The organism is Saccharothrix lopnurensis (genome assembly GCF_042658445.1).
Lineage (GTDB): Bacteria > Actinomycetota > Actinomycetes > Mycobacteriales > Pseudonocardiaceae > Actinosynnema > Actinosynnema lopnurensis.
In genome coordinates this window covers 1-56,405 of record NZ_JBHSQO010000024.1, presented here as the reverse complement: position 1 = coordinate 56,405, position 56,405 = coordinate 1, and the positions used below count along the sequence as shown (strand labels likewise).

General features: G+C 72.4%; 51 protein-coding genes, 2 tRNA genes and 1 pseudogene (1 of these 54 running past the window's edge). 31 read left to right on the top strand and 23 right to left on the bottom strand.

All coding sequences use genetic code 11. The features are described 5' to 3' along the window. On the bottom strand, window positions 1–822 hold the 5' portion of the coding sequence (locus ACFP3R_RS22540; RefSeq protein WP_380638352.1) for a PucR family transcriptional regulator. The gene continues 720 nt to the left of window position 1, outside the view; only the first 822 of its 1,542 coding nucleotides appear in the window; it begins with the start codon at window positions 820–822; its stop codon lies off the left edge, out of view. A 137-nt stretch (window positions 823–959) separates the two neighbouring features. On the opposite strand from ACFP3R_RS22540, the gene pruA reads away from it, so the two are divergent. Together pruA and ACFP3R_RS22530 are read left to right on the top strand one after the other, a co-directional pair. Continuing rightward, window positions 960–2,585 carry an L-glutamate gamma-semialdehyde dehydrogenase gene (pruA, locus tag ACFP3R_RS22535; RefSeq protein ID WP_380638351.1) on the top strand — a complete coding sequence of 542 codons (1,626 nt, stop codon included), beginning with the start codon at window positions 960–962 and terminating at the stop codon, window positions 2,583–2,585. A 2-nt stretch (window positions 2,586–2,587) separates the two neighbouring features. Further along, a complete protein-coding gene (locus tag ACFP3R_RS22530; RefSeq protein WP_380638350.1) occupies window positions 2,588–3,511 on the top strand; it encodes a proline dehydrogenase family protein in 924 nt (307 codons plus the stop codon). Here the strand turns inward: ACFP3R_RS22530 and ACFP3R_RS22525 are convergent. Then, window positions 3,498–6,143, bottom strand: a complete 2,646-nt coding sequence (locus tag ACFP3R_RS22525; protein WP_380638349.1) for an AAA family ATPase — start codon at window positions 6,141–6,143, stop codon at window positions 3,498–3,500. The genes ACFP3R_RS22530 and ACFP3R_RS22525 overlap by 14 nt on opposite strands. Window positions 6,144–6,239: 96 nt before the next feature. On the opposite strand from ACFP3R_RS22525, the gene ACFP3R_RS22520 reads away from it, so the two are divergent. The 3 genes from ACFP3R_RS22520 to ACFP3R_RS22510 all read left to right on the top strand — a co-directional run bounded on the left by ACFP3R_RS22520 (window position 6,240) and on the right by ACFP3R_RS22510 (window position 10,242). Beyond that, entirely contained in the window at window positions 6,240–7,913 is a 1,674-nt protein-coding gene (locus tag ACFP3R_RS22520) for a bifunctional 3'-5' exonuclease/DNA polymerase (protein ID WP_380638348.1), read from the top strand. A gap of 199 nt (window positions 7,914–8,112) precedes the next feature. Further along, window positions 8,113–9,504, top strand: coding sequence for a carbohydrate-binding protein (locus ACFP3R_RS22515; protein WP_380638347.1), 1,392 nt, complete (start codon window positions 8,113–8,115; stop codon window positions 9,502–9,504). Window positions 9,505–9,570: 66 nt separating this feature from the next. After that, window positions 9,571–10,242: a helix-turn-helix transcriptional regulator gene (locus tag ACFP3R_RS22510; protein WP_380638346.1), complete on the top strand. Its 672-nt coding sequence runs from the start codon at window positions 9,571–9,573 to the stop codon at window positions 10,240–10,242. Here ACFP3R_RS22510 and ACFP3R_RS22505 read toward each other — a convergent pair. The 10 genes from ACFP3R_RS22505 to ACFP3R_RS22460 all read right to left on the bottom strand — a co-directional run bounded on the left by ACFP3R_RS22505 (window position 10,224) and on the right by ACFP3R_RS22460 (window position 19,543). Further along, window positions 10,224–11,081, bottom strand: coding sequence for a prenyltransferase/squalene oxidase repeat-containing protein (locus ACFP3R_RS22505; RefSeq protein WP_380638345.1), 858 nt, complete (start codon window positions 11,079–11,081; stop codon window positions 10,224–10,226). The two genes, ACFP3R_RS22510 and ACFP3R_RS22505, sit on opposite strands and share 19 nt — an antisense overlap. 66 nt (window positions 11,082–11,147) lie before the next feature. Next, a complete protein-coding gene (locus ACFP3R_RS22500; protein WP_380638344.1) occupies window positions 11,148–12,314 on the bottom strand; it encodes a lactate 2-monooxygenase in 1,167 nt (388 codons plus the stop codon). Between the two features lie 28 nt (window positions 12,315–12,342). Beyond that, a complete protein-coding gene (locus ACFP3R_RS22495; RefSeq protein ID WP_380638343.1) occupies window positions 12,343–13,587 on the bottom strand; it encodes a tyrosine-type recombinase/integrase in 1,245 nt (414 codons plus the stop codon). A gap of 72 nt (window positions 13,588–13,659) precedes the next feature. Beyond that, window positions 13,660–13,848, bottom strand: a complete 189-nt coding sequence (locus ACFP3R_RS22490; RefSeq protein ID WP_380638342.1) for a helix-turn-helix domain-containing protein — start codon at window positions 13,846–13,848, stop codon at window positions 13,660–13,662. A 19-nt stretch (window positions 13,849–13,867) separates the two neighbouring features. Continuing rightward, window positions 13,868–15,472 carry a replication initiator gene (locus ACFP3R_RS22485; protein WP_380638341.1) on the bottom strand — a complete coding sequence of 535 codons (1,605 nt, stop codon included), beginning with the start codon at window positions 15,470–15,472 and terminating at the stop codon, window positions 13,868–13,870. Continuing rightward, window positions 15,469–16,938, bottom strand: a complete 1,470-nt coding sequence (locus ACFP3R_RS22480) for an FtsK/SpoIIIE domain-containing protein (RefSeq protein ID WP_380638340.1) — start codon at window positions 16,936–16,938, stop codon at window positions 15,469–15,471. The genes ACFP3R_RS22485 and ACFP3R_RS22480 overlap by 4 nt, the downstream gene beginning before the upstream one ends. Window positions 16,939–17,249: 311 nt before the next feature. Next, window positions 17,250–18,128, bottom strand: coding sequence for a helix-turn-helix domain-containing protein (locus tag ACFP3R_RS22475; protein ID WP_380638339.1), 879 nt, complete (start codon window positions 18,126–18,128; stop codon window positions 17,250–17,252). A gap of 347 nt (window positions 18,129–18,475) precedes the next feature. Continuing rightward, window positions 18,476–18,712: an AMED_5909 family protein gene (locus tag ACFP3R_RS22470; RefSeq protein WP_380638338.1), complete on the bottom strand. Its 237-nt coding sequence runs from the start codon at window positions 18,710–18,712 to the stop codon at window positions 18,476–18,478. Between the two features lie 47 nt (window positions 18,713–18,759). Continuing rightward, entirely contained in the window at window positions 18,760–19,077 is a 318-nt protein-coding gene (locus tag ACFP3R_RS22465) for a hypothetical protein (RefSeq protein ID WP_380638337.1), read from the bottom strand. A gap of 4 nt (window positions 19,078–19,081) precedes the next feature. Further along, window positions 19,082–19,543 (bottom strand): hypothetical protein, encoded by a 462-nt coding sequence (locus ACFP3R_RS22460; RefSeq protein WP_380638336.1) that lies wholly within the window; start codon window positions 19,541–19,543, stop codon window positions 19,082–19,084. 191 nt (window positions 19,544–19,734) lie between these two features. Here ACFP3R_RS22460 and ACFP3R_RS22455 point away from each other — a divergent pair, with 191 nt between their 5' ends. Next, window positions 19,735–20,622 carry a DUF5919 domain-containing protein gene (locus ACFP3R_RS22455; protein ID WP_380638335.1) on the top strand — a complete coding sequence of 296 codons (888 nt, stop codon included), beginning with the start codon at window positions 19,735–19,737 and terminating at the stop codon, window positions 20,620–20,622. Next, a complete protein-coding gene (locus ACFP3R_RS22450; RefSeq protein WP_380638334.1) occupies window positions 20,619–21,416 on the top strand; it encodes an inositol monophosphatase family protein in 798 nt (265 codons plus the stop codon). Before ACFP3R_RS22455 ends, ACFP3R_RS22450 begins: the two co-directional genes overlap by 4 nt. Window positions 21,417–21,445: 29 nt before the next feature. Here ACFP3R_RS22450 and ACFP3R_RS22445 read toward each other — a convergent pair whose 3' ends face one another. The 5 genes from ACFP3R_RS22445 to ACFP3R_RS22425 all read right to left on the bottom strand — a co-directional run bounded on the left by ACFP3R_RS22445 (window position 21,446) and on the right by ACFP3R_RS22425 (window position 27,289). After that, window positions 21,446–22,000, bottom strand: a complete 555-nt coding sequence (locus ACFP3R_RS22445) for a hypothetical protein (RefSeq protein WP_380638333.1) — start codon at window positions 21,998–22,000, stop codon at window positions 21,446–21,448. A 41-nt stretch (window positions 22,001–22,041) separates the two neighbouring features. Beyond that, the gene (locus tag ACFP3R_RS22440; RefSeq protein ID WP_380638332.1) at window positions 22,042–22,914 is read right to left on the bottom strand and encodes a hypothetical protein; all 873 of its coding nucleotides are present in this window, start codon (window positions 22,912–22,914) and stop codon (window positions 22,042–22,044) included. Window positions 22,915–23,748: 834 nt separating this feature from the next. Further along, window positions 23,749–25,902, bottom strand: coding sequence for a protein translocase subunit SecD (secD, locus tag ACFP3R_RS22435; RefSeq protein WP_380638331.1), 2,154 nt, complete (start codon window positions 25,900–25,902; stop codon window positions 23,749–23,751). A gap of 36 nt (window positions 25,903–25,938) precedes the next feature. Beyond that, window positions 25,939–26,271 (bottom strand): hypothetical protein, encoded by a 333-nt coding sequence (locus tag ACFP3R_RS22430; protein ID WP_380638330.1) that lies wholly within the window; start codon window positions 26,269–26,271, stop codon window positions 25,939–25,941. A gap of 25 nt (window positions 26,272–26,296) precedes the next feature. Then, entirely contained in the window at window positions 26,297–27,289 is a 993-nt protein-coding gene (locus tag ACFP3R_RS22425) for a tetratricopeptide repeat protein (RefSeq protein ID WP_380638329.1), read from the bottom strand. A 260-nt stretch (window positions 27,290–27,549) separates the two neighbouring features. Here ACFP3R_RS22425 and ACFP3R_RS22420 point away from each other — a divergent pair, with 260 nt between their 5' ends. The 6 genes from ACFP3R_RS22420 to ACFP3R_RS22395 all read left to right on the top strand — a co-directional run bounded on the left by ACFP3R_RS22420 (window position 27,550) and on the right by ACFP3R_RS22395 (window position 32,953). After that, entirely contained in the window at window positions 27,550–28,023 is a 474-nt protein-coding gene (locus ACFP3R_RS22420) for a MarR family winged helix-turn-helix transcriptional regulator (protein WP_380638328.1), read from the top strand. A 199-nt stretch (window positions 28,024–28,222) separates the two neighbouring features. Beyond that, on the top strand, window positions 28,223–28,426 hold the full coding sequence (locus ACFP3R_RS22415; protein ID WP_380638327.1) for a hypothetical protein: 204 nt from the start codon (window positions 28,223–28,225) through the stop codon (window positions 28,424–28,426). Window positions 28,427–28,699: 273 nt separating this feature from the next. Continuing rightward, on the top strand, window positions 28,700–30,292 hold the full coding sequence (locus tag ACFP3R_RS22410; RefSeq protein WP_380638326.1) for an AMP-binding protein: 1,593 nt from the start codon (window positions 28,700–28,702) through the stop codon (window positions 30,290–30,292). Between the two features lie 303 nt (window positions 30,293–30,595). Next, window positions 30,596–30,745, top strand: a complete 150-nt coding sequence (locus ACFP3R_RS22405; protein ID WP_380638325.1) for a hypothetical protein — start codon at window positions 30,596–30,598, stop codon at window positions 30,743–30,745. A 61-nt stretch (window positions 30,746–30,806) separates the two neighbouring features. Further along, window positions 30,807–31,298, top strand: a complete 492-nt coding sequence (locus tag ACFP3R_RS22400) for a PH domain-containing protein (protein WP_380638324.1) — start codon at window positions 30,807–30,809, stop codon at window positions 31,296–31,298. A 119-nt stretch (window positions 31,299–31,417) separates the two neighbouring features. After that, on the top strand, window positions 31,418–32,953 hold the full coding sequence (locus ACFP3R_RS22395) for a PH domain-containing protein (RefSeq protein ID WP_380638394.1): 1,536 nt from the start codon (window positions 31,418–31,420) through the stop codon (window positions 32,951–32,953). Here the strand turns inward: ACFP3R_RS22395 and ACFP3R_RS22390 are convergent. Next, window positions 32,923–33,894, bottom strand: a complete 972-nt coding sequence (locus ACFP3R_RS22390) for a GlxA family transcriptional regulator (protein WP_380638323.1) — start codon at window positions 33,892–33,894, stop codon at window positions 32,923–32,925. The two genes, ACFP3R_RS22395 and ACFP3R_RS22390, sit on opposite strands and share 31 nt — an antisense overlap. Window positions 33,895–33,967: 73 nt before the next feature. Between ACFP3R_RS22390 and ACFP3R_RS22385 the strand changes: the two genes are divergently transcribed. The 4 genes from ACFP3R_RS22385 (at window position 33,968) to ACFP3R_RS22370 (ending at window position 37,714) form a co-directional block, all read left to right on the top strand. Then, entirely contained in the window at window positions 33,968–35,257 is a 1,290-nt protein-coding gene (locus ACFP3R_RS22385) for an MFS transporter (protein WP_380638393.1), read from the top strand. A gap of 10 nt (window positions 35,258–35,267) precedes the next feature. Next, window positions 35,268–35,879 carry an oligoribonuclease gene (orn, locus tag ACFP3R_RS22380; protein WP_380638322.1) on the top strand — a complete coding sequence of 204 codons (612 nt, stop codon included), beginning with the start codon at window positions 35,268–35,270 and terminating at the stop codon, window positions 35,877–35,879. Between the two features lie 63 nt (window positions 35,880–35,942). Continuing rightward, a tRNA-His gene (locus ACFP3R_RS22375) sits at window positions 35,943–36,018 on the top strand. A gap of 61 nt (window positions 36,019–36,079) precedes the next feature. Continuing rightward, window positions 36,080–37,714, top strand: coding sequence for an ABC-F family ATP-binding cassette domain-containing protein (locus ACFP3R_RS22370; RefSeq protein WP_380638321.1), 1,635 nt, complete (start codon window positions 36,080–36,082; stop codon window positions 37,712–37,714). Here the strand turns inward: ACFP3R_RS22370 and ACFP3R_RS22365 are convergent. Continuing rightward, window positions 37,711–38,898, bottom strand: coding sequence for a L,D-transpeptidase (locus ACFP3R_RS22365; RefSeq protein ID WP_380638320.1), 1,188 nt, complete (start codon window positions 38,896–38,898; stop codon window positions 37,711–37,713). The genes ACFP3R_RS22370 and ACFP3R_RS22365 overlap by 4 nt on opposite strands. A gap of 234 nt (window positions 38,899–39,132) precedes the next feature. Here ACFP3R_RS22365 and ACFP3R_RS22360 point away from each other — a divergent pair. Continuing rightward, a tRNA-Lys gene (locus ACFP3R_RS22360) sits at window positions 39,133–39,205 on the top strand. Between the two features lie 233 nt (window positions 39,206–39,438). Here ACFP3R_RS22360 and ACFP3R_RS22355 read toward each other — a convergent pair. Then, window positions 39,439–40,083, bottom strand: a complete 645-nt coding sequence (locus tag ACFP3R_RS22355) for a hypothetical protein (protein ID WP_380638319.1) — start codon at window positions 40,081–40,083, stop codon at window positions 39,439–39,441. A gap of 90 nt (window positions 40,084–40,173) precedes the next feature. Here ACFP3R_RS22355 and ACFP3R_RS22350 point away from each other — a divergent pair, with 90 nt between their 5' ends. From ACFP3R_RS22350 to ACFP3R_RS22315, 8 genes are all read left to right on the top strand, one after another. Beyond that, window positions 40,174–41,286: a DUF2786 domain-containing protein gene (locus tag ACFP3R_RS22350; protein ID WP_380638318.1), complete on the top strand. Its 1,113-nt coding sequence runs from the start codon at window positions 40,174–40,176 to the stop codon at window positions 41,284–41,286. Window positions 41,287–41,447: 161 nt separating this feature from the next. Next, window positions 41,448–41,834 (top strand): very short patch repair endonuclease, encoded by a 387-nt coding sequence (locus ACFP3R_RS22345; protein WP_380638392.1) that lies wholly within the window; start codon window positions 41,448–41,450, stop codon window positions 41,832–41,834. A 4-nt stretch (window positions 41,835–41,838) separates the two neighbouring features. Beyond that, window positions 41,839–42,936 carry a DNA cytosine methyltransferase gene (locus ACFP3R_RS22340; protein WP_380638317.1) on the top strand — a complete coding sequence of 366 codons (1,098 nt, stop codon included), beginning with the start codon at window positions 41,839–41,841 and terminating at the stop codon, window positions 42,934–42,936. Between the two features lie 58 nt (window positions 42,937–42,994). Then, window positions 42,995–43,525, top strand: a complete 531-nt coding sequence (locus ACFP3R_RS22335) for a hypothetical protein (protein ID WP_380638316.1) — start codon at window positions 42,995–42,997, stop codon at window positions 43,523–43,525. A 39-nt stretch (window positions 43,526–43,564) separates the two neighbouring features. Further along, the gene (locus ACFP3R_RS22330; RefSeq protein ID WP_380638315.1) at window positions 43,565–43,834 is read left to right on the top strand and encodes a GlsB/YeaQ/YmgE family stress response membrane protein; all 270 of its coding nucleotides are present in this window, start codon (window positions 43,565–43,567) and stop codon (window positions 43,832–43,834) included. 608 nt (window positions 43,835–44,442) lie between these two features. After that, complete coding sequence (locus ACFP3R_RS22325) at window positions 44,443–47,142, top strand: DEAD/DEAH box helicase (RefSeq protein ID WP_380638314.1); 2,700 nt, start codon at window positions 44,443–44,445, stop codon at window positions 47,140–47,142. Then, complete coding sequence (locus tag ACFP3R_RS22320) at window positions 47,135–48,031, top strand: SWIM zinc finger family protein (protein WP_380638313.1); 897 nt, start codon at window positions 47,135–47,137, stop codon at window positions 48,029–48,031. Before ACFP3R_RS22325 ends, ACFP3R_RS22320 begins: the two co-directional genes overlap by 8 nt. A 213-nt stretch (window positions 48,032–48,244) precedes the next feature. Continuing rightward, on the top strand, window positions 48,245–48,664 hold the full coding sequence (locus tag ACFP3R_RS22315; protein WP_380638312.1) for an ester cyclase: 420 nt from the start codon (window positions 48,245–48,247) through the stop codon (window positions 48,662–48,664). A gap of 103 nt (window positions 48,665–48,767) precedes the next feature. On the opposite strand, the gene ACFP3R_RS22310 is transcribed toward ACFP3R_RS22315, so the two are convergent. Then, entirely contained in the window at window positions 48,768–48,974 is a 207-nt protein-coding gene (locus ACFP3R_RS22310; RefSeq protein WP_343937724.1) for a cold-shock protein, read from the bottom strand. Between the two features lie 248 nt (window positions 48,975–49,222). On the opposite strand from ACFP3R_RS22310, the gene ACFP3R_RS22305 reads away from it, so the two are divergent. The 3 genes from ACFP3R_RS22305 (at window position 49,223) to ACFP3R_RS22295 (ending at window position 50,943) form a co-directional block, all read left to right on the top strand. After that, complete coding sequence (locus ACFP3R_RS22305; RefSeq protein ID WP_380638311.1) at window positions 49,223–49,576, top strand: hypothetical protein; 354 nt, start codon at window positions 49,223–49,225, stop codon at window positions 49,574–49,576. Window positions 49,577–49,599: 23 nt separating this feature from the next. Next, window positions 49,600–50,322 carry a hypothetical protein gene (locus ACFP3R_RS22300; RefSeq protein WP_380638310.1) on the top strand — a complete coding sequence of 241 codons (723 nt, stop codon included), beginning with the start codon at window positions 49,600–49,602 and terminating at the stop codon, window positions 50,320–50,322. A gap of 165 nt (window positions 50,323–50,487) precedes the next feature. Continuing rightward, window positions 50,488–50,943 (top strand): winged helix-turn-helix transcriptional regulator, encoded by a 456-nt coding sequence (locus tag ACFP3R_RS22295; RefSeq protein WP_380638309.1) that lies wholly within the window; start codon window positions 50,488–50,490, stop codon window positions 50,941–50,943. Here ACFP3R_RS22295 and ACFP3R_RS22290 read toward each other — a convergent pair. Then, window positions 50,936–52,045, bottom strand: a complete 1,110-nt coding sequence (locus ACFP3R_RS22290) for a sugar ABC transporter substrate-binding protein (RefSeq protein WP_380638308.1) — start codon at window positions 52,043–52,045, stop codon at window positions 50,936–50,938. The two genes, ACFP3R_RS22295 and ACFP3R_RS22290, sit on opposite strands and share 8 nt — an antisense overlap. A gap of 315 nt (window positions 52,046–52,360) precedes the next feature. On the opposite strand from ACFP3R_RS22290, the gene ACFP3R_RS22285 reads away from it, so the two are divergent. Continuing rightward, the gene (locus ACFP3R_RS22285) at window positions 52,361–52,531 is read left to right on the top strand and encodes a hypothetical protein (protein ID WP_380638307.1); all 171 of its coding nucleotides are present in this window, start codon (window positions 52,361–52,363) and stop codon (window positions 52,529–52,531) included. A gap of 73 nt (window positions 52,532–52,604) precedes the next feature. Here the strand turns inward: ACFP3R_RS22285 and ACFP3R_RS22280 are convergent, their stop codons facing one another. Continuing rightward, window positions 52,605–55,565 (bottom strand): glycine--tRNA ligase, encoded by a 2,961-nt coding sequence (locus tag ACFP3R_RS22280; RefSeq protein WP_380638391.1) that lies wholly within the window; start codon window positions 55,563–55,565, stop codon window positions 52,605–52,607. A gap of 501 nt (window positions 55,566–56,066) precedes the next feature. Here ACFP3R_RS22280 and ACFP3R_RS22275 point away from each other — a divergent pair. Further along, a pseudogene (locus tag ACFP3R_RS22275) lies at window positions 56,067–56,405 on the top strand (hypothetical protein); the annotation flags it as partial.

Here is a 56,405-nt window from a genome sequence, read left to right as displayed (position 1 = left end):
CAGGTTCTCCCGGAACGCGACCGCGGGCTCCCGCTGCTGCACGAGGTGCAGCGCGGTCACCCTGGCCGCGCCGAGCAGGGCGCGCTCGGCCTGCTCGGTGAGCGGCGCGGCGCCCTCCTGCACCCAGATCGCGCCCAGCGGCCGCGTGCCCGCGTGGACGCCGACCGCGAGCCGGCGGCGGATGCCCAGCTCGGGGTGCTCGTCGATGCGCACGACCTCCTCGCCCGCGCGCAGCCGCCGGTAGACGCCCCACTCGCGGAGCATCTTCAGGTAGGGCTCGGGCCCCTGGCGGCCCAGGATCGACAACCGGCGCAGCTCGTCGACCTCGTCGGACGAGCGGGAGTAGGCGAGCACGCGGCTCGCGGTGTCCTCGATGCTGACGCTGCCGCCGGTCAGCGCGGCGATCGTCTGGGCCAGGCCGAACAGGTCGCCGACGGCCTCGGCCGCGCCCGCGTCGGCGGTCAGGCGGGCGTTCGTGACCACGCCCCTGGCCAGGGCTTCGAGGTGTTCCCAGCGCACCTCGGGGCGGACCGCGAGCAGGGCGACGCCCGCGTCCGCCGCGGCCTGCCTGAGCACGGGCGCGGGCGCGTCGGCCTTGACCGCCACGGCCACCGCGCCCCCGGCCGCGGCCGCCTTGACCAGCGGCAGGGCCGCACGCCCCCGGGCGCCCACGACCAGGACCAGGTCGCCGGGCCGGACGTCGGGCACGTCGTCGGGGTCGAGGATCACGACGTCGAGCACGTCGGCCTCCAACCCGTGCGGTGCGGCCTGCACCTCGACGAACGGGTCACCGAGGGCGATCAGCACCTGACGCAGGCTCATCCTTTTGTCCATTCGCACAACAACGGGTGGCCAAGCCTAGACGTGAGGACAACAGCGCGCAGGGTCGGAAGTCCTACCGTTTGGGGAACCCAACCACAGTTGGGGTACTCCCCGATCAGGTGGCGAAGGAGCAGCTTGTGGATGCCGTGACCGCGGTCCCCGCACCGGTGAACGAGCCCGTCCTCGGTTACGCCCCCGGCGCCCCGGAGCGCGCGCGGCTCCAGGCGGAGCTGGCCGAGCTGACCAAGGAGCCCGTCGAGCTGACCCTGACCATCGGGGGCGAGCAGCGCGCCGGCGGAGGCGATCCCTTCGACGTCGTGCAGCCGCACAACCACCGCGCCGTCCTGGGCACCGCGCGCGGCGCCACCGGGCAGGACACCCGGGACGCCATCGCCGCCGCCCGCGAGGCCGCGCCCGCGTGGCGCGCCCTGTCCTTCGACGACCGGGCCGCGATCCTGCTCAAGGCCGCCGAGCTGCTGGCCGGCCCGTGGCGGGCCAGGATGAACGCCGCCACCATGCTCGGGCAGTCCAAGACCGCGATCCAGGCCGAGATCGACGCCGCGTGCGAGCTGATCGACTTCTGGCGCTTCAACGTCTCGTTCGGCCGGCAACTGCTGGCCGAACAGCCGCAGTCCTCCCCCGGCGTGTGGAACCGCACCGACCACCGCCCGCTGGAGGGCTTCGTCTACGCGATCACGCCGTTCAACTTCACCGCCATCGCGGCCAACCTGCCCACCGCGCCCGCCCTGATGGGCAACGTCGTGCTGTGGAAGCCCTCGCCCACGCAGGGCCTCGCCGCGCACCTGACCATGCGGCTGCTGGAGGAGGCGGGCCTGCCGCCGGGCGTGATCAACCTGCTGCCCGGCGACGGCCTGGCCGTGTCCGAGGTCGCGCTGGCCGACCCGGACCTGGCGGGCATCCACTTCACCGGCTCCACCAAGACCTTCCAGCACCTGTGGGGGCAGGTCGGCGCGAACATCGCGAACTACCGCGCCTACCCGCGCGTCGTCGGCGAGACCGGCGGCAAGGACTTCGTGCTGGCCCACCCGTCGGCCGACCTGGACGTGCTGCGCACCGCGCTGGTCCGCGGCGCGTTCGAGTACCAGGGCCAGAAGTGCTCGGCCGCGTCCCGCGCCTACGTGCCGCGCTCGGTGTGGAACCGGCTCAAGGACGACCTGCTGGCCGAGGTCGAGGCGCTGACCGTCGGCGACGTCACCGACCTCGACAACTTCATGGGCGCGGTGATCGACCGGCGGTCGTTCGACAAGCTGTCCGGCGTGCTGGACGCGGCGCGGCGCGACCCGAAGCTGGAGGTCGTGGCCGGCGGCACCGCCGACGACACCGACGGCTACTTCGTGCGGCCCACCGTGCTGCTGGGCGAGGACCCCGGCCACGAGGTGTTCACCACCGAGTACTTCGGCCCGGTGCTCGCGGTGCACGTGTTCGACGACGCCGACTACGACACCGTGGTCGAGCAGATGGAGAAGGCCGCCCCCTACGCCCTGACCGGCGCGGTCATCGCCCAGGACCGGCGCGCCATCGTCAAGGCGCAGGAGGACCTGCGGTTCGCCGCGGGCAACTTCTACGTCAACGACAAGCCCACCGGCGCGGTCGTGGGCCAGCAGCCCTTCGGCGGCGGCCGGGCCTCGGGCACCAACGACAAGGCCGGCTCGGTCCACAACCTGCTGCGCTGGGTGAGCCCCCGGTCCATCAAGGAGACCTTCGCGCCGCCGACCACCATCCGCTACCCGCACCAGGGGTGATCATGCTCCGCTCCGCGCTGCTCGCCGCCGCCCGCTCCGGGGCCGTCCGCGGGCTGGTCGAACGCACACCGCTGACCCGGCCGGTGGTCAGGCGCTTCATCTCCGGCGACGACGTCGACGCGGCCGTCGCCACCACCGGCGAGCTGCTGGCCGACGGCCGGTACGTCACCCTGGACCACCTCGGCGAGGACACCCGGGACGCGGCGCAGGCGACCGCGACCGTCGAGGCGTACCTCGACCTGCTGCGCCGCCTGGAGCTCGCCGGGCACACCGGGCGGGCCGAGGTGTCGGTGAAGCTGTCCGCGGTGGGCCAGTTCCTGCCCGTGGACGGCGAGAAGACCGCGCTGGAGAACGCGCGCCGCATCTGCGCGGCGGCGGGCGCGGTCGGCACCACGGTCACCCTCGACATGGAGGACCACACCACCACCGACTCCACCCTGGGCATCCTGCGCGAGCTGCGCGTGGACTTCCCGTGGGTGGGCGCGGTGCTCCAGGCGTACCTCAAGCGCACCGAGCAGGACTGCCGGGACCTGGCCCACGCCGGGTCGCGCGTGCGGCTGTGCAAGGGCGCCTACAGGGAGCCCGCCGCGGTGGCGTTCCAGGACAAGGCCGAGGTCGACCTGTCCTACGTGCGCTGCCTGCGGGTGCTGATGGAGGGCTCCGGCTACCCCATGGTCGCCTCGCACGACCCGCGGCTGGTCGCCATCGCGGGCGAGCTGGCGAGCCGGCGCCCCAAGAGCAGCTACGAGTTCCAGATGCTCTACGGCATCCGGCCCGAGGAGCAGCGCCGCCTCGCCGCCGAGGGCCACCGGGTGCGGGTGTACGTGCCCTACGGCGACGAGTGGTACGGCTACTTCATGCGGCGGCTGGCCGAGCGGCCCGCGAACGTGGGGTTCTTCCTGCGCTCGCTGATCACCACGAACTAGCCCGCGGCCGGGCGCGCGCCACCTCCGGGTCGGCGTGCGCCCGGAGCACGTCGTCCACCGCCGCGGTCGCACCCCGGCACACCTCCGCCGGCGCGCCGGCCGCGCGCAGCACCTCCACGGCGCGGTGCGCGAGCAGCAGCGCCCGGTCGAGGTCGGTGTTGCCCTCGACGCACAGGCGCACGCGGAACAGCAGCGCGTCCGCGTAGCGCGCCTCGGCCGCCAGCTCGTCCGGCGCCCCGGTCAGCTGCCACGCCAGCACGGCCCACCGGGCGTGGTCCGCCGCGCCGGGGTGGTCCTGGGCGCGGCGCAGCACCGCGGCCCGGTGCACGGCCTCGGGGAACGCGGTGGCCGCAGCGCGGTGGCGGCCCAGCAGGTCCCGCCAGGTCGCGGCGGCGCGCTCCACCAGGCGCGCGGCCAGCTCGTCGGTCTCGGGCAGCTCGTCGGCGAGCGCGCGCAGGGCGCGGGCCGGCTCGGGCCCCTGCGCCACGAGCACGTGGTGCGGCAGGTCCCCGGCCGCGACCAGCACCTCCTCCGCCAGCCGCCGCGCCTCGCGCTCGCGGCCGGCCGCGAGCAGCAGCCCGACCACCTTCGCCCGCGCCGCCGTGACCGCGGCCGGGTGGCGGACCGCCGACGGGCGCAGCAGCACCACCGCCGCCTCGGCCACCGACCGCCGCTCCAGCACGCCCGCGCCGCCGTCGGCCGCCACGTCCACCCGCGCGACCAGGGCCGCGGCCAGCCGCGCCACCGCGTCCGGGTCCCCGCCCCGGGCCAGCCGGCGGCGCACCAGCACGACCTCGTCCGCGGCGGCGGCGGCCTCGACCGGGCGGTCCCGGTGGGCCGCGGCCAGCTCGCCGAGCGCGCCCGCGAGTTCCGGCTCGAAGTCGCGCGGGTTGGCCCGCGCGAGCCGGCGCAGCACCGCGACCGACTCCTCCACCGCCGCCACCGCCTCCTCGGGCAGGCCGCACGAGGTCAGCAGCGCGGCCACCGAGAGCAGCGCGCGGGCCAGGTCGGCCTCGAAGCGCGGGTCGCCGGCCGCGACCGAGCGCCAGCGCGCCACGGCCAGCCGGGCGGTGCGCGCGGCCTCCTCGCGGCGGCCCGCGTCGAACAGCCGGGCCGCGTGGTGGTGGGTGACCTTGGCCAGGTCGAGGCCGAACAGGGCGTGCTGGTGGCCGGCCAGGTCCCGGCAGCGCACGGCCGCCTCCGCGACCGCGGCCAGCGCCTCGTCGCGGCGGCCCACCGCGGCGTAGCGCAGGCTGAGCTGGTCGAGCGCGCCGACCAGGCGGGGCGCGTAGTCGACGTCCTCGGCGGCGGCCAGCCGGCACAGCTCGACGGCCTCCTCCGCCGCCGTCACGGCCTCCGCGTCCCGGCCGACCGCGACGAGCTTCAGCCCGAGGTCGCCCAGCGCGTCCGCGAGCGCGGACCGGTGCTCGACCGGGTCCGCCGCGGTCAACTCGCGGTAGAGGCCGACCTCCAGGCTCGTGGCCTCCAGCGCCTCCTCGCGCAACGCGGCCAGGGCGGCGCGGGCGCTGAGCACCCCGTGCAGCTCGGCCAGCTCGGACTTGCCCGCGCCACCGGCCCGGTCGCGGTGGGGGTGGCGGTCGGGGTCGTTGTCGCGGTGGCGGTCGCGGTCGTCGTGGCGGTCGCGGTCACGGTCGCGCAGCAGGGCCCGGGTGAGCACGGCGGGCAGCGGGTCGCCGTGGAAGCGGGCGTCGTCGAACACGTCCCTGGCCACGGCCGCGGCCGCCGCGGGCAGCCCGGCCACCGCGCGCAGGGTGGCCGCGGTGGCGGTGCGCGCCAGGTCCGGCCGGGCGGCGAACAGCCGCTCCGCCCGGCGCGGCACGTGGGGCCACCGGTCGGCGGCGCGCAGCAGCGCCTCCAGCGTCTCCGGGGTGCACTCGGGCTCGATCCGCTCGTCCAGCAGCGCGACGGCGAGCACGTCCTCGGCCAGGCGGCCCCGGTCGGTCGCGGCGGGGTCGACGCTGACCAGCCAGCGCACCAGGTCGGCCCGATCCGGGTCGCGCACCCCGTGCACGACGGCGAGGGCGCTCAGGTGCAGGTCGTGGTAGGTGGCCACCGCCGGGTCGGGTGCCGCCGGGTCGGGTGCCGCCGGGTCGGGTGCCGCCGGCGCGGTCGGGCGTGGGAGGTCGAGGGCGTCGGCGAAGCGGTCGCAGGCGTCGGCGAAGGACGCGGCGTGCTGCTCCGGGCAGGGGCCCAGCGCCAACTCGGCGCCGGTGCGCCCGAGGTCGGCCGCGCGCTGGCGGGCCGCCGACCACCACCAACCCGCCGTGCGGGCGAGCAGCAGGACGTGGGTGTCCGGTTCGCGCAGCAGGTCGTGCAGCTCGCGCCAGGGGAGGAGGTCGGCGTCGTCCACCACGCGGACCGGGGCGCCCGCCGCGAGGCGCCGCGCCAGCCTGGTCTTCCCGACGCCGGCGGGGCCGTGGAGCAGCAGCACGGACGACCCGCCGCCGTCGACCCACCGGTCCAGCTCCCGCAGCTCCGCCGCCCGGCCGCGGAACGGCACCACCTCGTACCGCGGGTCGAGCAGCTCACCGGGCGACAGGTCCACGATCACCATCTTGCCGGGCTGCTGCTTGCCCGATCGGGTGATGGTGTTCCGGGTGGACCCGAACACCACGCCCACCGGTCCCGGAACCGGCGCTCCGGGACCCCGCCCACCCGGCCACCCACCGACCCGCGGTTGTCGGACCCCGGGGGCACAATCCAGGACGTGCTCGTCGCCCTGGTGCCCGACGCGGAGAACGCGGGGAGGTTGCGCCCGCTCTCCGACGCCGGCGTGCCCACCGGCCCCGTCGTCGAGGCGCCGGACCTCGCGGCGGCCGTGGCCGATTTCGAGGCCCGGCACCGGCCCCGCTGGCTGTGGGCGGCGACCACCGACGTCTACCCCGGCCTGCTGGCGCGCGGGGTCCGCGTGGAGCGGTGCCAGGACCTCTCGCACGTCGAGCACCTCCTGCTGGCCTACCGGAAGCGGCACGGGGAGCCGCGCGGGCTGGGGGCGGCCGTGGCGCGGTTGCGCGGGCTGCCGGTGCCCGAGGACCACGGGCCGCGCAAGCGCGACAGCCAGCCGACGCTGTTCGAGCCGGAGCAGGAGCGGCTGCCCGGCGGGGTGGACCCGCTGGACGCGGTGGTCGAGGTGCACGGCGAGCAGCAGCGGGTCGCGGCCGGCCTGCCGCACGCGGACCGCCTGCGGCTGCTGTTCGCGGCCGAGTCGGCGAGCGCGCTGGCCGCCGCCGAGATGACGCACTTCGGCCTGCCGTGGCGGGAGGACGTGCACGAGCGGCTGCTGGAGGACCTGCTCGGGCCGCGACCGGTGACCGGGGCCCGGCCGCGGATGCTGGCCGAGCTGGCGGACCGGATCACGGCGGCGTTCGGCGGCAGGCAGGTCAACCCCGACCACCCGCCGGGGATCGTGCGGGCGTTCGCGCGGGAGGGCGTCGACGTGCCGTCGACGCGGGCGTGGGTGCTCAAGCGCGTCGACCACCCGGCGGTCGCACCGCTGCTGGAGTACAAGGAACTGGCCCGGCTGTGGGTCGCGCACGGCTGGTCGTGGCTCGACGCGTGGGTGTCGGACGGCCGGTTCCGGGCGGACTACGTGGTGGGCGGCGTGGTGTCCGGGCGGTGGGCCACGCGGGGCGGGGCGGCGCTCCAGATCCCGCGCGTGCTGCGGACCGCGGTGCGGGCCGACCCGGGGTGGAAGCTGGTCGCGGCGGACGCGGCCCAGCTGGAGCCGCGCGTGCTGGCGGCGCTGGCGGACGACCGGGGGTTCGCCGGCGTGTCCACCGACGACGACCTCTACACGACGCTGGCGGAGGAGGCGTTCGACGGCGACCGGGACCGGGCGAAGCTCGCGATGCTGTCGGCGATGTACGGCGGCACGGGCGGCGCGGCCGCGCCCGCCATGGCCGTGCTCCGGCGCCGGTTCCCGGAGGCCGTCGGCTACGTCGAGGCCGCCGCCCTGGCGGGCGAGCAGGGCCGGGTGGTCCGCTCCCGGCTGGGCCGCACCAGCCCGCCGCCGTCGGAGGCGTGGCGCGAGCTGACCGGCAGCGCGGACGAGGGCGAGGACGCGCTGCGCCGCTCCCGGCGCGCGGCCCGCGACTGGGGCCGCTTCACCCGCAACTTCGTCGTGCAGGCCAGCGCGGCGGACTGGACGGCGGCCCTGCTGGGCGCGCTGCGCCGGCGCCTGCACCAGGCCGCGCCGGGCTCGCACCTGGTCTTCTTCCAGCACGACGAGGTCCTGGTGCACTGCCCGGAGGAGCAGGCCGAGGTGGTGTGCGCCGAGGTCACCGCGGCGGGGCGGGAAGCCTCCCGCCTGGTGTTCGGCGACACCCCGGTCCGCTTCCCCCTCAAAGCCGTCCCGGTGGACACCTACGCCGAGGCCAAGTGACCGCGAGTCGAACGTTCGGGACCACCGTGTCGAACACCCGTGACGGGTGAGTTCCACACCCGCGTTCGGCCCACGCCCCGCGCACCCGCGTCTCCTTTGGGCTGTTCGGTCTCTTGAACGATCATTGTGAGAGCGCTCTCATGAGAGGGGAACGCCCTTCGTCGTCGCGCAGCACCCAGTGACAAGGAGGTCACCGCGCATGGTGCTCAAGCCGAGCCGCCGACAGCGCGTACTCGCGATCGCCGCCGCCCTCATCACCGCCGTGCCCCTAGCCGCCATCGCCACGGCCAACGCCTCGGTGCCGTCCACACCACCGGGCTGGACGCTCCAGTGGAGCGACGACTTCAACGGTGCGGCCAACACCCTGCCGTCCTCGCAGAACTGGATCTTCGACCTCGGCCACGGCTACCCGGGCGGCCCCGGGAACTGGGGCACCGGCGAGATCCAGAACTACACCAACAGCACCAACAACATCAAGCTCGACGGCTCCGGCAACCTGCGGATCACCGCGCTGCGCGACAGCGGCGGCGGCTGGACCTCCGCCCGCATCGAGACCCAGCGGGCGAACTTCAAGGCACCCGCCGGCGGCAAGCTGGCCATCGAGAGCCGCCTCCAGATGCCCAACGTCACCGGCGCGGCGGCCCTCGGCTACTGGCCCGCGTTCTGGGCGCTCGGCTCCCCCTACCGCGGCAACTACTGGAACTGGCCCGCCATCGGCGAGTTCGACGTCATGGAGAACGTCAACGGCATCAACTCCGTCTGGGGCGTGCTGCACTGCGGCGTGAACCCCGGCGGCCCGTGCAACGAGACCAACGGCCTCGGCGCGAGCAGGCAGTGCCCGGGCTCGTCGTGCCAGTCGGCGTTCCACACCTACCGGTTCGAGTGGGACGAGAGCGTCAGCCCCAAGCAGCTGCGCTGGTACGTGGACGGCCAGCAGTTCCACAGCGTCAGCCAGAACCAGATGGACGCCACCACGTGGAACAACATGACCAGCCACGCCGGGTACTTCCTGCTGCTGAACCTGGCCATCGGCGGCGCGTTCCCCAACGGCGTGGCCGGCCACGCCACGCCTACCTCCGCCACCGTGCCGGGCCACTCCCTGGTGGTCGACTACGTCGCGGTGTGGTCGGCAGGCAGCGGGCAGAACCCGACCACCACGACCACCACCAACCCGCCCGGCGGCAGCGGCTGGGACGCCTACGCCGACATCCAGGCCGAGCAGGCCACCACCCGCAACGGCGGTACGGTCGAGTCGGCCGACGGCGGTCAGGCGGTGGCGCAGTTGCGCAACGGCAACTCGCTGCGGTTCTCCGGCGTCCGGTTCGGCTCGGCCACCGCGCGCCAGTTCTACGGCCGGGTGGCGTCCGGCGCGACGGGCGGGGTGAGCGGCCTGGTCGAGGTGCGGCTGGGCAGCCCGACCGCGACCCCGATCGGCAGCTTCTCCGTCGGCAGCACGGGCGGCTGGCAGAGCTGGCGCACGGTGCCGGCGAACATCTCGGGCGTCACCGGCACGCACGACGTCTACGTGACGTTCACCAGCGGCCAGTCCAACGCGTTCGTGAGCCTGAACTGGATCAGGTTCGGCACGTGAGACCCGTGGCGGGCCGCGCCCGCGCCTCCCCCGCGCGGCCCGCCACTGCCGACTACAGTTCTCCGCGTGTACGTCGAACGCCCGTTCGCCGGCCTGGCGTGCGCGTGGCAGCGGAGCACGACCCGCCCGGTCACCGGCCGCGTCGTGCCCGACGGGTGCACCGACATCATGTGGTCGACGTCCGGCCGGCTGTTCGTGGCCGGACCGGACACCGGGGCGCACCTGAGCTCGGGCGAGCCGGGCACGCTGTACGGCGTCCGGTTCGGACCGGGCGCCGGTCCGGCCGCGTTCGGCGTCCCCGGCCACGCGCTGCGCGACCAGCGGGTGCCGCTGGCCGAGCTGTGGGGGCCGACCGCGGCGCTGGAGGACGAACTGGCCGCGGCGGACGACCCGTGCGCGGTGCTCGCGGAGGCCGCCCTGCGCCGGCTGCGGGCGACGCCGCCGGACCCCGCGGCGGCCGCGATCGTGGCCGCCGTGCCCACCTCCGGCGTGGCCCGCCTGGCCGACGACCTGGGCATGTCCGTGCGGCAGCTGCACCGGCGCAGCCTGGCCGCGTTCGGCTACGGGCCGAAAGTGCTGCACCGGGTGCTGCGGTTCGACCGGGCGGTGGGGCTGGCGCGGCGGGGGGTGCCGTTCGCCGACGTCGCCCACCGCACCGGCTACGCCGACCAGGCGCACCTGTCCCGCGAGGTGCGCGAGCTGGCCGGCGTGCCGCTGGGTCAGCTGATCCGGCCGTAGGCACGCAGGGTCAGCAGCGCCTCGATCGTGACGATCGGACGCCACTCGTGGGTGGTGACCGGGGTCCACGCCGGCCACGGGAACGTCCACCCGCCGTCCTCCCGGCGGGCGGCGACGAGGGCGTCGAGGTCCCGCTCGACCTCCTCGTCGCGGAACCAGCGCCGGGCGAGGCTGTCCGGGGTGGGCGCGTAGTGGTGCGGCTTGTGCGTCTCGCCCGCCGCGTAGCCCTCGTGCGCCCGGCCCTGGCCCAGGTCGACCAGGCCCTGGTCCCGCACGAGCGCGCCCAACCGCTCCGCCGCCGCGCCGGCGCGGTCCCGGTCGGGCACCGCGTCGAGGAAGTGGGCGCAGGCGGCCGCCTCGTACGGGTGCGACTCGACCAGCCCGTCGAGGCGGCGCCAGCAGAACGCGGTGGCCCCGTCCAGCCACGGGTGCTCGGCGCCGGTCCGGTGCAGGACGGACGCCAGCAGCGCGGTCATCAGCAGGTCGCTGTCCTCGGACACCCGCCACCACGGCGCCCTGGGGTGCTCGCGCGCGGTGGCCAGGCAGTTGGGCACGCCGCCGTCGGGGTTGGTGACCGAGGCCAGGAAGTCGAGGGCCCCGGGCGCGGTCCCGCCGACCTCGTGCAGCAGCGACAGCGCCGTGAAGGTGTGCAGCGGCTGACTGGTCGGCCCGCGCCCGTCCGGTTCCAGCGCGTGGCCGAACCCGCCGTCGTCGTTGCGGTACGCGAGCACCGTGCGCACCACCGGCTCGGCGGGCCCGCCGTCGAACAGGAACGCGAACCGCCGCTGCTCCAGGACGCGCGCGTGGTGCCAGAGGAAGGTCCGTGCCGCTTCGATCATGCCCGGAACGGTAGGCCCGCGGTCATCACCGCGTCTTGAACGAATCGGCCATCCCGCGCGGACGGGTCACCGCCGCTCGCGCAGCACCCCGCGGTGCAGCTCGGCCGGGCTGCGGTGGCCCGACAGCCCCAGGGTGAGGTCGAAGTCCGCGAGCAGGCCGCGCAGCACGTGCCGCACGCCGACCTCGCCGCCGTGGGCCAGGCCGTAGGCGAACGGCCGGCCGACCAGCACGGCCCTCGCGCCGAGGGCGAGCGCCTTGACGACGTCCGCCCCGCCCCGGACACCCGAGTCGAACAGCACCTCGACCTGCTCCCCCACCGCGTCGGCGATCTCCGGCAGCACGTCGAGGGACCCGACCGCGCCGTCCACCTGCCGCCCGCCGTGGTTGGACACCACGATGCCGCTGACCCCCGCGTCGACGGCCTTGCGCGCGTCGTCCACGTGCTGGATGCCCTTGAGCACGATCGGGCCGTCCCAGTGCTCGCGCAGGAAGGACAGCTGGTCCCACGACTTGTCGGTGCCGGTGAACAGCTGCACCCAGCGCAGGATCGCCATCGGCGCGTCCTCCTCGGGCGGCGCGGCCAAGCCCGCCCGGAACGCCGGGTCGGAGAACGGGATGGCCGTGCCGACGCCCCGGATGAACGGCAGGTAGGACTGGTCGAGGTCGTGCGGGCGCCAGGCGAGCGTCCACGTGTCGAGCGTGACCACCAGCACGCCGTACCCGGCCTTGCGGGCGCGGTCGAGGATGCTCGCGGTGACGTCGGGATCGTTGGGCCAGTAGAGCTGGAACCAGCGGGGACCGTCCCCGGCGGCCTCGGCGACCTCCTCGATCGTGTGCGAGGAGGCGGTGGAGAGGATGAACGGGACGCCCAGCTCGGCCGCCGCGCGGGCGGTGGCCAGCTCGCCGTCCGGGTGCAGGATCGACTGGACGCCGACGGGCGCGAGCAGCACGGGCGCGGGCACCTCGGTGCCGAGCACGGTGGTGCCGAGGTGGCGCTCGGTGGCGTCGGTGAGCATCCGCGGCACGATGCGCCACCGGTCGAACGCCTCGCGGTTGGCCCGCGCCGTCGCCCCGGCCCCGGCCGCCCCCGCCACGTACCAGAACGGTCCCGGTCCGAGGCGCTCGCGGGCGGACTCCTCCAACGCCTCGGGGTCGGTGGTGAACGGCGGCACGTTGCCCGCCAGTCCCTGGAGGTAGATCTCGTTCTGGTACCCGGCGAACTGACCAGCCATTTCGTCCCTCATCCCCCGCTCAGGCCGTCTACAGGCCGTCTGCGGAACCGTCCGCGTCGTCGGTCTGCGGATCATGCTCGTGCTCGTCCGCGTCGCCCGCAAGCACACGATCGACCGCCTTTCGGGTGCGATCGCTGCTGGCGGGCAGCAGGTGCGTGTAGACCCGCATCGTGAAGGCCGGGTCTGCGTGGCCCAGCCACTCGGCCAGGGCCTTGATCGACTCGCCCGCGTCCAGGAGCACCGAGGCGTAGAAGTGCCGCAGTGCGTGCATCCCGTCCTGCCGGAGGACGCGGGTGACCTTCGCCCGTTCGAGCGCCGGGGTCCACACGTACTGGTTGAACACGTCCCGCCTGATCGGGTTGCCGTCCTTGTTGACCAGGATCAGCGAGACCGTCTCCGGCTCCCCGTCCGGCTCCTTCCACGGCAAGGTCACCTCGACCGGCGGGAACTCCTCCACGTACGCGTCCAGGTCCCGCAGGACGCTGTCCGGCAGCGGCACGTCCCGCTCCTTGCCGCCCTTGGGAGGCGCGAACACCTGCACGTTGTCCACGATCCGAATTTGCCGAACGACGTGCAGGACCTTCTCGTCCCGGTCCACGTCGGCCATCGAGAGCCCGAAGACCTCCCCCTGCCGCAGGCCGCAGCCCGCTCCGAGCGGCACGACGATCTTGTTCTTGGCCGTGAGCGCCAGCCGGACGGCTGCCACCTTGCCCGCCGACCAGGGGACGATCTTCCGCTTGTCCGGCTGCGGCCGGGTGACGCTCTTGGCCTTGCACGGGTTCTCTGCGATCTTCTTGTCATCGATTGCGGCGTTGAAGATCGCTGACACGTGGACGAACACGACCGCCCGCGTTCCACCGGCCAACTTCTTCTGTTGTAGCGCCCGCAGCCAACTGCGGATGTGCGTCGGCAGAATCGAGCCGATCTCCCGACTGCCCAGGTGTGGATAGACCAGCTTCTTCAATCGCCGCTCGACCGCATTGCGCGTACTGCCGTCGAACGCGTGATCTTTCAGCCATGAATCCGCGTACACCTGGAACGACACCTTGCCTGCTTCCGGGTCGAGGTACGCGCCGGTGCGCTTCTCGTTCTCGACCTTGAGCAGGAATGCGTCAGCCGCACCCCGCTGCCTGTCCGGGAAGCTCTTGCTGCGCTCCTGCCCGGACGGGTCGACATAGCGGACCTTGTACCGCATCCCGACGCCGTACAGCTCGGTCTTCTCGCGAGCCAGCTTGCCCCTGGAGTCCAACTCGGGCTTGCCCGACTCGTCCACCTTCGGCCGCCACCAGCGGTCTTGGATATGTCCCACGACAGTCTTCTCCCGTCGATCGAATTGCCGAAAAAGTCAGGCGGCGTTCTCGTCCGCCTGGCCGGCCCAGGCCCTTACCCGAGCCGGGACGTAACGGAGGTACTTCCCCACCTTCTTCACCGGCGGCCCGATGCGCTGCCACTTCCACTGGTAGAGCGTTTTCACCGGAACGCCCAGGAACGCCGACACCTCGTCCACACCCCACAGAGGTTCGATTTCAGTCATGACTTCCCCCCTCGGTCCGTCAAGCCGCCAGCGGAGTTGCCGAAAGTTCCGGAGGTTCACCAGCCGCGAGCATCGCCCGGTCGTATTCGGCCTTCCACCGCGTTCGTTCCGCGATGGCGTGCATGAGTTGGTGCGCGCGTGGTGGCACGTTCGGGTCACCGGGCCGCACCCTGTGCCAGACGAGCTGCGATGTGTCGCGTTCCGGCTTCTCGATCCCCACAGCCGCGAGCGCTTCCAGGACGAACCGCTTCCGGTCGGCCCGGTGGTCTGCCAGCGTCTTGCCCGACCACTTCCGGGACACCAGCACCCGCCGACCGGGTAGGCCGAGCGTGGTCCGCCGATGCGCCCGCCCCTTGCAGTGCCCCGGAGTCGTCCGGGAGCCCGCACCGCGCGGTTGCACGCCGTAGAGCAACCACACCGCGCACCGGTCCGAGCACGGCGTCACGGCCAGCTCGTCCGCCAGGCGGTCTGCGTGCCTCCGCTGTCGGTCGGCGCTCTGCTCGACCACCTCACCGATGGACTTGGTGAGGTACTTGGTCAGGTAGCCGATGTGCCGACCGGCTTCCTCCGAGCCGCCGAGGATGCCCTTCGAGTGCACCTGACGTCCGAACGTCACGACGTGCGCCAGCTCCTCCGCCGCTTCGACCGCATCCGCCCAGGTCGTCAACGGCTCCCGCGTGTCCGGGTCGACGAACACCTCCGCCCGCGCGTCCCAGACCGGCAGGTGATCGCCCCGGTAGACGCGTTCGTCGTGCTGCGGCCACCAAACCTGGTGGTACGTAGCCGCCGTGACGAGCCGGATGGTCTCGTGCGGGACCGAACCGCGGAATGCCGCGTGGAGGTGTGGCGCCGCTCGACGCTGCGGCTCCACGGTGGCGAAGTACTGCACGTCCCACCCGACCGCGCGCCGAAGGTTCTGCCACCACCGGTCCACGAGCGAGGCGAAGTGCACCGAGTCCCGAGCCGCCCGCCGGTAGTCATAGGTCGTCGGGTCGACGGGCGTGCCGTCATCCCGGACGCGCCCGTAGCTGTCGAGCGTCAGCGTGACGAACATGGAGGGCCGGAACCCACCCGCGTACTCCCGGCCCACCGTCCGCTTCTCGACTCGCCGCCGAGGCAGGTTCGGTGCGTCCTGCCGACGCTTGGTCGACCGCCGCACGGGCCGCTTGGCCGGCTCGTCGGGCGAGGGGAAGCGACCCCGCGCACCGAGTTGCCGAAGTTCCGCGTCAACGGAGTGGATCTCCTCCCGCAACTCGTCGGCGTCACCCGCCTCACCGGCCTCGACCGCGTCCCGGTACGCCTTGACCAGATCGGCCCGGTAGGTCAGCAGTCCCTTCTGGTCGTCAGTCGGAACGGCCGGGGTGAAGTCGGGTTCCTCGGTCAGGTGCCAGCCCTCACGGCACTGGGTCATCCGCAAAGCCTTGGCCTTCTTGGCGCAGGGAGCGCAGACGCTCGCGACCGTCGAGCCGCACGGCACGGCGACGTAGCGGACTTCACAGGAGCCCCGGTCCTCGACCTCCATCGTGAACGGCCGCACGCACACGCCGTACTTCTCGGCGGCGGCCTTGGCGACGTCCAGGGCGATGGGCTGCCGCATCCGCTCCACACGGGTCTCGCCGGTCATGCCGCCTCCCGTCCTTCGGTGCCGTTAGGTCGAGCGGGGAAGTCGTGCACCTCCGCGTCAGCCAGGAACGCGCCCAGCTCGCTCAGGTCGGCGTCGGTGACGTGGAAGGCCCGAGCGCGCTCCGGCTCCCGTTGCCCGTCCTGCTTCACCCACGCCACCCCAGGCGTGTTCTCGCTGATCTCGTGTGCCGCCGCGCCCCGCTGCCGGACGCCGTCGCCCAGGACCATGTCGACCTGTTGCGGTTCGTCCAGGCGCAGGGCGACGCGGGTGGTGAACAGGTGCCGGAAGCCCACGACCTCCTTGCGCGGGTCCTGAACCAGACCGACGACGGCATAGCCGGGAGCCCGCCCCTGGGAGGTGATGGTCTGGATAGCGCGAGCCGCGCGCTCCCGAAGCTGCTTGTCCGGCTGGTAGGCGATCAGGTCCGCCAGCTCGTCGACCACCAGGACGGTGAACGGCTCACCGGTCGACCGTGCCCACAGCCGCCGAACACCCCGATACCGAGTTGCCCGCTCCTTGACCTCAGCGGCCATTTCCTCAAGCAGTGCAACAGCTTCCGGCCCGTTGTCGTACACAACGCGGTCGAAGGCGTCCGGACACTGCCCGAGTTCCATCCCGCCCTTCGGGTCGATGCCGACGAGCCGCACCACACCCGCCCGGATCGCCGGGGCGAGTTGCCACACGATCGACCACAGGACCGAGCCCTTACCCGCACCGGGCACACCGACGACGAGCACCTGTGACCCGAGCAGTCGCAGCCGCCACGGCTTACCGGTCTCCGTCCGACCGACCGCGACGCGCTTGAGGTCCACCTCAGCGTCAGCCAGCACGGGCACGGACAGCGGTCGAGCCAGCGGGTCACGGTGGACGAAGTCGAGTTCGATCACCTGAGGCCGCAGCACCCGCACCTGGCAGGACTGGGCATGGAACGAGTGCGCCAGGCCCTCCCGGCGCAGTTCCCAGACTTCCGGCGACTGGGCAGGGATCATGCGCACCCGGACGCGGTCCCGCCACCCGTCAGAGCGAACTCGCCGCAGCCCGGGTCGGTATTCGCGGCCCCGGTGTCGCTTGGCCAGGTCCGCCAGCCGCATGACCGACCGCCAGCGCGGCACGTACACCGTCGCCCGCCGCCACTCGGTGACCAGCCGGTACCAGCCATGCCGCAGAAACGACGCCCGGTCGTACCTGGCCCACAACAGCAGGGCTGCGATCAGCGACAAGAGCGCAAGTACCAGCGGCGAGAGCCCGAAACGCCACCAGCACCAGGCCGCCGACGCTGGAACCAGCACAGCCATCGGGTACCGGCCCGCGACGAGCGCCAGGCGCACGACCCCGAGGACCACGAACCAGACCAGCGCCACCAGCGCGGCGAGCCACTTCGCCTTGCCCGGAACCAGCGCCCACCAGGGCAGGCGAGGACGAGCGCCCTCGAACGGGGCCGGGTCCACCCACTTCCCGCCGTTCACCGCGCACTCCCCATGGGGGCGAAAATCAACGGCAGCCAACCCAGGCAAGCGCAACAAATGAGCTGATTGGGTGCATAAATGCCGAACTTCTTACATGCCCCACAGGGGCGACCATTGGGAAGCTTCCACTCGTTCGGGGTAGTTGCGCGACTTGACGCACGTCCCCCGTCAACAGATACCCTCAGCATGACCGGATCCCCTCGGGGCTGTGAATGCGGACCGGTCACGTGAGTCGCCGGAAAACGGTCTACGGCCCACCAAGACTGTCGGACCGTTTCCGGCGACTCACGCCAACCAGCAGCAGCAATGGTTCAGTTATCGGAGTCGTGCGGTCCGCTCACCTCATCGGCCAGACGCAGGATCAGCTCCCGCGACTGCTCAACACTCAGCGCATTGCGCAGCAGCAACTCTGCCGACTTCTGGTATCCCTCGGCTGTCCGAGGATCGTCGAGGAAAAGACTGCACGTCATGGCACCGATGTGGACGACCGGGCGGAATTCTGGCGACCGCATCAACGTGAACGAACAGCTCTCCCAGTAACCAGCCGGAGCGTCACAGCCGATCACCCGCACATCGACCTTTCTGGTATCACCCCACCAGACCAGGTTCATCAACTGGGCCCAGGCCACCTCCGGGTCAGGGCCCAGGTGTCGCAACACCAGCTCCCGCACCACGAACGTGCACTTGGTCAGCAACCGCCCGTCCAACACTTCCTGGCGCTTCCCACGGGCTGACACACGCCGCTCGATCTCCCCCGCCGCCTGCACGTCACAGCCGAACACCTGCCGCATCAAGCCATCGGACTGCACCAACGCCGGCACCGACGCCGCCTCGTAATAGAAGATCTCGTGCGCCATCGCCTCATGCCCGAGCACCACCGGCACCTCGTCCACACCACCCGGACCGTGCTCCCAGACCAGGACACCGTCATCGACATCCCGGTACAGACCCATCACCCGGTCAAAGGTTTCCGAATCCACCCGGTAGAAGCCCAACAACCGGGCGACGTTGCGCGCATCGGTCCGCCGATCCCCCCTCTCCAACTTCGACAACCATCCCGGGGAAACACCCAACACCCCCAACAAGTTTCCAACCTTGAGCGACAATCCGCGCCGCAAAGCCCTCAACTCCGCACCCAACGCCCGACTGCGAACAGTCGAACCCAACCGCACATCATCACCATCAGCCATGACAAATCCCGAGTATTTGGGCACAGCTCTCCCGTGTCCTGAATCCAGTAAAGCGACAGAGCCTTATACGCGATAGCTCACGATCTCGAACAGATCGTCGAAGGCCATCGGGGCCAAGGCAGTCAACGCGCCACCGATGAAGGCCGGGCCAGGCCGAAGAGACCCCGCCCGCACCCGCAACACCGTCGACCGGTTCACCTTCATCGCCTCCGCCAACGCAGAATCCGACACGAACCCCGCCAACCGCACAGCCTTACCGAACGCCTCACCACGAAGCCGAACCGAATAACACGGCGGGTCCCTACGAACAACGGCACGACCCGAACCCCTCGACGCGCCATGCCCAGTCACCCGCCCTCACCGTCCTCTGAGGACTGAACTGTCAGGGAACGGGCGATCTCCTCACCCTTCTCCCGCTCACGCTGCGCCCAGTACAACGCCTCGTGGTGATGCCCCCGATCAACCTCCGCGACCCGCGCATACACCTCCGCCGACACCCGGTAGAACACCTGCCACCGCGACAACTCGGCATCCGGCGCGGGCATCACCCGCCCCAACGCCTCATGCGCGTCCTTCAACGTCATAGCCGCCCGAGCCGCCGCCCACCGATCGGACCGCTTCCGCTGCGCCATCACCGATCACCACCCTCGACAGGCGCGTGCAGGTGATGGGCACCCGCCGCCTTCCCACCAGCCGCGACGCGTTCGTTGACGTCCGCCTGATGGTCGAACGTCTCGGCCGCGTGCAGCGCCGCCGCCTTGGCCCACCAAGGGGTGCTGTCCAGCGCCGCGAGCTGCCGCCACAACCAGGCCACCCGTCGGTAGGTGGGCGCGATCCGGGCAGCGGCTTTCGGATCGTCGGCGGCCACGTAGCGGTTGGCCTCGTGCGCGTCGGTGTAGGCCCGATAAGCGGCCTGCCACTGCACCACCAGTTGCCGAAGATCGGACACCGGGTCACGCGGCCTTGGCGTCGACACCACCACCGGGCTTGGCCCCACCCGGAGCCGAACCCGCCGACCTCCCCACCTGCCGGAACCCGGTCGCCCGGAACACGAACGACTGGTACTTGAACTCCCCGTTGCCCGCCACGCGCGGTTCAGCGGTCAGCCCGTCCAACTCAACCGGCCGCATCCCGGGCAGCACCTCCCCGGTGGTCGGCACCGGCTGCACCTCCGCCAACAAGGTGACCTCGAAGCTCTGGCGCTTGGCGTTGGGCTCGTGCGGGTCGGTGACGGTGACCTTCCACTGCCGCTTGCCGGTGGCCTCGTCGACCCGCTGACGCACCGGCCGACCGGCCGCCCTCTCGTCCCGCGTCTGATACTCGGTGTCCGGCCGGACCTCCCCGACCATCACCAGACCCTGGGGGAAGGCGTCCTCGAACGAGACGGGGAACCGGAACCCCTTGCTGATCGCCATCGGTAGTCGCTCCTCTGACCGGGAGCCGCCTGTTCGCGGCTTGCCCACCCAGAGTCGTTGGCCAATGGTCCTGTCCCAGGTCCGTCGCTGTCTCACCTGCCGCGCCCAAGCCGCGTGTCGGACTCAAGTTGTCTCGTCTTGGTCTCGTCTCAGTGCTAGCCTCGACCGATCGCACCAAACGGGGAGGCCACATGGCCACAGACACAACGCTGTTGAGGGTGCTGCTGCGCCAACGCCACATGCAGGGCTACCGCACCTTCTGCAAGGAGTACGACCGCATCGCCAAGCAGATCGACACCGACCTGATCGGCCGCTACCCCAGCAAAGCCCAGTTCTACCGCTGGCTCTCCGGCGACCTGCTCGGCCTGCCCTACGCCGACCACTGCCGCATCCTGGAGAAGATGTTCCCCGGCTGGACCGCCGAACAACTCCTCTCCCCACACGAGGACGACACCGACAGCCCCATCACCCCACCACAGCGCACCGCGGCTTCCACCCAGCCGGTACCGCGCCCGGTCCAGATGCCCCAACAGACCCGCCTGGCCGACGTCACCGCCGTCTACGTCAGCCGCACCGAGTTCCTGCACAACATGCCCCCACGCGCCCTGTTCGAAGGCGCGAAGACGATCGACATCGTCGGCCTGTCACTCAACGTCCTGTGCCAGCAGTACTCCGACAAAACCCTGCTGGACTCCATCGAGACCGGCACCGTCATCAAGGCCCTGTTCCTAGACCCCGAGGGACAGCACACCACCGCCCGGGAACAGGAAGAGGGCCTGCCCGAAGGCCACCTGTCCATGCTGACCCGCCTCAATATCGGGGCCCTGCGCCGAATCGGTGCGAAGGTCTCCCCAAACGCACGCGGCCAACTCCACATCCGCGTCTACGACGAGCCCATCCGCTACAACATCCTCATCACCGACCAGACCAGGTGCGTGGTCCAGCCCTACTTGCCCGACGCCCGAGGCGTCGAGTCCCCTACCCTTGTGATCGAGAAGGACGAAACCGCGCCGGGCCTGTTCGCCACCTTCTCCCAGGTGTTCGACTCCATATGGGATCGCGCGAAGGAGACCGTATGAAGCAACCGCTCAATCAAGTGGCCGAGATCGCCCAGAAAGCCGTCGCCATTGCTAATGACTTGATCAGGACCAGTCGCCCACAGATAATCACCGAAAAATCCGATCGAGACACCTATACGGATATCGATCTGACCATCGAGCGAAGTATTCGTACTTTTCTCGCCGAAGCCACTCCTGAACTATCATTTTACGGAGAAGAGGAAAGTTATAACGAAGAATCACTACTAGATGGCGCCACATGGGTACTTGACCCAGTCGACGGCACATCTAACTACGTACACGGGATTCCACTTTGCGCAGTCTCGCTAGCGCTGGTCATCGACGGCAAGTGCGAACTGGCTTCCATTAGCCTACCATTTACGAATCTTCACTATCGAGCAATAAAAGGAGAAGGTGCATACGTAAACAACCACAAGATACAAGTAAGTGACACTCGATCACTACGCAGCGCGATCATCTCCATTGGAGACTATGCAACCGGCGCTGAATCCGAAGAGAAGAACCGAAGCAGGATAGCCATTACAGCCGCCCTTGCAGATTCCGCAGAACGAGTTAGAATGTTCGGCTCCGCTGCACACGATTTCACCTGGACCGCAGAAGGGAGGATCGACGCAACAGTAATACTGTCAAATAAGGTATGGGATGTGGCTTCGGGTGCGCTTATTGCCAGCGAAGCAGGAGCTGTACTTTTGGACAAAAATGGACAACCGTACAGCAATGCTTCGAAGAGTGTCGTGGCCGTAACGCCTGGCATAGCCAGCGAGTTGATGGGCTTGCTTGCCGGAATCGAGTAAACTACAAGTTCGGTCGCCAAACATAGCCATCAACTACCCTCTTCATCTCCACGCAAATTCAACTGAGGAGCCGAGGGAACCGGCCTAGACCCTTCGTAATCAATTGCAGAAATAATAACCCTAAAAAGAAACACCAATCGAAAGAACTTCCACGCCGCAACCGAAACGGCAAACTGGAAGATCCATTCAGCAGCCCTGGGGGACGTTTTTGAATCGAGAACCATGCAAAACACGCAAGCCAAAGCGCAAAATAGCAGCCATCTAATGATCGAAAGCCAGTTCTTGCGAATTATCGCGCCAAACTTATGTCTGATTACGCGCGCAACATCGCCTGTTGAACTTCCATACTGCGCTATAGCATTCCCTGTAAAGCCGGCGATCAAGGACATCATGCCAGCTCCGGCCGCATAGATGGCAAGTCTCTGCTGAGAGTCCGCTTGAGCAAAGTAGTTAGTAACGCCCCAGCGGTACACCAGCACCATGTGGAATCCCACGAGCACTATCGTCAAGACAACGTCAAATATTGGACGCTCATCCCACGAAGTCCTCAATACTGACCCCAGCTTGCGCACCCACTTCAGCATGACCGCCTCCTTAGGGGCAGCCTAGCGGGCACCACCGACAGTCAGCCCTCACTAAGTTCATCGCGCAACTCTTCGGCAGCACGCTCAATAGCTGCGATAGCCGACTGAATCCGGACCGGGTTTCCTTCTTCATCCCGAACGCTCACGTCCATCTTGCGCGCTAGAAAACTATTCACAAGATCGATGTGTTCAGTGTTCGGCTTTCCTTCGGCATCAAAATTTACTAGGTCGGCCTGCCCTTTAGTGAAGGCGGAACCAATCATGCTACGCAGAGTTCGAAGCAAAGATACTCGACTTTCAGTGTGATCCTTATTCACCCTCCCCTTCACCCTAAGGACTAGTTCGACATCCAATGCCCCATGCTCCGCTTCAATCTCTTGAAGAACACCTCGCAAACTGTTCTGCTCCGAAATTGAAGACAGTTGATCGCGATCGAACCCAACTCGCAGCAGACGAACCTCGTCTGCATTCTCGATCCGCTGCAGAACGTTCTTGTTCAATACAGGCACGATGGATACACTTTCATTTAGCGCCTTGTACTCATTCAGCCATGCTTCAAAATTTCCAACACGCGACGACGCTTGCGAACCGAGAACGAATCCGAAAATATTGCTGTTCGGGAGGAAACTGGCGACTGAAATCTCTACATACGGGTTGGCAGTATCGGACTCGTGATCGATAATCTCGCCATTTTGGCGGTTAAAGGATGAGATTCCCTCCTCTCTCGCGCGGGCAAGAATAAAGTGATCACGCTCATTATGCGGATATACCTGCCCCCAGTGATCAATATTATAGATTCGCCGAAGGCGTCGGTCCGGCGACAAAGTAGCCAAATCGGAAAGAAACTTCGGCCAATCGATCGGGTCAGCGATCGCAAGTCCATCCCTATTGCGGACTTCGTAGAAGTGAACCATCCTCTTCTTAAGACGAGTTCCAACCATTTTGCCCCCTAACGGCACGTGAGCTAGCACAAGATCCTATGCGCAAGCCACGCTTTCAGCCGATCGAAACCACTCTTTCGAGTGAATCATGGGACCGCGGTTGCAGTGTGTGCCTACATATGATCCGCCTACTGCAGAACTTAGCTCTATGGGATCAAGGCGCGCCGCCTGCGGCGACGCGCGGCAAGGTTCGGCTCACGTTGGCACCGACTCCCCGCATCACGGCACGCCGGGCTCCCGCTTCGCTCCGCCCGTCGGCCGTGCGCGGAGTCGGTGCACGCGGTCGGGGAGCGGCGCGCCAGCACGGAGGCCGTGACCACAAGCAGGTCAGGAGCAACACCGGCCGGGACGATCGCGCGGTCATGTGGTTTGGTCGAGTGGGCACGGCGATCGGCTGCCGCGACGGCTGCGCCGTCTTGCCATCGAGGAGGCCACCAACGATGAGCACCAGGCCCAGGATGCACGACGGGCGCTGTCCCTGACGCGTCGTTCGCATCAAGGGCAGCGCCCGTAGGTTGATCAACTTCCAGGCCGTCACCAGGCCGTACAACGTCGGGCGGTCACGAGAACCACCGAGAACTAACGAGAGAGTTTGCGCTGGTCAGCGGACTTTCGGAGTCCGAAGAGGACTGGTCGCACCAAGCCGCACTCAGAAGATCTCGTTCTGGTAAGCGGCGAACTGGCCGGTCATCGTCGTCCTCACCTTCCGCTCGGCGTGCCGATCATGCTGGTCCCCGCACCCGCGCCCGCAAGCAGTCGGCGACGGGGTACGCGCCGCCGGGAGGCCGACGACGCGTGCCCCGCGCCTCACCTCCGCTCCTCCAGCACGATCGCCACCGGCGCCGCCGTCAGCACCGTCGACGCCGTGCCCGCCACCAGCCCGATCAGCAGCGCCGTGGCGAAGTCGGCCAGCGAGCCGTCCCCCAGCACCAGCAGCGCGGCCAGCACGAACAGCACGCCGATCCCCGTGTTCACCGTCCGCGGCAGGGTCTGGAGCACCGCGGAACTCATCACGTCGGGGAACGGCCCGCCCGCCCGCCGCAGCTCCCGCACCCGGTCGAACACCACCACCGAGTCGTTGACCGAGTACCCGATGACGGTCAGCAGGGCCGCCAGGAACACCGCGTCCGCCGTCTTCCCCAGCCACGCGAACGCGCCCACCAGCACGACCACATCGGTCACCAGGGCGACCACGGTGGCCAGTCCCAGCCGCCAGTCGAAGCGGTACGCCAGGTACGCCAGCTGCGCCGCCACCGCGACGGCCAGGGCGATCAGCGCGTTGCGCCGCAGCTCGTCACCCAGGCTGGGGCCAATCAGCTCGTTGCTCAGCTGCTCGGCCCCGCCGGTCGCCCGGTCGACCGCCTCGCCGACCCGCACCGCGGCGGCCGAGTCGATCGGGCCGGTGCGCACGGACAGGCCGTCGCCGGAGGTGACGACGACCGCGTCACCGAAGCCGGCCGTCGCGAGTTCCGCCCTCACCCGGCCGACGTCCGCCGACGCGGTGGCGAACTCCATCGCCCGGCCGCCGGTGAACTCGACGCCCAGTTCCAGGCCCCGCACCAGCAGGCCGGCCACCGCTACCAGCAGCACGGCGCCGGCGGCGAGCAGCCAGCGCCGCGGCCGGCGGTAGAGCCGGATGCCGCGGGTGGTCAGCCACGTGCGCACCCGGCCGAGGGTGTGCAGGCCGCTCCAGCCCGGTTTCTTCTCCAGCAACGGCATCACCAGGTGCAGCAGCGCCCGGGTCAGGACCAGTGCGCTGAACAGCGACGCCAGCACACCGACGGACAGGGTGACGCCGAAGCCCTTGACCGGGCCGGTGGCCAGCCAGAACAGCAGGCCGGCGGCGAGCAGCGTGGTGATGTTCGAGTCGGCCACCGCGCTCAGCGCGCCGCGGAACCCCTGGTCCACCGACCGCGGCAGCCTCCGCCGTCGCGCGTACTCCTCCCGCGACCGCTCGAACACCAGCACGTTGGCGTCCACCGCCATGCCGATGGCCAGCACGAACCCGGCCAGGCCGGGCAGGGTGAGCGTCGCCCCGATCGCCAGCAGCGCCGCGTACGCCACCGCCGCGTAGCCGACCAGCGCGAGCACCGCCACCAGCCCGGCGAGCCGGTAGGCGAACACCAGGAACAGCCCGGTCAGCGCGACGCCGATGACGGCCGCCCGGGCACTGGCCTCGATCGCCTCCGCGCCGAGCGTCGGCCCGACGGTCCGCTGCTCCACGACCTCCACCGGCACGGGCAGCGCGCCGGACCTGATCACCAGCGCCAGCTCGTCGGCCTCCGCCTGGGAGAACCGGCCGGTGATCTGGGTGCTGCCGCCGATCATGCCGGTGCCGCACGCCACCGTGCCGTCGACCTGCGGCGCGGACACCACCTCGTCGTCGAGCACGAACGCGACGCGACGCCCCAGGTCGCCGGGTGGCGAGCACGCCGCCTCGGCGGTGACGCGCTGCCAGGCCGACGGCGCGTCGCCGCGGAAGTCGACGCCGACCACGTAGCCGACGCCCTGGGCGTTGGGGGTGGCGCGGGCGTCCGCGATGCCCTCGCCGGTGAGCACGACCTCGCCCAGGCCGACCGTGTCGCCGTCGGGCGTCGGCACGTCCCCCGGTCCGGTGACGGGTCGCACCTGGAGCTGCGCGGTGCGGCCGAGCACCTCGATGGCCTCGGTCGGGTCCTGGAGACCGGGCAGTTCGACCACGATCCGGTGAGACCCGGAGCGGGCCAGGACGGGTTCGGTGACGCCGAGTTCGTCGACGCGGCGGCGCAGCACCTCCATCGCCCGGTCGGTGGCGTCGGCGGTGGCCTCGGGCGGGGTCTCCAGCACCACCTGGGTGCCGCCGCGCAGGTCGAGGCCGAGGCGCGGTTGGACGGTGAGCAGGGTGAACGTGGACGCGGCGAGCACACCGAGGGACAACAGCCCCCGGACGAGCAGTGCCCGCCGCGCGCTGGGGCGCGGCATGGGTGGAAAACCTCCGGACGAGGTGAACGGGTGGGTTCAGCTACCGGGGGTCGGGGGCGGCGCGCGTTCGCCGAGGGGCGCGTGGCCGGTCCGCTCGGGACGGCGGTGGGCGGGGTCGACGACGTCCACGCGCACCGGCGGCGCGGGCGTGGCGTGCACGGGCGGCTGGACGCCGTCCAGCGGCTGCCCGAGGTGGCCGGCCTGCTGCACCGGGTGCGTCGGGGTGCCGCGGGTGGTCGTGCCGGCGGGCTGGGTGCCGGCCACGGTGGTGGACACCGCGACCGCCTCGGCGACGGGTTCGGAGGGGTGCGCGACGACGACGAAGCCCGCGATCAACGCCAGGACCGCGAACAGCGCGCGCCGGGTCATCCGCCCTCCCTCCCGCTCCGCCAGGCTACCGGCCGCCGCCCAGCACGACGACGGCTCCGCCGAGCAGCGCGCACAGCAGGGCGAGCACGAGGGGCTGCGTCGTGCCCGCGCCGAGCAGGAGCGCGACCGACCACCCGGACAGCACCACCAGGGCCAGCCCGAACGCGACCACCACGACGGCGACCCGCGGCCGGTGCCGGGGCAGCCCCAGCAGCGCCCGCCGCACCCCGCCCCGGGCGCCCAGCAGCAGCCGCGCCACCACGGCGAGGCAGGCCGCGACCAGCGCGGCGGCGAACCACCCGAGCAGCGGCGTCGGCCGGGGCAGCGCCGCCAGGGTCAGCACCAGGCACCCCGTGACCAGCAGCGCGGCCAGCCGGGACAGCGCGGGCCACACGAGGGCGCGGGCGGCTCCCAGCAGGTCGGCGGGCGGCGCGGTCACGGGGGCGCCGCCGCGCCTGCGGCGCACGGTGGCGAGGTTGGCGCGCACGTCGGCGGCGTCGGGGTCGAGCCGCAGCGCGGTGCGGTAGGCGCGTTCGGCGGCGCCCCAGTCGCCCAGGCGCAGGGCGGCGTCGCCGAGCACCTGGTAGGCGCGGGCCTCGGTCGGCGCCAACCGCGTCGCCTCGCGGGCCTCCCGCGCCGCGTCCGGGAGGCCGGCCGCGTCCGCGGCGAGCGCTTCGGCCAGCACCACCCGGCACCGCCAGTCGTCGGGCCGGCGGCGGACGCACTCGCGCGCGGCCACCAGCGCCTCGGTGTGGCGGCCGAGTTCGGTCAGCGCCAGGGAGGTCAGCCGCTGGGCCCACGCGTGGTCGCCGTCGAGCACCAGGGCGCGCTTGGCCGCGTCGAGCGCCGGGTCGGGTTCGTCCGCGTCGAGGTGCGCCGCGGCGAGCTGGCACCAGCCCTCGGCGTGCAGGGGGTTCGCGGCGAGGGCGGGGCGGAGCAGGGCGACCGCCTGGTGCGGCAGACCGCGCGCGGTGAGGTCGGCGGCCCGCGCGACGACCGCGGCGATCGGCTCGGACATGCCCGCGAGTGTTCCAGCGTTCGACCGCGCTGCCTACGCGCCCTCGTGCTCGGGGGTGGCGGGCTCCCCCTGGACTCCGGTCCCGCCACCCCCGCGGTGACGCGGGCTGCCCCCTGCCCAGTCCCGTCACCCGGTCCCGCAAGGCCGATCGCACCATCGTCCTTGCCGAGAATTTCTCGAACCAGAACTTACGGGCAGTCTCGTTCCGAGTCAATAACTTCTTATTCAAGAATATCCCACGACCGGCGTATGATCCGACCATGGAACTCGCCGACCGAGCCGCCTGCACCGGGCGGTCCGGCCTGAACTGGCTGCTGCACCGCGCGGCGCAGAAGCTGGGCGCGGCCATCCAGGAGGCGGCGGCCCGGCACGACCTCACCGCGCGCGGGCAGCTGGTGCTCACCGCGCTGTGCGCCGAGGAGGACTCCCGGCGCACCCAGCTCGCCCTCGGCCAGGCGCTGGGCCTGGACAAGACCACCCTCACGGCCGAGCTGGACCGGCTGGAGCGGGCCGGTCTGATCGTGCGCGAGCCCCACCCGAACGACCGGCGGGTGCGCGTGCCGGTGATCACCGACCGGGGCCGCTCGGTGCAGGACGAGGTGGCGGAGCTGCACCAGCGGGTCGAGCGCGAGTTCACCGCGCACCTCGCACCGCAGCAGTGTCGCGAGCTCCAGGCGACCCTGGAGCGCCTGATCGCCTCCTGCGGCGGTCCGGACAGCGGCTCCTGCCTCTGAATTTCGTCACGATCAGTGTCCACCGGCCGTTAATTTCCCCCTTCGGGGAACTCGATCGATCACGGCGTGCGACGCTAGGGCGAGCTCGGCAGGTTGCCGGCGGATTCCCCGTCACGGCGTCAACCCCCCTGCGTCCCCTTCCCGCGGGCGCCCGGGTTGGTCCGAGCGCGCGTGTCGAGACAGTTGGAGGTCAAGGGCCGTGGGCACACCCAAGGAGTGGCAGATCACCTGCCGCGACATCGCGTCCCGACGTCGTGACATGACCGTCTTCGTCAGCCAGGGCCACGTGGTGGTGACCGTGCCGCCGGGCGAGGCCGCGGTGCTGACGCCGCTGGAGGTGGGCCGCCTGCGCGCGGCCCTGCGCGACGCCGTGGTGAACGCGTCCGGCACGCCGGAGCGCTGAACCGCACGCGTCCGATTTCTCCCGATCCTCTTCCTACTCGCGGGTAGGTAATGCCAGTATCGGGTTCGTGAGCACCTACTCCGCCACCGGCGCGACGGCCTCCACCGGTCGACGCCCGGTCGAGAGGCACCTCCGGCGGCCCGACCTCGGGCCGGGAGCCGCCCTGGTCGGACCGCGTCCGGCGAACCGCCCGGCGAACCGCCCGCCGCGAACGGCCGGGCCGACCCCGGTCCGGGACCACCCCGCCGCGGGCCCGACCCGGCGAGCCGCCCGGTGAGGCGGGTCGTGGGCGCGCTGCGCGCGCTGGCCACGCTGGTGCGCGTCGGCGTGGCGCGGCCGATGGCCCCGGGCCGGCTGCTCGGCGTGCTGGACGCCTACCTGCGCTGGGACATCACCCCCGCGTTCGGCTACGCCACCGGCGCGGCCCGCCACCCCGACCGGCCCGCGATCGTGGACGACGCGGGCGAGCTGACCTTCGCGCAGGTCGACGAGCGCACCACCCGTCTCGCGCACGGCCTGCGCGACCTGGGCGTGGGCGCCGGCTCGAAGGTCGCCGTGCTGTGCCGCAACCACCGGGGGTTCGTGGAGACCGTGGTCGCGTGCGGGAAGACCGGCGCGCACGCCGTGCTGCTGAACACCGGTCTGAGCGCGGGCCAGGTCGCCACCGTGCTGCGGGAGCAGGACGTGTCGGTGGTCGTCGCCGACACCGAGTTCCGCGACCTGCTGGTCCACGCGCCGCGCCGGGTCCGCCGGGTCATGGCCCGGGTCGAGGGCGGCACGAGGAGCCGCACGCTGGAGCAGCTGATCGACGGCTCCCCCGCCACGCCGCTGCCCGCCCGACCGCCGCGCGGCAGGCTGATCGTGCTGACCTCCGGCACGACCGGCGCGCCCAAGGGCGCCCGGCGCCCCGAGCCGGCCAGCCTCGTGCCCGCCGCCGCGCTGCTCTCGCGCATCCCGCTCCGGGCGGGCGACCGGTTCTGCGTGCCCGCCCCGCTGTTCCACACCTGGGGCCTGGCGGCCTTCCAGCTCGGGCTCGTGCTGGGCGCGACCCTGGTGCTGCGGCGCGGGTTCGACCCCGCGCTGGTGCTGGCCGACGCCCGCGAGCACCGCTGCGGCGCGCTGTTCGTCGTCCCGGTGATGCTCCAGCGCGTGCTGGACCTGCCCGACCGGCCGGAGCTGCCGGACCTGCGCGTCATCGCCTCCAGCGGTTCGGCGCTGCCGCCGCCGGTGGCCCGCCGGTGCCTGGCGGAGTTCGGCCCGGTCCTCTACAACCTCTACGGCTCCACCGAGGTGTCGTGGGTGAGCATCGCCCGGCCCGACGAGCTGGCCCGGCACCCCGACACCGCGGGCCGCCCGCCGCACGGCACCCGGCTGGCGATCCTCGACGAGCGGGGCGACCCGGTGCCGCCCGGCGCGACCGGACGCATCTTCGTCGCCAACGACATGCTGTTCGACGGCTACACCGACGGCGCGGGCAAGGAGGTCCGCGACGGCCTGATGTCGACCGGCGACGTGGGCCGCCGCGACGCCGACGGCCTGCTGTTCGTGGCGGGCCGGGACGACGAGATGATCGTCTCCGGCGGCGAGAACGTCTACCCGCGCGAGGTCGAGGACCTGCTGGCGGGCCTGCCCGGCGTGCGGGAGGTGGCCGTGGTCGGCGTGCCGGACGAGCGGTTCGGCCAGCGGTTGGCCGCCTACGTGGTGCGCGAGGGGCCGGACGCGCCGGACGAGGACGCGGTGCTCGACCACGTGCGCGGCAACCTGGCGAAGTTCTCCGTGCCCCGCGAGGTCGTCTTCCTCGACGCGCTGCCCCGCAACGCCACCGGGAAGGTGCTCAAGCGCGACCTGGGCGACCGGCCGGGCTGAGCGCCCCGGGGGGCGACCGCTCCCGGCCAGCACGCGGGGGGACGGACCAGGGCGCGACCACCTCCGGGACCCGGCGGAGTCACCTCCGGGCCGTCCGCTCGTTGTCCCGCCGGGGCGGGGCGTCCGGGACGACCGGGCCGCCCGCCGCGTGGGCGCCGCCCAGTTGACGTGAGACGGAAGTGGGTGGTGACCGGCGTGACCCCGGTGTGCCATGCTCCGCTTGGACGCTTCCCCCCGCGTTCCCCGCGGACCTCGTCCGGCTGCCTGCCCTGCCGACAAGCCGCTGCGATCGAACGGAGTTCGATGATGGTTGTGCACTCCCTGCGCAGAATCCTGGCCGCACTGGCCGTTCTGGCCGGCCTCACGGTGGTCCTCGGTGTGCCCGCGACCGCCGCCGCCGAGGGCGGGACCGCCACGGCCCGCGTCTTCCAGGCGCCCTACGGCCGGCCCTGACACCACGCCCCGAGGCCGGGTTCGCGCACGCGCGGGCCCGGCCTTGAGGCACAGTGGGCAGGTGAGCAGCGAAGTCCTGCGCCTGCGTGCGCCGCGGCACCAGGTGAGCCGCAAGTCGATCACCCTGTGGACCCTGCACGCCCTGATCGGTTGGGCGGTGCTGCTCGTGCCGCAGGTGGTGGTGCTGATCTTCGTCCGGTCGCCGTGGCAGCTGACCGCCGCGGTGGCGACCCTCGTGCTCGGCTCCGCGCACACCCTGGTGATGCCGCGCTGGCGCTACCGGGTGCACCGCTGGGAGGCCACCCCCGACGCGGTCTACACGCTGGCCGGCTGGCTGAACCAGGAGTGGCGCATCGCGCCCGTCTCGCGCATCCAGACCGTGGACACCAAGCGCGGTCCGCTCCAGCAGCTGCTGGGCCTGTCCACGGTGACCGTCACCACCGCGTCGGCCTCGGGTCCGGTGCACATCGAGGGCCTGGACCACGCCGACGCCGTGCGGCTGGCCGACGAGCTGACCACGACCACCCAGGCCACGCCGGGTGATGCCACGTGACCCGGTGGACCCCGGCCGACCCGCCCCCCGGCCTCCCCGCCGACCTGCCCGCCGCGCCCGAGTACGCCGAGCCGGCCGGCGCGGACCCGACGGCCGGCTGGCACCGGCTGGACGTGCGGATGATCGTCGTCCGCCCCCTCAACGAGCTGGTGAACCTCGTCCCGGTGTTCCTCGGCCTGCTGGTGCTCGGCCGGGGCGAGACGTGGCGGCTGCTGACCAGCGCCGGCGTGGTCGCGCTGATCGTGGTGTTCGGCCTGCTGCGCTGGCTCACCACCCGCTACCGGATCACCGGCGAGCAGGTCGAGCTGCGCACCGGGCTGCTGGTGCGCAAGCGCCTGGCGGTGCCGCGCGACCGCATCCGCACCGTCGACCTCACCGCGAAGCTCGGGCACCGGCTGTTCGGGCTGTCCGCGATCCGGGTCGGCACCGGGCAGCGCGACCAGCCCGGCGAGGACGGCCTGACCCTGGACGCGGTGTCCTCGGCCGAGGCGGAGCGGTTGCGGCTGCTGCTGCTCACCGCCGCCGTCCGGTCCGACGAGCCCGCCGCGTCGGCCGGGCCGGAGCGCCCCGGCGAGGTGCTGTCCGGGTGGGACACCCGGTGGCTGCGGTACGCGCCGCTGACGCTGTCGGGCCTGGTGGCCGCGGGCGCGCTGTTCGGCTTCGTGGTGAACTCCGCGCGGGAACTGGACCTGGAGGTGCTCGGCCCGCTGACCGACGCCGCGCACCGGGTGGTGGACCAGCCGCTGTGGCTGACCGTCGCGCTGTTCACCGGGGTGGTGCTGCTGGTCGCGGGGCTGGGCTCGGTGCTGGTGTACGTGGTGCAGTTCTGGGGCTACCGGCTGACCCGGGAGCCCGACGACACGGTGCGGGTCCGGCGCGGCCTGCTCACCACGAGGTCGGTTTCCGTTGCCGAGCAACGGCTCCGCGGCGTGGAGCTGGTGGAGCCGCTGCTGCTGCGGTCGGGCGGGGGCGCGCACGCGAAGACGGTGACCACCGGCCTGGGCCGCAAGGGCGAGAGCAACCTGCTGCTGCCCGCCGCGCCGGTGACCGAGGCGCACCGGGTGTCCGCGGCGGTGCTGCGCCTGGACGTCCCGCCGACGCTGACGCCGCTGCGCCGGCACCCCTCGGCCGCGCTGCGCCGCCGGCTGCTGCGCGCGGTGGCGCCGCTGCTGGTGCTCGCGGCCGGGCTGGCGTGGTGGGGGCCGGGCTGGACGTGGCAGGTGGTGCTGGCGCTGGTGCCGTTCTCGGCGGCGCTGGGCTGGGACCGCTACCGCAGCCTGGGCCACGCGCTGACCGACCGGTACCTGGTGGCCCGCAGCGGCTCGGTGATCCGGCAGACCGCGGTGCTCCAGCGCACCGGCGTGATCGGCTGGCGGGTGTCCCGCTCGTTCTTCCAGCGCCGCGCGGGCCTGGTCACGGTCACCGCCACGACCGCCGCCGGCGACGGCGCGTACTCCGTGGTCGACGTGGCCGAGGCGGACGGCCTCGCACTGGCCGACGCGGCGGTGCCCGACCTGCTGCGGCCGTTCCTGGAGCGCACGCCGGGGGATCGGACTCCGGGGGATCGGGTGGCGGGGGATCGGGTGGCGGGGGATCGGACTCCAGGGGACCCGACCGCCGGTGATCAGCCCGCCGAGCGGAACGTGGTGCGGTAGACGCTGGGCGGCACGCCGAGGGCGGCGCTCATCTGCTGCCGCAGCGCGGTGGCGGTGCCGAACCCGGCGTGCCGGGCCACCAGGTCGATGGTCAGGTCCGTGGTCTCCAGCAGGTGGCGCGCCCGCTCGACGCGCTGCTGGTGGAGCCACTTGACGGCGGTCATGCCGGTCTCCTCGTGGAACCGGCGGGTGAACGTGCGCACGCTCATCCGGGCGTGGTCGGCCAGCGCCTTCAGGCTCAGCGGCTCCTCCAGGCGCTCCAGCGCCCACGCGCGGGTGGGCGCGGTGGAGGTGTCGGCCTCCTCCGGCACCGGGCGCACGATGTACTGGGACTGCCCGCCGGGCCGCCACGGCGGCACGACGCACCGGCGGGCGGCCATGGTGGCGACGCGGCTGCCGTGGTCGTGGCGCACCACGTGCAGGCACAGGTCGATGCCCGCGCCGACGCCGGCCGAGGTGAGCACGTCGCCCCCGTCGACGAACAGCACGTCCGGGTCGAGGTCCACGTCCGGGAACAGGCGGCGGAAGTTCTCCGCGTGGCCCCAGTGCGTGGTGGCGCGGCGACCGGTCAGCAGGCCGGCGGCGGCCAGCGCGAACGCGCCCGTGCAGATGGACACGATCCGCGCGCCCCGGGCCGCCGCCGCGCGCAGGGCGTCGCGCACGGGAGCTTCGAGGAAGCCCCGCTCCAGCAGCGCGGCCTGGTGCACGCCGGCCACCACGACCGTGTCCGCCTGGGCCAGCAGTTCCGCGCCGTGGTCCGGGGTGACGGTGAACCCGGCGGTGCTGCGGACCGGGCGACCGCCGGGCGTGCACACCCGGACGTCGTAGAAACGGCGGTCCAGCTCGTCCCGCGCCGCGTTGAAGATCTGCGGCGGGGTGCCGAGGTCGAAGCCCACGACCTCGTCCAGCGCGAGCACGGCGACCAGGTGACGGCGATCCATGGCCGGATCCTTGCACATATTGGCTATCGGGCCACTGGTCCGGCCTCCCCCGACCGGGGAGGCTCGTCGCGTGATGCGGAGCAGGCAGAACTGGGCATGGGTGGTCGCGGGCGTGGCGTTCGTCGCGCTCGTCGGCGCGGCCGCGTTCCGGGCCACCCCGGGCGCGCTGATCGAACCGCTGCAACGGGAGTTCGGCTGGTCCACCGGCACCATCGGGCTGGCCGTGTCGGTGAACCTGCTGCTGTTCGGCCTGACCGCCCCGTTCGCCGCCGCCCTGATGGAGCGCTTCGGCGTGCGCCGGGTGGTGGCCGCCGCGCTGACGCTGGTCGCCGTGGGCAGCGGGCTGACCGTGTTCATGACCGCGGTGTGGCAGCTGGTGCTGTTCTGGGGCGTGCTGGTGGGCCTGGGCACGGGTTCGATGGCGCTGGCGTTCGTCGCCACCATCACCGGCCGGTGGTTCGTCCGGCACCGCGGGCTGGTCACCGGCGTGCTCACCGCGGGCGGCGCGACCGGGCAGCTGGTGTTCCTGCCCGCGGTGGCCGGGCTGGCGGAGACCTCGGGCTGGCGCTCGGCCTCGGTCCTGGTGTCGGTCGCGGCGCTGGCCGTGGTGCCGCTGGTGCTGCTGTTCCTGCGCGAGCACCCCGCCGACGTGGGCGTGCCGCCGTACGGCGGGACCGAGGTGGTGCCGGTGCGCCCCGCCGGGGCGGGCGCCGCGCGACGGGCCCTGGGCGCGCTGCGCGAGGCCGCCCGCACCGGCCCGTTCTGGTACCTGGCGGCGGGTTTCGCCATCTGCGGCGCCAGCACCAACGGCCTGGTCGGCACGCACTTCATCCCCGCCGCGCACGACCACGGGATGCCCACCACCACCGCCGCCGGGCTGCTGGCCCTGGTCGGGATCTTCGACATCGCCGGCACCGTGCTGTCCGGCTGGCTGACCGACCGCGTCGACCCGCGCGCGCTGCTGGCCGTGTACTACGCGCTGCGCGGCGCGTCGCTGCTGGTGCTGCCGCAGCTGTTCCACGACTCCGTGCAGCCGTCGATGCTGGTGTTCGTCGTCTTCTACGGCCTGGACTGGGTGGCGACCGTGCCGCCGACCGTCGCCCTGTGCCGGCGGGTGTTCGGCGCGTCCGCGCCGATCGTGTTCGGCTGGGTGTTCGCCTCGCACCAGGTCGGCGCGGCCCTCGCCGCCCTCGCCGCCGGCCTGACCCGGGACCACTTCGGCGACTACGCCCCGGCCTGGTACGTCGCCGGGCTGCTCAGCGTCGCCGCCGCGGTCCTGTCGACGAGGGTGCGGGCCGGGCGTGGCGAGGTCGACGGGGCGCGTGTGCCGGAGCCCGCCGGCGCCCGGCGGGCGGGCGACTAGGCTTGCCCCGGTGATGGATCGCCTGGTGTGGATCGACTGCGAGATGACCGGACTCGACCTCGGCAAGGACGCCCTGATCGAGATCGCGGCGCTGGTGACCGACGCGGAGCTGAACGTGCTCGGCGAGGGGGTCGACGTGGTGATCCACGCCGACGACACCGCGCTCGACTCGATGCCGGACGTCGTGGTGCAGATGCACGCCAGGTCGGGGCTCACCGAGGAGGTGCGCCGCTCGACCACGACGCTGGCCGACGCCGAGGCGCGGGTGCTGGCCTACCTCAGGGAGTGGGTGCCCGACCCGCGCACCGCGCCGCTGGCCGGCAACTCCATCGCCACCGACCGCGGGTTCATCGCCCGCGACATGCCGGAGCTGGACGCCCACCTGCACTACCGGATGGTCGACGTGTCGTCGATCAAGGAGCTGTGCCGGCGCTGGTACCCGCGCGTCTACTACGCGCAGCCGGAGAAGGGCCTGGCGCACCGGGCGCTCGCCGACGTGCGCGAGTCCATCCGCGAACTGGCCTACTACCGGCGCACCGCGTTCGTGCCGCACCCGGGCCCGAGCTCGGAGCAGGCGCAGGCCGTGGCCGCCGAGCTCCTGGCCGCCGATCGCCGGGAATAGGGTCGATTTCAGGCCCGGCGGCATGGCACTGTATGCTTCACGCCGCCGGGTCAACCGGTCTTGGTGGGTGTAGCTCAGCTGGCAGAGCACTGGGTTGTGATCCCAGGTGTCGCGGGTTCAAGTCCCGTCACTCACCCCAAGCGGAACGCCCCTCGACTCCGGTCGGGGGGCGTCTTCTTTTGTGCCTCCAGGAGGTTGTTGTGAGCGCCACGCTCGTGGCCAAGGGCCTGGCCGCCGGACACGGCGACCGCGTGCTGTTCTCCGAGCTGGACCTCGTCGTCGCGCCCGGCGACGTGATCGGTCTGGTCGGCGCGAACGGCGCGGGCAAGTCGACGTTGCTGCGCACGCTGGCGGGGCTGCTGCCCGCGGAGGCGGGTGTGATCCGCCTCTCACCCACCACGGCGACCGTGGGGCACCTGCCGCAGGAACCGGACCGGCGCCCCGGCGAGACGGTGCGCGGGTTCCTGGCCCGCCGCACGGGCGTGGCGGCCGCGCAGGCGGAGCTGGACCGGGCGACCGGGGCGCTGGCCGAGGGAGCCGCCGACGACGGCTACTCCGAGGCGCTGGAGCGGTGGCTCGCGCTGGGCGGGGCCGACCTAGAGGAGCGGTCCGGCGAGGTGGCGGCCGAACTGGGCCTGGCCGTGTCGCTGGACCAGCCGATGACCTCGCTGTCCGGCGGGCAGGCGGCGCGGGCGGGCATGGCCTCGCTGCTGCTGAGCCGGTACGACGTGTTCCTGCTCGACGAGCCGACCAACGACCTGGACCTGGACGGCCTGGAGCGGCTGGAGCGGTTCGTGGGCGGGCTGCGGGCCGGGACCGTGCTGGTGTCGCACGACCGGGAGTTCCTGGCGCGCACCGTGACCCGCGTGGTCGAGCTGGACCTGGCGCAGCAGCAGGTGCGGACCTACGGCGGCGGCTACGAGTCCTACCTGGAGGAGCGGGAGGTCGCCCGCCGGCACGCGCGCGAGGACTACGAGGAGTACGCCGCCACGCGCTCGTCGCTGGAGGACCGGGCCCGGTCGCAGCGGGCGTGGATGGAGAAGGGCGTGAAGAACGCCCGCCGCAAGGCGTCCGACAACGACAAGATCGGGCGCAAGTTCCGCACCGAGGCGACCGAGAAGCAGGCGGCCAAGGCCCGGCAGACGGAACGGCTGATCGAGCGGCTGGACGTGGTGGAGGAGCCCCGCAAGGAGTGGGAGCTGCGGATGGAGATCGCCGCCGCGCCGCGCTCGGGCGCCGTGGTGGCGGTGCTGCGGTCGGCCGTGGTGCGGCGCGGCGACTTCGTGCTGGGACCGGTGGACCTCCAGGTGGACTGGGCCGACCGGGTGGCGATCACCGGGGTCAACGGCTCGGGCAAGTCGACGCTGCTGGCCGCGCTGCTCGGGCGGGTGCCGGTGGAGTCGGGCTCGTCCTCGCTCGGCTCGGGCGTGGTGGTCGGCGAGGTCGACCAGGCGCGGGGACTGTTCCTGGGCGGGGAGTCGCTGGCGGACGCGTTCGAGGCGGCCGTGCCGGCGATGGCGCCCGCGGACGTGCGGACGCTGCTGGCCAAGTTCGGGCTGAGGGCGGCGCACGTGCCGCGGCCCGCCGCCTCGCTGTCACCCGGCGAGCGGACGCGGGCGGCGCTGGCGCTGCTCCAGGCGCGCGGCGTGAACCTGCTGGTGCTCGACGAGCCGACCAACCACCTGGACCTGCCCGCGATCGAGCAGCTGGAGTCGGCCCTGGAGTCCTACACCGGGACGCTGCTGCTGGTCACCCACGACCGGCGGATGCTGGACGCGGTGCGCACGACCCGCCGCCTGGAGGTGGCGGCGGGCCGCGTGACCGACCACCGCTAGCGGTTGCCCTTCACCCACTGGTCCCACGGGACCTGCCAGTCGCCGAAGCCGTCCCACGGTTGCAGCACCGGGCCGCCGGAGTTGGTGACGACCACGACGTCGCCCTGCTTGGAGTTGTCGAACACCCACTTGGCGTTCTCGGGCGAGAGGTTCAGGCAGCCGTGGCTGACGTTGCGGTGCCCCTGGTCCCCGACCGACCACGGCGCGCTGTGGAAGAAGATGCCGCTGTTGGACATGCGGAACGCCCAGTCCACCGGGGTGACGTAGCCGCCGGCGTCCAGCGACAGGCCGTAGGTGCGGGAGTCCATCACCATGTGGGCGTGCTTCTCGGTCAGCACGTAGGTGCCCGTGGGGGTCGGGTTCTGGGCGTCGCCCATGGAGGTCGGCATGGTGCGCACGACCTGGCCGTTGACCTTGGTCACCACCTGGTGCGTGCCGCCGTCGGCCTCGTGGACCACCGCGTCGCCGATGGTGGTGGTGACGTGGCGGTCCTCCTCTCCGTAGACGCCGCCGCCGACGTGCTTGCCGTAGACCTTGGCGTCGATGGTGACCTTGGTGCCGGGGGTCCAGTAGTTCTGCGGGCGCCAGTGGACGGTCTTCTCGTCGAACCAGTAGAAGGCGCCCTCCACCTTCGGCTCGGTGGTGATGGAGATCATCGCCTCGGCGGCGGCCTTGTCGGCGATCGGCTCGTCGAAGTAGAAGGCCAGCGGCTGGCCGACGCCGACCGTGGAGCCGTCGAGGGGGTTGATGGAGAGGTAGGTCAGGGTGCGCGGCTCGACGGTGGTGAAGGACGAGGTCCGGGTGACCGACTGCCCGTCGGCGCCCACCCCGGTCACCGAGAGCCGGTAGGTCTTGCCGTAGCCGAGCGGTTCGCTGTTGGTCCACTGGAGACCGTCGGGGGTCACCTGCCCGGCGACCGGCCGGCCCTCCGGGTTGGTCAGCGCCACCTCGGTGATCTTGCCGTCGGTCGCGGTCGCCACCACCGGCACGCCGGGCGGCACGTCCACGGCCGCGTCGGCGGGCCCCGTGCTCAGCGCCACGGGCCTGGGCGGCGCCGTCGAGGAGGTCGAGGTCCCCTGCTCGCCGGAACCCCCGGTCGTGGCCGACCCCGATGAGCAGGCCGTGACCACCGCCGCGACCAACCCGATCGCGACGATCCCCCGCGCCCCCCGCTTGTGGAACATCAACACCCTCCAGTCATCCCCGGCAAGCCGCGCCTGCCCGTAGCGGCAGGGCTTCGGCATCCCCTGACAAGGTGACGCCTGGAGGGTTGACGATGTTGCCCCAGATGCCGGATCGTTACCGGGGCGAAGTTCCCCCTGGACGAGGGCGCGAACACCTGCCCTGACCAGGCGATTGGGAGCCGCGCCGAGCGCTGTGCTAACGTTCTCCACGTCGGACGGAGCAAGAAGGTCCGGGCGCCGCTAGCTCAACTGGCAGAGCAGCTGACTCTTAATCAGCGGGTTCGGGGTTCGAGTCCCTGGCGGCGCACAAACACTCAGGGCCCCACCAGTGGTGGGGCCCTGAGTGTTTTCGCACCTCACCACGGGTGCGGCACACCTTATCCCGGAATGCGCGCGACGCACCCCGACGGCTTTTCCCCGCTTTCGCCCCCCGATGTGCCGGTGCGCGCGAACCCGCCGTCGTTCTCCTTATTCCGCCTTTCCCGGCTCCACTGACGTGGACCGCGCACGACACGTTCGTGTCAGCCCGGTCCGGTGGGTTCAGCCGAACGCCAGCGCGATCCGCCGCCGGGCCAGCAGCCGGGTCCGCCGCACGTCCACGGCCACGTCCACGGCGCTGCGGTCCAGCCGGTCGTAGGACTTGGCCAGCAGCCAGTGGGCGGCGTCCGCGGCGATCAGCGTCAGCGGGGCGTGCCGGGCCAGCCGGCGGTGCGCGGTGTCCACGTCCCGCGTCGCGAACGCCTGGCGCACCACCCCGCCGGCCAGCTCGTCGATCAGGAACACCATCGCGTGCGCGTCCTGGGCGAAGCGGTACGCGCAGGTCAGGATCAGGTAACCGGCGTCGATCGAGCGGTCGCAGACCCACGCGTCGCCCACCTCCAGCGCGGGGCCGACGGGCGGCACGGCGTTGGCCGCCCACTCGCGCGGCCGCCCGGTGAGCAGGGCGGCGAGCACGCGCAGCAGGGCGTGGTTGTGCCGGCTGGGCAGGGACACGGCGTGCTCGATCAGCCCCGCCCAGAACTCCTCGTCCGGTCGCGCGTCCGCGACCGCGCCGCTGACCACCAGCTCCAGCTCCAGCGGGTCGACCAGGTCCGGGAGGTCTCGGCAGCGGCGTACGACCGCCCGCTGCGCCGGGGTCAGTCGCGTCCCCTGTGGACGGTGCACGACCGTCACCTTCCTGCTCACGGCGCGAGGCTGGCACGGTCGGCGGCACGCGGGCGCGCAACGCGCACCACGTGCGGCAACACCACACCCGAAAGAGGACAATCAGCGGTCGTGGACGACCTGCGCGGAGCGCTGTGGCGGGCCGCGACCAACCGTCGCGCCCGGTTGCCGCGTACCTCCTCCCTGCCCGGGACCGAAGTGGACGAGGCGGTGCGCGCGGTGCTCGGGCGCGCGTTCGAGCACCTGTGGGACCACGGGTGGCTGCCTTACGACGTGTACGAGGCGGTCCGGCGCGAGGCGGACGGGAGCGCGCTGTCGTTCCTCGTCGACTCGCTGGCGCTGGAGGCCGCGCGGTACCCGGTGCTGCACCCGCGGTGGCGGGCGCAGCTGGCCGAGATCGGCGCGGAGGTCTGGTGGGACGCCGGCGCGCCGCTGGTGGACGAGTGGGCGCGCCGGCACATCGAGCTGCGCGACGACGCCGTGGCCGCCGCGGTGGCGGTGCTGGCCGTGCTCGTCGAGCTGCCGGCGCTGCCGGTGATCGTGCCGAAGCCGGGCACGCCGCTGTCCGACCTCGACCACCACAACGTGCACCCGAAGGTGCTCAACCGGGTGCGCGGGCTGCTGGCCAAGGCCGAGTCGACGGCGTTCCCCGAGGAGGCCGAGGCGCTGTCGGCCAAGGCGCAGGAGCTGGTCACGCGGCACGCGCTGGAGCGGATGCCGGCCGAGGCGCCGACCACGACCTCCCGCAGGCTGTGGCTGGACAAGCGGTACTTCGACGGGAAGGCGCAGGTGGTGCACGTGGTGGCGAAGGCCAACCGGTGCCGCGCCGTGGTGTACGACCTGGGGTTCGTCGCGCTGGTCGGCGAGGAGCTGGACCTGGAGATCGTGGAGCTGCTGTCGGCGTCGCTGCTGGTCCAGGCGACGCGGGCGATGGTGGCCGCCGGCGAGCGGGCCGGCAAGTCCTCGGAGGAGCGGTCGCAGGCGTTCCGCAAGTCGTTCCTGCTGTCCTACGCGCACCGGGTCGGGGAACGGCTGCGCGCGGTCAACGAGGTGCCCGAGGACGACCGGCTGCTGCCCGTGCTGGCCGAGCGGAAGAAGGCGGTGGACGAGTACTTCGGCTCGATGTTCACCCGCACCGTGGCGAAGTCGACGACCGTGCGCAGCTCGGCGGGGTGGGACGCGGGCCGTTCGGCGGCCGACCGGGCGAACCTGTCGCTGGGCTGATCCGCCGCTCCCCCGGCACTGTTGGGTGTCCGCCCGCACCGGGCGCTCCCGCGCGACGGGCCCGACCAAGCGGCGCGGAGGCCGCGGGGCGTGCCGCACCCGGGGTGGGCCATCATGACCGGGTGCCGAAGCTGGAGACGACGGACGACGTCCGCGCCCGGATGAGCAAGCAGCGCTCGCGCGACACGGAGATCGAGGTGGCGTTGCGGCGCGAGCTGCACCGGCTCGGCCTGCGTTACCGGGTGCACCGGCGGCCGGTGCGCGCGGTGCGGCGGGAGGCCGACGTGGTGTTCGGGCCCGCGAAGGTCGCGGTGTTCGTCGACGGCTGCTTCTGGCACGGGTGCCCCGAGCACGGCACGTGGCCCAAGCGCAACGGCGAGTTCTGGCGCGCCAAGATCGAGGGCAACCGGGACCGCGACGCCAACACCGACCGGGTGCTGGACGAGGCGGGGTGGCTCGCGGTGCGGGTGTGGGAGCACGAGGACCCGGCCGCCGCGGCGAGTCGGGTGCGGGAGGCGGTGCTGGAACGGCGGCGTCGGCTAGCCTGAGCCCGTGCTGTCCGTGATCGACCTGTTCGCCGGCTGTGGCGGCATGACCTCCGGCTTCGCGGCGGCGGGCGGCTACGCGCCGGCCATGGCGGTCGAGTGGGACCTGCACGCGGCGGCCACCTACGCGGCGAACTTCGGCGAGGACCACATCCGCTGGACCGACATCGCGGCCGTGCCGGACAGCGCGATCCCCGAGGTCGACGTGGTCGTGGGCGGGCCGCCGTGCCAGGGGTTCTCCAACCTGGGCTCCAGGGACGTCAACGACCCGCGCAACTCGCTGTGGCGCGAGTACCTGCGGTTCGTGCGGCGGGCCAAGCCCGCGGTGTTCGTGATCGAGAACGTCGACCGGTTCCTGGCCTCCACCGAGTTCGCCCTGCTCCAGGCCGAGACCGAGGGCTACGAGCTGAGCGCGGGCATCCTGCTGGCCGCGGACTTCGGCGTGCCCCAGCGCCGCCGCCGGGCCATCGTGATCGGCTCGCGGGTCGGGCGCGTCCCGCTGCCCGCGCCGACCCACCCGCGCGGCCGCTGGCACACCGTGCGCGACGTGTTGAGCGGGCTGCCCGAGAAGCCGCTCACCACGGTGCTGCCGCGCTGCGAGGTCGAGTTCTTCGGCCGCACCCTGCCCGGCCGCTTCAAGAGCCCGGACCTGCACCTGGGCCGCAACCCCACGCCGCTGTCGGTGCTGCGCTACCGGCTGGTCCCGCCCGGTGGCGGGCGGTTCGACCTGCCGCCGGAGCTGCTGCCGAGGTGCTGGCGGGAGAAGAAGACCGGCACCACCGACGTGATGGGCCGGATGCGCTGGGACGAGCCCTCCGTGACCATCCGGACCGAGTTCTACAAGCCGGAGAAGGGCCGCTACCTGCACCCGCAGTGGGAACCGGGCGAGGACGGCCACCGCGTGGACCGGCCGATCACCCACCTGGAAGCGGCCCGGCTCCAGTCCTTCCCGGACGACTTCGAGTGGTGCGGCTCCAAGATCGAGGTGGCCAGGCAGATCGGCAACGCGGTGCCCCCGCTGCTGGCCAGGGCCATCGCGGAGCACCTCAAGCCGCACCTGACCGGCGTCCCGGCGGCCACCCCGACCTGCCCCCTGTGCCCCTGACCTGGAACAACACCCTCGATCCCGAAAATTGTCAGACCCCCGGTCTACCGTCATCGCCATGACGACAACCACGTACGAGAACGCACTCCGCATCGGCTCCACGACCTACCGCCTGGCGGCCACCGCCGACCCGGACCTGGTGGTGGAGCTGACCGGCACCGATTCCTCCGGCGCGCTGGTGGCCGAGGGCGCCCTGCGCCTGCCCGCCGACGCCGGGGGCAGGCTCGGCAAGCTCCTGGGCCAGGTCCTGGACGCGCTGGGCAGGCTGAGCACCCCCGCGCCCGCCTCGCCGGGGAACCGCCCGGCCAACGCCGACCAACCGTGGACCCGGGACCTGGACGAGGACCTGCGCGTCGAGTGGCTCGCCGCCGGGGAGGGGAGCCCGAGCGCCGACCTGATCCGGGGCGTGGCCCGCCGCCTGGAGCGCTCGCCCACCTCGATCAGGTCGCGCCTGGCCAGGATCGGCTGTGACCCGGACGTGCCGGGCCGGGTCCTCTCCGGAGGGGGCCCCGAGGTGTCCGGGGTTCAGGGTCCGGATCAGGGGCGGGTCAGGGGCAAACCCGATTCGGGCGGGGAGGGGGTGTCGTGATGCTGGAGGTGAACGCGCAGGCGGGGGAAAGGACCTCTCGTGGAGATCACCGGGCTCATCTCGGCACTGGTCATCGGTCTGGTCATCGGCGGCCTCGGCAGGCTGGTCGTACCGGGCAGGCAGCACCTCTCGATGGTGATGACGCTCCTGGTGGGCGTGGCGGCGGCCCTGCTGGGCACCTTCGCCGCGTCGGTGCTGGGGGTGTCGGACACCTCGGGGCCCGACTGGCTGGAGATGGCGCTCCAGGTGGGCCTGGCCGGTGTCGGCGTGACGACCCTGGCGCGGTCGAGGACCCGGCAGTTCCGCTGACCGGCTCCCGGCGCCGCCCCACCCGGTCCGATCCCGGGTAGACCGGCGCCGACCTGGACCGGTGGTGTCGGTGGCGACGCCTAGAGTCGCACCTCGTGTTGGTGCTGCACAGCCTTGGCGCTGTCGACGGTCGGGTGGCGCTGTGGGCCGAGGACTCGCGGCTGCCCGCCCGGGTTGCCGGGCGACTGCCGCGAGCGGCGGTTCCGCACCCGTTCGCCCTCGGCGGTGCGGAGTTGCGCGCGCTGCTCGGGGAGGCGGGTCGGGCGGGCACTGACGGGGACGGGGCCGGGGCCGGGACCGACATCGACGGGGCCGGGACCGGCGTCAACGGGGCCGGAGCCGCGACCGGAGTCGGTGCCAGGGCCGGAGTCGGTGCCAGGGCCAGGGCCGGAGTCGGGACCGGGGCCGACAGCGCCGGAACCGGGGCCGGGCCGGGCCGCGAGGTCGGTGAGCCCGAAGCCGGGGAGGTGGGCGAGCTGCGGGTCTGGTTGCCGTCCTCCGCCTCCGGTCCGGTCGCCTCCCCCGAGTTGGCGCGGGAACAGCCGTCCCGGCGCGGGGCCCTCCGGTGGCGGGAGTGGGTGGTTCCCGTCCTCTGGTGGGAGGGAACCGTGCCGAACCGGGCGGTGGACTTCCGGCTCGGCGCCTCGGCCAAGTTCCTCACCGAGGTGGTGGACTTCGGGCTGGACCTGGTGCGACGCGGCCGCGTCCTGCCGGTGCTCGACGACACCCGTTCCGCCCGGTGGCGCGCGGCGCTGTCCGGGGTCGACTCGTTGCGGCACGCCGCGCTGCGGGCGACCACACCGGACTCGTTCCAGGCCGCCGCGAGCGGTGTCGGGAACGGGCCCGCGGGCAACGACGGAGGAAGCGGAGGAGCCAGCGGCCGAGGGGGCGACGGGGTGCTGACCGACGTGCTCGACCGGCTCGTCGACCGGGAGGTCCGGCGGGCACTCGCCGGCACCGGCGTCGCGGCCACCACCGGCGCGGGCGAGGACGGGGTGGTCGGGCGGTGGTTGGCCGCGTTGGCGGGGGCTCCTCGGGTCGAGGCCGCCTCCGGCGAGGTGGACGGGTTGCGCCGCGTGCTGGGCACGTGGGCCGCGCGCGGGTTGCGGGAGAGTCCGGTTCGGACCTGCTTCCGGCTCGTCTCGCCGGAGCAGGGCGGGTTCCTCGAAGACCGGTGGCGGGTCGAGTTCCTGCTCCAGGCCGTTGACGAGCCGAGCGTGCAGGTGTCGGCGAACCAGTTGTGGCGCAAGCGGGATGCCGCGTTGAGGAGGTGGGTGGATCGACCGGACGAGGTGCTGCTCGGTGATCTCGGCCGGGCCAGTCGGCTCTACCCCGCACTGGACCGCGCCCTGGTGGCCAAGCGGCCCGCCGAACTGGCGCTGGACGTCGAGGGCGCCTACGACTTCCTCACGCACGCGGCGCTGCTGGCGCAGGCCGGGTTCGGGGTGCTGCTGCCCTCGTGGTGGCGGCAGCCGAGCCGGCTCGGGCTCACGCTCGACGCGACCGGTCGCGGCACGGCCGGGACCGTCGCCAAGGAGGGCGAGCTGGGGCTGAAGGCGCTCGTCGACTTCCGGTGGGAGCTGTCGCTCGGGGACGAGCGGCTGACCGAGGCCGAGCTGACCGCGTTGGCACGGGCCAAGGTGCCGCTGGTCCGGGTGCGCGGCCAGTGGGTGCACGTCGACCGCAAGCGGCTCGCCGCGGGCCTCGCGTTCCTCCGGCGCGGCGGCGGTGGGCGGATGACGGCCGCCCAGGTGCTGCTGCACGCCGGTCTGCACCCGGACGACGCGGAGCTGCCGTTGCCGCTCAACGGGGTCCGGGCCACGGGCTGGCTCGGTGACCTGCTGTCCGGTGAGGCGGAGCACCGGCTGGAACCGGTGGAGCACCCGCCGGGGCTGGTCGGGGAGCTGCGGCCGTACCAGCAGCGCGGGCTGGCGTGGTTGGCGTTCCTGGACCGGCTGGGGCTCGGCGCGTGCCTGGCCGACGACATGGGCCTGGGCAAGACCGTGCAGCTGCTGGCGCTGGAGGCGCACACCCGGCGCCGCGGCGGGCGCCCGCCGACGCTGCTGGTGTGCCCGATGTCGGTGGTCGGGAACTGGCAGCGGGAGGCGGCGCGGTTCACCCCCGGCCTGCGGGTCCGCGTCCACCACGGCGCGGAGCGGGCGCTCGACCTCGACTGCGACCTGGTGATCACCACCTACGCGGTGGTGGCGCGGGACGCGGGCGAGCTCGCCGACGTGGTGTGGGACCGGGTGGTGCTCGACGAGGCGCAGAACATCAAGAACAGCGCCACGCGGCAGTCCGAGGTGGTGCGGTCGCTGCCCGCGCGCCACCGGGTGGCGCTGACCGGGACGCCGGTGGAGAACCGGCTGGCGGAGCTGTGGTCCATCATGGACTTCGCCAACCCGGGCGTGCTGGGCTCGATCAGCACGTTCCGCGCCCGCTTCGCCGTGCCCGTCGAGCGGCACCACGACGAGGACGCGGCGCTGCGGCTGCGCCGGATCACCGGCCCGTTCGTGCTGCGCCGGCTCAAGACCGACCCCAAGGTCATCACCGACCTGCCGGACAAGATCGAGGTCACGCAACTGTGCACGCTGACCGCCGAGCAGGCGTCGCTGTACCAGGCGGTGGTGGACGACATGTTCGCGCGGATCGCCGAGGTGCGGGGCATCCAGCGCCGCGGCGTGGTGCTGGGCACGATGTCGAAGCTCAAGCAGGTCTGCAACCACCCCGCCCAGCTGCTCGGCGACTCCTCGCGCGTCGCGGGCCGCTCGGGGAAGCTGGCGCGCCTGGAGGAGGTCCTGGAGGAGGCGCTCGCGGACGGCGACAAGGCGTTGTGCTTCACCCAGTTCACCGAGTTCGGCTCGCTGGTCGCGCCGCACCTGGCGACGCGGTTCGACACCGAGGTGCTGTTCCTGCACGGCGGCACCCCGAAGGGGGCGCGTGACGAGATGGTCCGGCGGTTCCAGGAGGAGGGCGGGCCGTCGGTGTTCGTGCTGTCGCTGAAGGCCGGCGGCACGGGGCTGAACCTCACCGCCGCCAACCACGTCGTCCACCTGGACCGCTGGTGGAACCCCGCCGTGGAGGACCAGGCGACCGACCGGGCGTTCCGCATCGGGCAGCGCAAGCACGTGCAGGTGCGCAAGTTCGTGTGCGTCGGCACGCTGGAGGAGCGGATCGACCGGATGATCGAGGAGAAGCGGGGCCTGGCGCAGCTCGTGGTCGGGGCGGGCGAGGACTGGCTGGCGGAGCTGTCGACCGGTGAGCTGCGCGAGCTGCTCGCCCTGTCCGGGGAGGCCGTGGGTGGTTGAGCGCACGAGGCACTGGCACGGCGAGCGGCCGCCGTCGCGGCCCGTCCGGGTCGAGGGCGGGCTGACGCTGCGCAGCAAGCGGGGCGAGGTGGCGCGGACCTGGTGGTCGCGCCGGTTCGTGGAGGTGCTGGAGTCGTTCGGCATGGGCGGGCGGCTCGTCCGGGGGCGCGCCTACGCGCGGACCGGCCAGGTGATGAGCCTGTCGCTGTCGACGAGCCTGGTGGTGGCGCTGGTGATGGGCTCGCGCGCGGAGCCGTACCGGGCGCGGATCGGCGTGCGGAGGTTCGACGAGGACGACTGGACGCGCATCGAGCACGCCCTGGCGGACCGGGCGGTCTTCGCGGCGAAGCTGCTCGCGGGCGAGATGCCGGCGGAGATCGAGGACGTGTTCGCCGAGCAGGGCCTCACGCTGTTCCCGGGCACCTTGCGCGAGCTGTCGATGGACTGCACGTGCCCGGACTGGGAGGTGCCGTGCAAGCACCTCGCCGCGACCTGCTACCTGCTGGCCGAGGCGTTCGACCGTGACCCGTTCGAGATCCTGGCGTGGCGCGGCCGGTCGCGGGAGGACCTGCTGGACCGGCTGCGCGAGCTGCGGGCCCCGATGCGCCCCGACGACCCGGACGAGACCGACGGCACCGACGAGCCGGACGGGTCGGGGGGACCGGGCGAGCCCGGCGGGTCGGGCGGGGGCACCGCGACCGCGTCCCGGGACGACCGGTTCGAGTCGTTCTGGACCCGGCCCACACCGGCCTCGGCGCTGCCGGACATCCCCGAGCCCGTGCCCGGACGCCCGGACGCGCTGCTCGACCAGCTCGACCCCCTGGTGCTGGCGGGCCGGTCGATCACCGACGACCTGCGCCCGTTCTACCGGGCCATCGCCGGGCCGTAGCGGCGGAACAATTCACGGACGACACCGCGCCGCTCACCGAATTGTGACCTGAGGCGCGACCCGCGCGGGACACGGGAATTCCCGGTCCGAACGCGGAAGGAGTACGTGAGCACTTCTCGGGGACGACACCGGTTACCGATTACCGTCTTGACTGGCGGTGTGCGCGCGGTGTTTGGTCGCTCACGAAGCGACAAGACCACGGGGGGACCGCGCATGACCGCGTCCAAGGCACTGCGGGCCCTGCGCGAGGCGATCGTGCTGGAACACCTGGAATCGGAGAACGAGCAGGAGTTCGACAGCGCGGTCGGGGCGTTCGACCACCCGCGGTGCGAGATCGTCTCGACCGGCCAGGTCTTCGACGGCCGGGAGGAGTTCGCCGGGTACTACGCCCACGTCCGGTCGGCCCTGCCCGACCGGCGCAGCAGGCTGGTGGAGCTGCACCACGCCGACGGCGCCGTGATCGTCGAACTGGAGCTGGAGGGCACCCACGTGGGCAGCCTGGGCGGCGAGGAGCCGACCGGCCTGCCGTTCCGGGTGCGGACCACCGCGTTCTTCGTCTTCGACGGCGCGCGGCTGATCGGCAAGCGCGTCTACGGCGACCGGCTGGGCCCGGCGCCGGCGCTGACGAGCTGACCCGGCGAGCCGACCCCGCGAGCCCACCCGATGATTCGGGCCGCCACCCCCGGCGAGGGGGGTGGCGGCCCAAAACAGCTCCGGATCAGGTGATCCGGTCAGGTCAGACCGGTCGAACCGCCTGTGCCTGCGGCCCCTTCTGGCCCTGGCCGATCTCGAACTCCACCCGCTGGTTCTCTTCCAGGGTGCGGTAACCGGTGCTCTGGATCTCCGAGTAGTGCACGAACACGTCGGCGCCACCGTTGTCCGGGGAGATGAAGCCGAAGCCCTTCTCCGCGTTGAACCACTTGACGGTGCCCTGAACAGCCATCTTGCTACTTCTCCTCTAACAGGTGCCGGATCGCGCTTGCGACCACCGGGTCCGCTGGGGCTCCGGCCCCTCCTGGCGAGGAGTGTTCGGCGCCCGCAGCTCCGTTCCGCGAGCGTGGTGGATCACGAACACAGAAAGGTTACGACCGCTGACAGTGAACCACGGGATGCGGCCGGCAGTCGAGCGGCAGAAGGCGGCGAGTCGCACTGCTACGGTGAAACGAGACGGTGACCACAGGGGGTCTTGACATGCCGGAACCGGTTCTGCTGTCCATCGCCGCGGCGTTGGCGACGCGCGCCGTCGCGGGCCTGTACGAGCTGGTGCGGGCCAGGTTCGAGGACGACCCGGTGGCGATCGCGGCGCTCACCGCCGCCGAGGGCGCCCCGGAGGACTCCGCGGAGGTCAGGGTGCTCGGCGACGTGCTGGAGCGCACCGCCGCGAACGACCCCGGGTTTGCCGAGGCGCTGCGGCGCGAGCACGCGCAGGCCGCCCGGGAGGGCCGGGTCAACCAGGCCGGTCGGGTGACCAACCACATCTCCGGCACCGTGCACGGCAACGTGCTCCAGGCCGGCGACATCCAGGGCGGCGTCAGCTTCAAGTAGGCCCGGCGGGTGAAGATGGGGTGGTGTACTCGCTCCACCTGCCCCAGTCCCGGCTGCTGTTCTTCTTCCTCGGCCTGGTGCTGACGTTCGTCTTCATCCGGATCAGCGTGCGCATGATCCGGGCGGGCGTGCGGTGGTGGCCGGGCAACCTCACCCCCGGCGGGACGCACATCCACCACGTCGTGTTCGGCGCGGTGTTCATGATGCTCGGCGGCGTGACCGGCCTGGCCGTGCCCGACGAGCAGTACGGGGTGCGCGCGGGCGCGGCGGCGCTGCTGGGCGTGGGCTCGGCGCTGGTGCTCGACGAGTTCGCGCTGATCCTGCACCTGCGCGACGTGTACTGGACCAAGGACGGCCGGCTGTCGGTCGACGCGGTGTTCCTGGCGATCGGCATGACGGGCCTGCTGCTGCTCGGCGCCCGCCCGCTGGGCTACGAGGAGTTCTACGGCGACGGCGTGGCGCTGCGCGTGCTGCTCCTGCTGGTGAACCTGGCGTTCGCCATCGTGGCGCTGCTCAAGGGCAAGGTGTGGACCGGCCTGCTCGGGCTGCTGGTGCCGGTGCTGCCGGAGATCGGCGCGCTGCGCCTGGCCCGACCGGGGTCGCCGTGGGCGCGCTGGCGGTACGCCGAGGGCTCCCGCAAGCTGCTCCGCGCCCAGCGCCGGGAGGCCCGCATCCGCCGGCCCCTGATCCGCGCCAAGATCCGCGTGCAGGAGTTCATCTCCGGGCGGCACGACCTGGAGGCGTGAAAAAAACCGGCCCGAACCGTCAGTTCGGGGGTCCGCAACGTACGACACGGGGGTCCTGGGCGTACGACTCGCCCGGTCTGGACGTACGACACGACGGGTCTGGGGGTACGACTCGCGAGGGTTTGTCGGTTTTTTGATGAAACCCTCATCGGTAGGATGGTCGCCATGCAGCGGACGCGGTTCGGCGACATGGTCTGTTCGATCGCGCGCACCATGGACGTCATCGGCGAGCCGTGGTCACCGCTGGTCCTGCGCGACGTCCACCGGGGCATCACCCGCTTCGACCAGCTCCACGCCCACCTGGGCATCTCCCGCAAGGTGCTCGCGGAGCGGCTGCGGTGGCTGGTCGAGCAGGAGGTCTTAGAGCGGAGGCCGTACTCGACCAAGCCGCCGCGGCACGAGTACGGCCTCACGCCCAAGGGCACCGAGCTGGTCGACCTGCTGCTGGTCATGGTCCGCTGGGGCGACCGCTGGACGGCGGGCGAGGCCGGTCCGCCCGCGCTGCACCGCCACCGCGCCTGCGGGCTCGTCGCGCACGTCGAGCTGCGCTGCTCGGAGTGCGGGGAGCCGATGGGCCCGACCGACGTCGACGTGCTGCCCGGCCCCGCCGCGCTCAATTGACCAGGATGCCCAGCTCCGCGCAGTCCTGGGCGGTGTCGCCGGCGCACAGGTCCACCGCCTTGACCGCGCTCTGCGCCACCAGCGCGCGCACGTTGTCCCGGGCGATCAGGTCCGCGCCCAGCAGCACCGACTTCACATCCCGCCGCGAGACCAGGTCCCGGGTGTTGCCGGTGGCCAGGTCGTCCGCGCCGCTGAGGTCGCCCTTCGCCACCGCGATGGCCAGCCGCGCGGCGGCCTCGGCCTCGTCGCGGATCGGCTTGTAGACCGTCATGCACTGCTCGCCGCGCAGGACCGCCCGCAGGCCGTCCAGGGTGGCGTCCTGCCCGGTCACCGGCACCTGCCCGGCCAGGCCCTTGGCCCGCAGCACCTCGATCACCGCGGCGGCCAGGCCGTCGTTGGCCGCGATCACGCCGTCCACGCGCCCGCCGTTGCCGTCGAGCATCTGCTCGAACTTGGCCCGGCCGATCAGCGGGTCCCACTTGTCGATGGCCTCGCTGCCCACCAGCCGCAGCTCGCGGCTGTCGTAGAGCGGGCCGAGCAGGCGGCGCTGGCCGTCGGCGAACAGGGTCGCGTTGTTGTCCTGCGGCGCGCCCTGGACCTCGATGACCTGCGCCCCGGGCTTGGCGCCCAGGCACTTCAGCAGGCCCTCGGCCTGCAACTCGCCCACGTTGAGGTTGTCGAACGACACGTAGTACTCGGCGTGGCCGCCCAGGCTGATCCGGTCGTAGTTGATGACCGGGATGCCCGCGTCCTTGGCCTTGCGCTCGACCTCCGCGCCGCCCTCGGGCGTCAGCGGGGTCGTCATCAGCACCTTCACCCCGCGCGCGATCATCGCGTCGGCGATGCTCGCGAACCTGGCCTCGTCGCCGTCGGCGTTCTCGATGACGCCCTCGATGCCCGCGAAGCTGAACGCGCGGCCGAGCAGCGGCGCGTCCTGCGTCTCCCAGCGGTCCGACGAGGTGCGGTCCGGCAGGATGACGCCGACCACGGGCTTGTCCTGCCGACCGCCGGCGCCCGGCGCCAGCGGGTCCACCCCGCTCCCGCAGGAGGCCACGGACAGGATCAGCAGACCGCAGGAGACGGCTCTGGCCAACCTTCGCATTCGCCAACCCCTTGTCCGGCCGCGACCACGCCGACGGTCCGAAGAAAGTCAATGTGGCGGAATTCCATCCCTCCGGTGGCGGGTTCGTCAAGACGTAGCAACGGATGAGCGCCAAATGGTCCGCGCCAATGAGGCGGATGACCTTGAAAACTTGTCGGAACGGCCGGGCAACAGGTGACTTCGGCCGTAACTATCACGCTCCGCACCTGGTCGGCTACTGATACGGCACGCGCGAAAGGGGGCTCGTGTTCCGGCAATATATGTGCGAAAGTGTCGCCTGCCGAACCCTGGCCGGGTGTGTGAGGAGAAGACAGCGTGAGAATCATCCCCGCAGCGCTGGTGGCCGCGACCGCCGCGGCCCTGATCGCCTTGGGCGCCGGGCCGGCCGCAGCCGCAGAGGTCAAGCCGGACCAGACCGTCGCCGCAGTCCCGAAGTCGCTCACCTACCTCTCGACGAGCGACCGGCAGGACAACCGCGACATGTAGTTCACGCGGAAATCCCCGCCCACCGGAGATTCCGGTGGGCGGGGATTTCGGCACGTCGTCGACCGCCGGCCGCTCAGCCCAGCGCGGTGCCCAGCGCCTGCCAGTCCAGGACCGGGGCGGCCAGGTCGCGGATCGCGGCCAGCAGGCCGAGCCGCGCCCGCCGCACCGCCGGGTCCTCGGCCATCACCAGCACCTCGTCGAAGAACGTGTTGACCGGCGCGGTCAGCCCGGTCGCCGCGCCCGCGAACGCCGCCAGGCCGGTGAGCCCGGACGGCACCTCGGCCAGCGCCCGGTGCAGGGCCACCTCGGCGGGCTCGACCAGCGCGGCCGGGTCGTACTCGCCGGCGGTGTCCGCGGGCACGATCCGCCGCACCCGCTGGAGCGCGGCGACCAGCGCGGCGAAGTCCGGGTCCCCGGCGAGGCCGGTCAGCTCGGCCAGCGTCGCGTCGGCCACGGCGGGCGCGTCGGCCAGCGGCAGCACCGCGTTGACGAACCGGTGGTCGTGGCCCGCGTCCAGCAGCTGCTGCTCGTAGCGGCGCACCGCGAACTCGCGCGCCACCTCCAGCGCCTCCCCGGACAGGTCGACCGCCGACGCCTCCAGCTCGCGCGCGGCCAGCGACAGCGCCCTGGTGAGGGTGATGTCCCGCAGGTCCGGGAAGGCCCGCAGCACGCTCACCGCGCCCAGCGCGGCCCGCCGCAGCCCGAACGGGTCCGAGCTGCCCGTGGGGTTCGCGCCGATCCCGAACAGGCCCGCCAGCAGGTCGAACCGGTCCGCCAGGGACAGCAGCGCGCCCGGCGTGGACCCCGGCAGCGCGTCGCCCGCGGAGCGCGGCAGCTCCATCTCGAACAGCGCCCGCGCCACCTCCGGGGTCTCCCCCGCCCGCTCGGCGTACTCGCGGGCCATCACGCCCGCCAGGCTCGACAGCTCGATCACCATCTGCGAGCCGAGGTCGAACTTGGCCAGCTCGCCCGCGCGCGCCAGGGTGTCGTCGTCCGCGCCCACCACCTCGGCGAGCCGCCGGGCCAGCGCCGCGATGCGACCCGCCCGGTCGGCCACGGACCCGAGCTTGTCCGCGAAGGTGAGCTTGTCCAAACCGGACTTCATGTCCTCCAGCGGCGTGCGCAGGTCGGCGCGCCAGAAGAACGCGGCGTCCTCGTAGCGGGCCCGCAGCACCGCCTCGTTGCCCGCGCGGACCAGGTCCTCGTCCACCTCGCCGTTGGCCACGGCCACGAAGTGCGGCAGCAGCGAGCCGTCCCGGGCGCGCACCGGCAGGTAGCGCTGGTGCTTGCGCATGACCGTGGTGAGGATCTGCGCGGGCAGCTCCAGGTAGCGCTCCTCGAACGCGCCGAGGATCGGCGTGGGCCGCTCGACCAGGTTGGTCACCTCGTCCAGCACCCCGTCGAGGTCCACGACGCCGCCGACGGACGCGGCCAGCCGCTCCGCCTCGGCCACGATCGCGGCGCGGCGGTCCTCGGCGGACGCGACGATCCCGTGACCCGCCAGGAACTCCAGGTAACCGTCCGCCGTGGACACCTCCACGACCGGGTGGTCGGCGGTGCGGTGCACGCGGGTCTTCGGCTCGGCCTCCAGGGACGACACGACGACCGGCACGGGCGTGGTGCCCAGCAGGGCGAGCAGCCACCGGATCGGGCGGGTGAACGACAGCTTCGGGTCGTTCCACTTCATGTTCTTCTCGGCGCGCAGCTCGGCCACCACCTCGCCGAGCAGGCCGCTGAGCACCTCGACCGCGCCGCGGCCGGGGTCGGTGCGCGCCGCGGCGACGTGCTCGACGCCGTTCTCGGTGACGCGGCCGAGTTCCTCGACGGCCACGCCCTGGCCGCGGGCGAAGCCCTGTGCCGCCCTGGTCGGGTTGCCGTCGGCGTCGAACGCGGCCGACACGCGGGGACCGCGCGCGGTCTTCTCGGCGTCCGGCTCGCGCGGCGCGACGTCGGCGACGAGCACCACGACGCGGCGCGGCGTGCCGTGCACCTCGACCGCGCCGTGGGCGAGGCGGGTGGCGGCGAGCTTGGCGGCGACCGCGGCGCGCACGGCGTCCACCGTGCGGGTCACCTCGGCCGGCGGCAACTCCTCGGTGCCGATCTCGAACAGCAGCGCGGCGGGTTCCGCGACCTCGGGGAACGTCTCGGGCGGGGCCGCCGGCGCGGGCGCCTCGGCCAGGCCGAGCGGGTGGCCCAGCTCCTCGCGGCGGGCCGCCCACAGCTGCGCGACCTCGCGGGCCAGGGCCCGCATCCGCCCGAACGCGCGGGCGCGCTCGGTGGTGCTGATCGCGCCGCGGGCGTCGAGCACGTTGAACGCGTGCGAGCACTTCAGCACGTAGTTGTGCGCGGGCACGGGCAGGCGCGCGTCGAGCATCCGGCGGGCCTCGGCGGCGTACTCCTCGAACAGCCGCTTGTTCGCCTCGACGTCGGCGTCGTCGAGGTAGTAGCGGCTCATCTCGTACTCGGACTGGCCGAACGCCTCGCCGTAGGAGACGCCGGGCGCGTACGCGATGTCCTTGAAGTGGTCGACCCCCTGGAGGGCCATCATGATCCGCTCGATGCCGTAGGTGATCTCCACCGACACCGGGTCCAGCGACATGCCGCCGGCCTGCTGGAAGTAGGTGAACTGGGTGATCTCCAGGCCGTCGAGCCAGACCTCCCAGCCCAGGCCCCAGGCGCCCAGCGCGGGCGAGGCCCAGTTGTCCTCGACGAACCGCACGTCGTGCGCGCGGACGTCGATGCCGAGCGCGTCGAGGCTGCCCAGGTACAGCTCCTGGGGGTCGCCCGGGTCGGGCTTGAGGATGACCTGGAACTGGGTGTGGGTCTGGAGCCGGTTGGGGTTCTCCCCGTACCGCGCGTCGTCGGGCCGCACGCTGGGCTCGACGTAGGACACGCGCCACGGCTCGGGACCCAGCACCCGCAGCACGGTGGCGGGGTTCAACGTACCGGCGCCGACCTCGGTGTTGTACGGCTGCACGACGATGCAGCCCCGGTCGGTCCAGTACTTGGTCAGCGCGAGCAGCGCATCCTGCATGGTGAGCACGGGGCCACAGTCTACGAACGCCGTGAAGTCGACCTTACAATCGGGTTACCGCGCTGGTCAGGGCGGGTCCTCAACCGGTATCACGGCGTCACCGGGAAGTCCTGTGCGAGGCTTGTCCGCAACCCGGGCGCGAGTTGACGCGTCCATGGGGGCGTACCCGGGTACTCGGAGGGAGTGGGCGTGGACAACCGGCCGCCGGGGCCAGGCGAACCCGACGGGTTCCGCGGGCGACCCGTTCCCCCCCGAACCCCCACCTCGGGCAGGTCGAGCGCGCCCCAGCCGCCGCGCGGGTCGGGACGAGCGGACGGGTCGGGACGAGCGGGCGGCGGGCCCGCGCCCGGCGACCGACCGGGGCGCGCCACCCCGCCCGCGTCCGAGCCGGACCGCTCCGGCCCCCGTCCCCGGCCCTCCGACGCGGCACCGGCCGGTCGTGGTCGCCCCGCCGACGCGGCGCAGCCCGGTCGTGGTCGGCCCGCGGTCGCCCGTGGACCGGTGGAGGAACCCCGGGCCGGGGCGGCGAACCGGGGCGGACCGCGTGGTGACGCGGGACGCGGTGGACCGGAGGGCGGCGGTGCGCGCGGCGGCGGCGAACGGGGCAACCGGGCGATCGGCCCGCGCGGCGGCGCGGCGTCCGAGGGCGCCGGGGCCGCGTCGGCCGAGGACGCCCGGGACAAGGGCGGTCGCCCCGCCCCCCGTCGGGTGAACCCGGCCCGCGCCGGCACGCCGAGGGCCAGGACCGAGTCGGAGCGCACGGCCAGGATCAGCGGCGACGACGCCGACCGCGCCGCCGTCGCGAAAGCGCGGCCCCGGCGGGTCCCCGCGCCCGCCGAG

Excerpts from the sequence above, each read along its gene's own strand:
- ACFP3R_RS22530 (WP_380638350.1), top strand. The coding sequence starts at position 2,588 with ATGCTCCGCTCCGCGCTGCTCGCCGCCGCCCGCTCCGGGGCCGTCCGC.
- ACFP3R_RS22515 (WP_380638347.1), top strand. The coding sequence starts at position 8,113 with ATGGTGCTCAAGCCGAGCCGCCGACAGCGCGTACTCGCGATCGCCGCC.
- ACFP3R_RS22505 (WP_380638345.1), bottom strand. The coding sequence starts at position 11,081 with ATGATCGAAGCGGCACGGACCTTCCTCTGGCACCACGCGCGCGTCCTG.
- ACFP3R_RS22500 (WP_380638344.1), bottom strand. The coding sequence starts at position 12,314 with ATGGCTGGTCAGTTCGCCGGGTACCAGAACGAGATCTACCTCCAGGGA.
- ACFP3R_RS22490 (WP_380638342.1), bottom strand. The coding sequence starts at position 13,848 with ATGACTGAAATCGAACCTCTGTGGGGTGTGGACGAGGTGTCGGCGTTC.
- ACFP3R_RS22485 (WP_380638341.1), bottom strand. The coding sequence starts at position 15,472 with ATGACCGGCGAGACCCGTGTGGAGCGGATGCGGCAGCCCATCGCCCTG.
- ACFP3R_RS22475 (WP_380638339.1), bottom strand. The coding sequence starts at position 18,128 with ATGGCTGATGGTGATGATGTGCGGTTGGGTTCGACTGTTCGCAGTCGG.
- ACFP3R_RS22470 (WP_380638338.1), bottom strand. The coding sequence starts at position 18,712 with ATGACGTTGAAGGACGCGCATGAGGCGTTGGGGCGGGTGATGCCCGCG.
- ACFP3R_RS22460 (WP_380638336.1), bottom strand. The coding sequence starts at position 19,543 with ATGGCGATCAGCAAGGGGTTCCGGTTCCCCGTCTCGTTCGAGGACGCC.
- ACFP3R_RS22455 (WP_380638335.1), top strand. The coding sequence starts at position 19,735 with ATGGCCACAGACACAACGCTGTTGAGGGTGCTGCTGCGCCAACGCCAC.
- ACFP3R_RS22450 (WP_380638334.1), top strand. The coding sequence starts at position 20,619 with ATGAAGCAACCGCTCAATCAAGTGGCCGAGATCGCCCAGAAAGCCGTC.
- ACFP3R_RS22445 (WP_380638333.1), bottom strand. The coding sequence starts at position 22,000 with ATGCTGAAGTGGGTGCGCAAGCTGGGGTCAGTATTGAGGACTTCGTGG.
- ACFP3R_RS22440 (WP_380638332.1), bottom strand. The coding sequence starts at position 22,914 with ATGGTTCACTTCTACGAAGTCCGCAATAGGGATGGACTTGCGATCGCT.
- secD (WP_380638331.1), bottom strand. The coding sequence starts at position 25,902 with ATGCCGCGCCCCAGCGCGCGGCGGGCACTGCTCGTCCGGGGGCTGTTG.
- ACFP3R_RS22430 (WP_380638330.1), bottom strand. The coding sequence starts at position 26,271 with ATGACCCGGCGCGCGCTGTTCGCGGTCCTGGCGTTGATCGCGGGCTTC.
- ACFP3R_RS22425 (WP_380638329.1), bottom strand. The coding sequence starts at position 27,289 with ATGTCCGAGCCGATCGCCGCGGTCGTCGCGCGGGCCGCCGACCTCACC.
- ACFP3R_RS22420 (WP_380638328.1), top strand. The coding sequence starts at position 27,550 with ATGGAACTCGCCGACCGAGCCGCCTGCACCGGGCGGTCCGGCCTGAAC.
- ACFP3R_RS22405 (WP_380638325.1), top strand. The coding sequence starts at position 30,596 with ATGATGGTTGTGCACTCCCTGCGCAGAATCCTGGCCGCACTGGCCGTT.
- ACFP3R_RS22395 (WP_380638394.1), top strand. The coding sequence starts at position 31,418 with ATGATCGTCGTCCGCCCCCTCAACGAGCTGGTGAACCTCGTCCCGGTG.
- ACFP3R_RS22390 (WP_380638323.1), bottom strand. The coding sequence starts at position 33,894 with ATGGATCGCCGTCACCTGGTCGCCGTGCTCGCGCTGGACGAGGTCGTG.
- ACFP3R_RS22385 (WP_380638393.1), top strand. The coding sequence starts at position 33,968 with ATGCGGAGCAGGCAGAACTGGGCATGGGTGGTCGCGGGCGTGGCGTTC.
- ACFP3R_RS22365 (WP_380638320.1), bottom strand. The coding sequence starts at position 38,898 with ATGTTCCACAAGCGGGGGGCGCGGGGGATCGTCGCGATCGGGTTGGTC.
- ACFP3R_RS22345 (WP_380638392.1), top strand. The coding sequence starts at position 41,448 with ATGAGCAAGCAGCGCTCGCGCGACACGGAGATCGAGGTGGCGTTGCGG.
- ACFP3R_RS22335 (WP_380638316.1), top strand. The coding sequence starts at position 42,995 with ATGACGACAACCACGTACGAGAACGCACTCCGCATCGGCTCCACGACC.
- ACFP3R_RS22315 (WP_380638312.1), top strand. The coding sequence starts at position 48,245 with ATGACCGCGTCCAAGGCACTGCGGGCCCTGCGCGAGGCGATCGTGCTG.
- ACFP3R_RS22310 (WP_343937724.1), bottom strand. The coding sequence starts at position 48,974 with ATGGCTGTTCAGGGCACCGTCAAGTGGTTCAACGCGGAGAAGGGCTTC.
- ACFP3R_RS22305 (WP_380638311.1), top strand. The coding sequence starts at position 49,223 with ATGCCGGAACCGGTTCTGCTGTCCATCGCCGCGGCGTTGGCGACGCGC.
- ACFP3R_RS22295 (WP_380638309.1), top strand. The coding sequence starts at position 50,488 with ATGCAGCGGACGCGGTTCGGCGACATGGTCTGTTCGATCGCGCGCACC.
- ACFP3R_RS22290 (WP_380638308.1), bottom strand. The coding sequence starts at position 52,045 with ATGCGAAGGTTGGCCAGAGCCGTCTCCTGCGGTCTGCTGATCCTGTCC.
- ACFP3R_RS22280 (WP_380638391.1), bottom strand. The coding sequence starts at position 55,565 with ATGCAGGATGCGCTGCTCGCGCTGACCAAGTACTGGACCGACCGGGGC.